Source organism: Sphingomonas faeni, assembly GCF_040407495.1.
GTDB classification, from domain to species: domain Bacteria; phylum Pseudomonadota; class Alphaproteobacteria; order Sphingomonadales; family Sphingomonadaceae; genus Sphingomonas; species Sphingomonas faeni_D.
The window spans coordinates 335,777-392,663 of sequence record NZ_JAPZPP010000003.1 but is presented as its reverse complement, the minus strand read 5'-3'; the positions used below and the strand labels follow the sequence as shown (position 1 = coordinate 392,663).

At 66.2% G+C, this 56,887-nt stretch carries 55 protein-coding genes (2 of these 55 cut by a window edge); 36 read left to right on the top strand and 19 right to left on the bottom strand.

Going from position 1 to position 56,887, the window contains the following annotated elements; all coding sequences use genetic code 11:
• From ctaD to O6W96_RS11830, 10 genes are all read left to right on the top strand, one after another.
• On the top strand, positions 1 to 560 hold the 3' end of the coding sequence (gene ctaD, locus O6W96_RS11875) for a cytochrome c oxidase subunit I (RefSeq protein ID WP_353469736.1). It extends 1,105 nt beyond the left edge of the window; 560 of the gene's 1,665 nt are visible here — the last part of the coding sequence; the start codon falls outside the window, past its left edge; the stop codon is at positions 558 to 560.
• Positions 561 to 1,095: 535 nt separating this feature from the next.
• Complete coding sequence (locus tag O6W96_RS11870) at positions 1,096 to 2,559, top strand: hypothetical protein (protein ID WP_353469735.1); 1,464 nt, start codon at positions 1,096 to 1,098, stop codon at positions 2,557 to 2,559.
• Positions 2,560 to 2,618: 59 nt separating this feature from the next.
• Entirely contained in the window at positions 2,619 to 3,518 is a 900-nt protein-coding gene (locus O6W96_RS11865; RefSeq protein ID WP_353469734.1) for a heme o synthase, read from the top strand.
• Positions 3,515 to 3,652 (top strand): hypothetical protein, encoded by a 138-nt coding sequence (locus tag O6W96_RS11860; RefSeq protein ID WP_165886435.1) that lies wholly within the window; start codon positions 3,515 to 3,517, stop codon positions 3,650 to 3,652. Before O6W96_RS11865 ends, O6W96_RS11860 begins: the two co-directional genes overlap by 4 nt.
• Positions 3,652 to 4,203, top strand: coding sequence for a cytochrome c oxidase assembly protein (locus O6W96_RS11855; RefSeq protein ID WP_353469733.1), 552 nt, complete (start codon positions 3,652 to 3,654; stop codon positions 4,201 to 4,203). Before O6W96_RS11860 ends, O6W96_RS11855 begins: the two co-directional genes overlap by 1 nt.
• A gap of 31 nt (positions 4,204 to 4,234) precedes the next feature.
• Positions 4,235 to 5,161 (top strand): cytochrome c oxidase subunit 3, encoded by a 927-nt coding sequence (locus tag O6W96_RS11850; protein WP_353469732.1) that lies wholly within the window; start codon positions 4,235 to 4,237, stop codon positions 5,159 to 5,161.
• 270 nt (positions 5,162 to 5,431) lie between these two features.
• Positions 5,432 to 5,815, top strand: coding sequence for a DUF983 domain-containing protein (locus O6W96_RS11845; RefSeq protein ID WP_353469731.1), 384 nt, complete (start codon positions 5,432 to 5,434; stop codon positions 5,813 to 5,815).
• Complete coding sequence (locus O6W96_RS11840; protein ID WP_353469730.1) at positions 5,812 to 6,423, top strand: SURF1 family cytochrome oxidase biogenesis protein; 612 nt, start codon at positions 5,812 to 5,814, stop codon at positions 6,421 to 6,423. Before O6W96_RS11845 ends, O6W96_RS11840 begins: the two co-directional genes overlap by 4 nt.
• A gap of 132 nt (positions 6,424 to 6,555) precedes the next feature.
• Positions 6,556 to 7,956 carry a threonine synthase gene (gene thrC / locus O6W96_RS11835; protein WP_353469729.1) on the top strand — a complete coding sequence of 467 codons (1,401 nt, stop codon included), beginning with the start codon at positions 6,556 to 6,558 and terminating at the stop codon, positions 7,954 to 7,956.
• The gene (locus O6W96_RS11830; RefSeq protein ID WP_353469728.1) at positions 7,953 to 8,822 is read left to right on the top strand and encodes a class I SAM-dependent methyltransferase; all 870 of its coding nucleotides are present in this window, start codon (positions 7,953 to 7,955) and stop codon (positions 8,820 to 8,822) included. Before thrC ends, O6W96_RS11830 begins: the two co-directional genes overlap by 4 nt.
• Before the next feature lie 317 nt (positions 8,823 to 9,139).
• Here O6W96_RS11830 and O6W96_RS11825 read toward each other — a convergent pair whose 3' ends face one another.
• Together O6W96_RS11825 and O6W96_RS11820 are read right to left on the bottom strand one after the other, a co-directional pair.
• On the bottom strand, positions 9,140 to 10,111 hold the full coding sequence (locus tag O6W96_RS11825; protein ID WP_353469727.1) for an agmatine deiminase family protein: 972 nt from the start codon (positions 10,109 to 10,111) through the stop codon (positions 9,140 to 9,142).
• Positions 10,112 to 11,740 carry a M28 family peptidase gene (locus tag O6W96_RS11820; RefSeq protein WP_353469726.1) on the bottom strand — a complete coding sequence of 543 codons (1,629 nt, stop codon included), beginning with the start codon at positions 11,738 to 11,740 and terminating at the stop codon, positions 10,112 to 10,114.
• Between the two features lie 123 nt (positions 11,741 to 11,863).
• Here O6W96_RS11820 and O6W96_RS11815 point away from each other — a divergent pair, with 123 nt between their 5' ends.
• A complete protein-coding gene (locus O6W96_RS11815) occupies positions 11,864 to 13,876 on the top strand; it encodes an alpha/beta hydrolase family protein (protein WP_353469725.1) in 2,013 nt (670 codons plus the stop codon).
• Positions 13,877 to 13,990: 114 nt separating this feature from the next.
• On the opposite strand, the gene rpsD is transcribed toward O6W96_RS11815, so the two are convergent.
• Positions 13,991 to 14,605, bottom strand: a complete 615-nt coding sequence (gene rpsD, locus O6W96_RS11810) for a 30S ribosomal protein S4 (RefSeq protein ID WP_056053294.1) — start codon at positions 14,603 to 14,605, stop codon at positions 13,991 to 13,993.
• 181 nt (positions 14,606 to 14,786) lie between these two features.
• Between rpsD and O6W96_RS11805 the strand changes: the two genes are divergently transcribed.
• Positions 14,787 to 15,086: a chorismate mutase gene (locus O6W96_RS11805; RefSeq protein WP_353469724.1), complete on the top strand. Its 300-nt coding sequence runs from the start codon at positions 14,787 to 14,789 to the stop codon at positions 15,084 to 15,086.
• On the opposite strand, the gene O6W96_RS11800 is transcribed toward O6W96_RS11805, so the two are convergent.
• The 5 genes from O6W96_RS11800 to rpiB form a co-directional block, all read right to left on the bottom strand.
• Positions 15,083 to 16,327, bottom strand: a complete 1,245-nt coding sequence (locus O6W96_RS11800; RefSeq protein ID WP_353469723.1) for a TrmH family RNA methyltransferase — start codon at positions 16,325 to 16,327, stop codon at positions 15,083 to 15,085. The genes O6W96_RS11805 and O6W96_RS11800 overlap by 4 nt on opposite strands.
• A 173-nt stretch (positions 16,328 to 16,500) precedes the next feature.
• Positions 16,501 to 16,965: a transcriptional regulator NrdR gene (gene nrdR / locus O6W96_RS11795; RefSeq protein WP_353469722.1), complete on the bottom strand. Its 465-nt coding sequence runs from the start codon at positions 16,963 to 16,965 to the stop codon at positions 16,501 to 16,503.
• Positions 16,966 to 17,145 carry a hypothetical protein gene (locus tag O6W96_RS11790; RefSeq protein ID WP_056053298.1) on the bottom strand — a complete coding sequence of 60 codons (180 nt, stop codon included), beginning with the start codon at positions 17,143 to 17,145 and terminating at the stop codon, positions 16,966 to 16,968.
• 5 nt (positions 17,146 to 17,150) lie between these two features.
• On the bottom strand, positions 17,151 to 18,461 hold the full coding sequence (locus tag O6W96_RS11785; protein ID WP_353469721.1) for a serine hydroxymethyltransferase: 1,311 nt from the start codon (positions 18,459 to 18,461) through the stop codon (positions 17,151 to 17,153).
• Positions 18,458 to 18,898, bottom strand: coding sequence for a ribose 5-phosphate isomerase B (gene rpiB, locus O6W96_RS11780; protein ID WP_353469720.1), 441 nt, complete (start codon positions 18,896 to 18,898; stop codon positions 18,458 to 18,460). Before rpiB ends, O6W96_RS11785 begins: the two co-directional genes overlap by 4 nt.
• Positions 18,899 to 19,136: 238 nt before the next feature.
• On the opposite strand from rpiB, the gene O6W96_RS11775 reads away from it, so the two are divergent.
• Genes O6W96_RS11775 through O6W96_RS11755 form a run of 5 tightly spaced genes read left to right on the top strand, consistent with a single transcriptional unit; the run spans position 19,137 to position 21,917 of the window.
• Positions 19,137 to 19,562, top strand: a complete 426-nt coding sequence (locus O6W96_RS11775; protein WP_353469719.1) for a hypothetical protein — start codon at positions 19,137 to 19,139, stop codon at positions 19,560 to 19,562.
• Between the two features lie 9 nt (positions 19,563 to 19,571).
• Positions 19,572 to 20,141, top strand: a complete 570-nt coding sequence (locus O6W96_RS11770; protein WP_353469718.1) for a sigma-70 family RNA polymerase sigma factor — start codon at positions 19,572 to 19,574, stop codon at positions 20,139 to 20,141.
• Positions 20,134 to 20,844 carry an anti-sigma factor gene (locus O6W96_RS11765; RefSeq protein WP_353469717.1) on the top strand — a complete coding sequence of 237 codons (711 nt, stop codon included), beginning with the start codon at positions 20,134 to 20,136 and terminating at the stop codon, positions 20,842 to 20,844. Before O6W96_RS11770 ends, O6W96_RS11765 begins: the two co-directional genes overlap by 8 nt.
• Positions 20,844 to 21,308: a DUF3429 domain-containing protein gene (locus O6W96_RS11760; protein WP_353469716.1), complete on the top strand. Its 465-nt coding sequence runs from the start codon at positions 20,844 to 20,846 to the stop codon at positions 21,306 to 21,308. The genes O6W96_RS11765 and O6W96_RS11760 overlap by 1 nt, the downstream gene beginning before the upstream one ends.
• A 51-nt stretch (positions 21,309 to 21,359) precedes the next feature.
• Positions 21,360 to 21,917: a Uma2 family endonuclease gene (locus O6W96_RS11755; protein WP_353469715.1), complete on the top strand. Its 558-nt coding sequence runs from the start codon at positions 21,360 to 21,362 to the stop codon at positions 21,915 to 21,917.
• A 32-nt stretch (positions 21,918 to 21,949) separates the two neighbouring features.
• Here O6W96_RS11755 and hemA read toward each other — a convergent pair whose 3' ends face one another.
• Positions 21,950 to 23,212: a 5-aminolevulinate synthase gene (gene hemA, locus O6W96_RS11750; RefSeq protein ID WP_107954293.1), complete on the bottom strand. Its 1,263-nt coding sequence runs from the start codon at positions 23,210 to 23,212 to the stop codon at positions 21,950 to 21,952.
• A 135-nt stretch (positions 23,213 to 23,347) separates the two neighbouring features.
• Complete coding sequence (gene murI, locus O6W96_RS11745; protein ID WP_353469714.1) at positions 23,348 to 24,136, bottom strand: glutamate racemase; 789 nt, start codon at positions 24,134 to 24,136, stop codon at positions 23,348 to 23,350.
• Positions 24,137 to 24,344: 208 nt separating this feature from the next.
• Between murI and plsY the strand changes: the two genes are divergently transcribed.
• From plsY to topA, 3 genes are all read left to right on the top strand, one after another.
• Complete coding sequence (plsY, locus tag O6W96_RS11740) at positions 24,345 to 24,959, top strand: glycerol-3-phosphate 1-O-acyltransferase PlsY (RefSeq protein ID WP_353469713.1); 615 nt, start codon at positions 24,345 to 24,347, stop codon at positions 24,957 to 24,959.
• Positions 24,952 to 26,043, top strand: a complete 1,092-nt coding sequence (gene dprA / locus O6W96_RS11735) for a DNA-processing protein DprA (protein ID WP_353469712.1) — start codon at positions 24,952 to 24,954, stop codon at positions 26,041 to 26,043. The genes plsY and dprA overlap by 8 nt, the downstream gene beginning before the upstream one ends.
• Positions 26,044 to 26,316: 273 nt before the next feature.
• Positions 26,317 to 28,920, top strand: coding sequence for a type I DNA topoisomerase (topA, locus tag O6W96_RS11730; RefSeq protein WP_353469711.1), 2,604 nt, complete (start codon positions 26,317 to 26,319; stop codon positions 28,918 to 28,920).
• Between the two features lie 162 nt (positions 28,921 to 29,082).
• Here the strand turns inward: topA and O6W96_RS11725 are convergent, their stop codons facing one another.
• Entirely contained in the window at positions 29,083 to 29,379 is a 297-nt protein-coding gene (locus tag O6W96_RS11725; protein ID WP_056053341.1) for a sel1 repeat family protein, read from the bottom strand.
• A 78-nt stretch (positions 29,380 to 29,457) separates the two neighbouring features.
• Entirely contained in the window at positions 29,458 to 30,297 is an 840-nt protein-coding gene (panC, locus tag O6W96_RS11720) for a pantoate--beta-alanine ligase (protein ID WP_353469710.1), read from the bottom strand.
• A gap of 75 nt (positions 30,298 to 30,372) precedes the next feature.
• Here panC and O6W96_RS11715 point away from each other — a divergent pair, with 75 nt between their 5' ends.
• The 8 genes from O6W96_RS11715 (at position 30,373) to O6W96_RS11680 (ending at position 37,394) form a co-directional block, all read left to right on the top strand.
• The gene (locus O6W96_RS11715; protein ID WP_353469709.1) at positions 30,373 to 31,188 is read left to right on the top strand and encodes a division plane positioning ATPase MipZ; all 816 of its coding nucleotides are present in this window, start codon (positions 30,373 to 30,375) and stop codon (positions 31,186 to 31,188) included.
• Positions 31,185 to 31,439, top strand: a complete 255-nt coding sequence (locus O6W96_RS11710) for a DnaJ domain-containing protein (protein ID WP_121904786.1) — start codon at positions 31,185 to 31,187, stop codon at positions 31,437 to 31,439. Before O6W96_RS11715 ends, O6W96_RS11710 begins: the two co-directional genes overlap by 4 nt.
• A gap of 67 nt (positions 31,440 to 31,506) precedes the next feature.
• A complete protein-coding gene (pgmG, locus tag O6W96_RS11705) occupies positions 31,507 to 32,874 on the top strand; it encodes a phosphoglucomutase/phosphomannomutase PgmG (protein WP_353469708.1) in 1,368 nt (455 codons plus the stop codon).
• Positions 32,875 to 33,085: 211 nt separating this feature from the next.
• The gene (locus O6W96_RS11700) at positions 33,086 to 33,541 is read left to right on the top strand and encodes a PH domain-containing protein (RefSeq protein ID WP_353469707.1); all 456 of its coding nucleotides are present in this window, start codon (positions 33,086 to 33,088) and stop codon (positions 33,539 to 33,541) included.
• A 27-nt stretch (positions 33,542 to 33,568) separates the two neighbouring features.
• A complete protein-coding gene (locus O6W96_RS11695) occupies positions 33,569 to 34,348 on the top strand; it encodes an exonuclease domain-containing protein (protein WP_353469706.1) in 780 nt (259 codons plus the stop codon).
• 75 nt (positions 34,349 to 34,423) lie between these two features.
• Complete coding sequence (locus tag O6W96_RS11690) at positions 34,424 to 35,929, top strand: sensor histidine kinase (protein WP_353469705.1); 1,506 nt, start codon at positions 34,424 to 34,426, stop codon at positions 35,927 to 35,929.
• Positions 35,926 to 36,366 carry a response regulator gene (locus O6W96_RS11685; RefSeq protein ID WP_056053360.1) on the top strand — a complete coding sequence of 147 codons (441 nt, stop codon included), beginning with the start codon at positions 35,926 to 35,928 and terminating at the stop codon, positions 36,364 to 36,366. The genes O6W96_RS11690 and O6W96_RS11685 overlap by 4 nt, the downstream gene beginning before the upstream one ends.
• Positions 36,363 to 37,394, top strand: a complete 1,032-nt coding sequence (locus O6W96_RS11680; RefSeq protein WP_353469704.1) for a sensor histidine kinase — start codon at positions 36,363 to 36,365, stop codon at positions 37,392 to 37,394. The genes O6W96_RS11685 and O6W96_RS11680 overlap by 4 nt, the downstream gene beginning before the upstream one ends.
• Positions 37,395 to 37,596: 202 nt before the next feature.
• On the opposite strand, the gene O6W96_RS11675 is transcribed toward O6W96_RS11680, so the two are convergent.
• Positions 37,597 to 38,160 carry a TetR/AcrR family transcriptional regulator gene (locus tag O6W96_RS11675; RefSeq protein ID WP_353469974.1) on the bottom strand — a complete coding sequence of 188 codons (564 nt, stop codon included), beginning with the start codon at positions 38,158 to 38,160 and terminating at the stop codon, positions 37,597 to 37,599.
• Between the two features lie 141 nt (positions 38,161 to 38,301).
• Here O6W96_RS11675 and O6W96_RS11670 point away from each other — a divergent pair, with 141 nt between their 5' ends.
• From O6W96_RS11670 to O6W96_RS11660, 3 genes are read left to right on the top strand one after another with little or no spacing between them, the layout of a single operon-like run.
• Entirely contained in the window at positions 38,302 to 39,510 is a 1,209-nt protein-coding gene (locus O6W96_RS11670) for an efflux RND transporter periplasmic adaptor subunit (protein ID WP_353469703.1), read from the top strand.
• Positions 39,511 to 39,516: 6 nt separating this feature from the next.
• Positions 39,517 to 42,726 (top strand): efflux RND transporter permease subunit, encoded by a 3,210-nt coding sequence (locus O6W96_RS11665; RefSeq protein ID WP_353469702.1) that lies wholly within the window; start codon positions 39,517 to 39,519, stop codon positions 42,724 to 42,726.
• Positions 42,727 to 42,731: 5 nt separating this feature from the next.
• Positions 42,732 to 44,216 carry an efflux transporter outer membrane subunit gene (locus O6W96_RS11660; protein WP_353469701.1) on the top strand — a complete coding sequence of 495 codons (1,485 nt, stop codon included), beginning with the start codon at positions 42,732 to 42,734 and terminating at the stop codon, positions 44,214 to 44,216.
• A gap of 101 nt (positions 44,217 to 44,317) precedes the next feature.
• Here O6W96_RS11660 and O6W96_RS11655 read toward each other — a convergent pair whose 3' ends face one another.
• On the bottom strand, positions 44,318 to 44,941 hold the full coding sequence (locus O6W96_RS11655; RefSeq protein ID WP_056487369.1) for an NADPH-dependent FMN reductase: 624 nt from the start codon (positions 44,939 to 44,941) through the stop codon (positions 44,318 to 44,320).
• A 202-nt stretch (positions 44,942 to 45,143) separates the two neighbouring features.
• On the opposite strand from O6W96_RS11655, the gene O6W96_RS11650 reads away from it, so the two are divergent.
• The 3 genes from O6W96_RS11650 (at position 45,144) to O6W96_RS11640 (ending at position 49,338) form a co-directional block, all read left to right on the top strand.
• Positions 45,144 to 47,297, top strand: a complete 2,154-nt coding sequence (locus O6W96_RS11650) for a transglycosylase domain-containing protein (protein WP_353469700.1) — start codon at positions 45,144 to 45,146, stop codon at positions 47,295 to 47,297.
• 119 nt (positions 47,298 to 47,416) lie between these two features.
• A complete protein-coding gene (locus O6W96_RS11645) occupies positions 47,417 to 48,418 on the top strand; it encodes a threonine aldolase family protein (RefSeq protein WP_353469699.1) in 1,002 nt (333 codons plus the stop codon).
• Positions 48,415 to 49,338, top strand: coding sequence for a DMT family transporter (locus O6W96_RS11640; RefSeq protein ID WP_353469698.1), 924 nt, complete (start codon positions 48,415 to 48,417; stop codon positions 49,336 to 49,338). The genes O6W96_RS11645 and O6W96_RS11640 overlap by 4 nt, the downstream gene beginning before the upstream one ends.
• On the opposite strand, the gene O6W96_RS11635 is transcribed toward O6W96_RS11640, so the two are convergent.
• Positions 49,251 to 50,087: an NAD(P)-dependent oxidoreductase gene (locus tag O6W96_RS11635; RefSeq protein WP_353469697.1), complete on the bottom strand. Its 837-nt coding sequence runs from the start codon at positions 50,085 to 50,087 to the stop codon at positions 49,251 to 49,253. The genes O6W96_RS11640 and O6W96_RS11635 overlap by 88 nt on opposite strands.
• Positions 50,084 to 51,790 (bottom strand): M28 family metallopeptidase, encoded by a 1,707-nt coding sequence (locus O6W96_RS11630; protein WP_353469696.1) that lies wholly within the window; start codon positions 51,788 to 51,790, stop codon positions 50,084 to 50,086. The genes O6W96_RS11635 and O6W96_RS11630 overlap by 4 nt, the downstream gene beginning before the upstream one ends.
• Before the next feature lie 106 nt (positions 51,791 to 51,896).
• On the opposite strand from O6W96_RS11630, the gene pepN reads away from it, so the two are divergent.
• Positions 51,897 to 54,485 (top strand): aminopeptidase N, encoded by a 2,589-nt coding sequence (pepN, locus tag O6W96_RS11625; protein ID WP_353469695.1) that lies wholly within the window; start codon positions 51,897 to 51,899, stop codon positions 54,483 to 54,485.
• Between the two features lie 256 nt (positions 54,486 to 54,741).
• Here pepN and O6W96_RS11620 read toward each other — a convergent pair whose 3' ends face one another.
• Together O6W96_RS11620 and O6W96_RS11615 are read right to left on the bottom strand one after the other, a co-directional pair.
• Positions 54,742 to 55,170, bottom strand: a complete 429-nt coding sequence (locus tag O6W96_RS11620) for a nucleoside deaminase (protein ID WP_435372219.1) — start codon at positions 55,168 to 55,170, stop codon at positions 54,742 to 54,744.
• A gap of 72 nt (positions 55,171 to 55,242) precedes the next feature.
• Entirely contained in the window at positions 55,243 to 55,461 is a 219-nt protein-coding gene (locus tag O6W96_RS11615; RefSeq protein ID WP_353469693.1) for a hypothetical protein, read from the bottom strand.
• A 183-nt stretch (positions 55,462 to 55,644) separates the two neighbouring features.
• Between O6W96_RS11615 and rpmB the strand changes: the two genes are divergently transcribed.
• Positions 55,645 to 55,944, top strand: coding sequence for a 50S ribosomal protein L28 (gene rpmB, locus O6W96_RS11610; protein WP_056053386.1), 300 nt, complete (start codon positions 55,645 to 55,647; stop codon positions 55,942 to 55,944).
• Positions 55,945 to 56,015: 71 nt separating this feature from the next.
• Here the strand turns inward: rpmB and O6W96_RS11605 are convergent, their stop codons facing one another.
• Positions 56,016 to 56,887 carry the 3' portion of an esterase-like activity of phytase family protein gene (locus O6W96_RS11605; RefSeq protein WP_353469692.1) on the bottom strand. Its footprint extends 154 nt past the window's final position, so only the last 872 of its 1,026 coding nucleotides appear in the window; its start codon lies off the right edge, out of view; it ends in the stop codon at positions 56,016 to 56,018.

Below are 56,887 nucleotides of genomic sequence, written 5' to 3'. Positions count from 1 at the left end.
GCGGCTCGCTCACCTTCAAGACGCCGATGGTATGGTCGATCGGCTTCATCTTCATGTTCACCGTCGGCGGTGTCACCGGCGTCGTGCTCGCCAACGGCGGCATCGACGACTACATGCAGGACACCTACTACGTGGTGGCGCATTTCCATTACGTGCTGTCGCTGGGTGCCGTGTTCTCGCTGTTCGCCGGGTTCTATTACTGGTTCCCGAAGATGACGGGGAAAATGTACAACGAGTTCCTCGGCCAACTGCACTTCTGGGTGTTCTTCGTCGGCGTGAACGTGATGTTCTTCCCGATGCACTTCCTGGGCCTCCAGGGCATGCCGCGCCGCATCCCGGACTACACGCCGCAGTACGAGCATTGGAACACGGTCGCGTCGGTCGGCTACATGATCATGGCCGCGGGCATGGTGGTGTTCTTCGTCAACCTGATCTGGTCGCTGGCGGCCGGCAAGGAGGCGGGCGACAACCCCTGGGGCGACGGCGCGACGACGCTCGAATGGACGATCTCCTCGCCACCGCCGTACCACCAGTTCGAGACGCTGCCGAAGATCGACTGAGGCGGACAAGGGCCATCGGGCCCCCGCGCGGCCGGCGCGGCACCGCCGCGTCCGACGCCACGGGATTTACTCCCGTGGCGAGGCCAGCCAAGAGAGAAGACGCCTCGGGGAAACCCGGGGCGTTTTTCGTTGAACAGCCGTCCCGGCCCCACGATGTTTCCCCGCGAAGGCGGGGACCCAGACTGGGCTCCTGCCTTCGCGGGAGAACAAGGAGGCAGGAGCTACCTACATTATCCCTTACCCACGCCATCCCACGTACGCGATCCCCACGCTCGCCACCTTCCACGCCCACTCCGCCTACCCCTGTCACCCCAGCGAAAGCTGGGATCTCACCCTCTGACTCCACGCGCTGACCAAACGGAAGACCCCAGCTTTCGCTGGGGTGACGGGAGGAGGACGGGCGACGGGAATGAACAAGGTCGCGGAAGAGGGCTGATGCAACAAGAAGCGTCTGGGACGATGCGAAGGCATTAGCCCAACGCAACCTCACGTCCCCATTCACCATTCTAAAGGACAATTGCGCTAATCCCGCCCCATGCCGCGCGCGCCAACCCCAGTCCGTCCCGACGCATGCACCGACATGCCGCGCGCGACCTTCGCCCTTCTAGCCGCGCTCGCTGCATTCGCGTTCACGATCATCGTCCCCACCGCGCTACGCGACGGCGACACCGGTTGGCACCTCGCGACCGGCGCCTGGATCGTCGCTCACGCCCGCGCCCCGACCACCGACCCCTTCTCGTTCACCGCCACCGGCCGACCCTGGGTCGCGCACGAATGGCTATCCGAACTGGCGATGTACGCGTCCTACCGCGCCGCCGGCTGGAGCGGCCTGATCGTCCTGATCGGTACGGCGATGGCAGCATTGTTCGCGCTCGTCGCCTGCGAGGTCCGCCGCTGGCTGAGCCCGCGCGCCAGCGGCGTCGCGCTGCTGATGCTCGTCGCTGGGGTGCTCCCGTCGTTGCTGGCACGCCCGCACGTCCTCGCGCTGCCTTTGCTCGCCGGATGGACGATCGTCCTGCTGCACGCCCGCGAGCGCGATAGGCCACCACCGTTCGGCTTCGCGCTGCCCATGCTGGTCTGGGCAAACGCGCATGGCAGCTTCGTCTTCGGCCTCGCGCTCGTCGGCGTGTTCGCGTTGGAAGCGCTGATCACCGCCGCCCCGTCCGACCGCCGCCGTGTCGTGCTGGGCTGGGGAGCATTCGGCGCAGCGTGCGCCATCGCCGCCACCGCGACCCCCGCCGGTTTCGACGGCCTGATCTTCCCCTTCTACGTCGACCGGCTGAAACTGCTCGCGCATCTCAACGAATGGCGCCCCGCCGATTTCGCGACCTTCTCCGGGTTCGAGGCGATCCTGCTGGCCACGCTCGCCATCCTGCTCCTGCGCCCCGCGCGCATTCCTCCGGTCCGCTTGATGCTCTTGCTTGGCGTCCTGCACCTCGCCCTGCAACACACCCGCCAGGAAATAGTCCTGGTCGTCGTCGGCATACTGATCCTGGCCAAACCGCTCGGTAAAGCCTGGACCACGAAAACCCCATTCGCGACAATGCCCCTCCGCGAGAGCCGATCGATCGGCATCGTCGCTCTGCTGCTTGCGATCGGCCTCGCAAGCTACCGGATCGCCGTTCCCGTGATACGCGCCGACAGCGCCGGTATCCCCGCCACCGCACTCCGCGATCTGCCGCCGCCTCTCCGCCATCAGCGCGTCTTCAACGAATACAGCTTTGGCGGGTCGCTGATCCTCGCGGGCATCCGGCCGTATATCGACGGCCGCTCCGACATGTACGGCGATCCGTTCACGCTCGACTATTTCCGGATCGCTGCGGGCGACGCTGCCCGCTGGCACGCAGCGAACGCACGATGGCATTTCGGCTGGACGATCCTCCCGCCCCGCTCGCCGCTGGTCGCGGTGCTGGATCGCGATCCCGCATGGCGCCGGGTGTATGTCGACGCCACCGCCGTCGTCCATCAGGCCGTACCCGCGCATCGGTCCCGCCGATGAGCCGCCACGACGCGAAGGCTTTCCGACGCGCACCGCAACGCGTATAGCGTACCCGAACCATGACTCCCGCCACTCCCCTCCTGCCACCGGCGCATTGGCGCGACTTCCTAGCGCTCACCAAGCCGCGCGTGATGACTCTCGTCGTCTTCACCGGGCTTTGCGGCATGCTCGCCGCCCCCGTGGGCGTGCACCCGGTGATCGGCTTCACCGCGATCCTCTGCATCGCGCTCGGCGCGGGCGCGGCGGGGGCGCTCAACCAATGGTATGAGTCGGACATCGACGCGGTCATGCGCCGTACGCAGAAGCGCCCGCTGCCCGATGGCCGCATGGACCGTCAGGCAGCACTCCATTTTGGCGTCGGGCTCGGCGCGTTCTCGGTGCTGTTCATGGGCGTTGCGGTGAACATCGTTGCAGCGGCGATCCTGACCGTATCGATCCTGTTCTACGTCCTCGTCTACACCGTCTGGCTCAAGCGCCGCACGCCGCAGAACATCGTCATTGGTGGTGCCGCCGGCGCGTTCCCGCCGTTGATCGGCTGGGCCGCGGCGACCGGTGACATCGCGCTGTTGCCCGTCCTGCTGTTCCTATTCGTGTTCCTGTGGACGCCGCCGCATTTCTGGGCGCTCGCGCTGTTCATGAAGAGCGATTACGCCGCGGCGGGCGTGCCGATGCTCCCGGTCGTGTCGGGCGAGCGCACCACGCGGACGCAGATCGGGCTCTACACGATCCCGATGGCGGCGGTCGCTATCCTACCCTGGCCGCTCGGGCTGACGGGTGGGATCTACGGCATCGCGGCCGTCCTGCTGACCGGTTTGTTCGCATTGCTTGCCGTTCGCGTCGCGAAGCGCACCACGCATGCCGACGATGCGATGAAACCGGAGAAGGCCTTGTTCAAATACTCGATCGTGTATCTGTTCGTGATGTTCGGCGCGCTGGTCGTCGACCGGTGGTTCGCATGAGCCTGCCCGATCCAGACCTGATCCGCAGCCGCCAACGCGGTCGCGCCCGCGTCATGGCGTTGCTCCTCGGTGCGTTCGTCATCCTCGTCTTCGCCATCTCGATCGCCAAGATCCGCGCAGGCATGCCGCACTGATGGCTGGCTGGAAGGCGATGTCTCGCACCAACCATACCGCGGCGCTCGCGGTGCTTTTCATCTGTTTCATGACCGGGCTCGCCTGGGCCAGCGTGCCGCTCTACCGGCTGTTCTGCGCGGCGACCGGGCTCAACGGCACTACCAACCGCGGGCTCGCAGCACCCGGCGCGGTCGATCACAAGATCACCGTGGACTTCGACACCAACGTCAGTCCCAAGCTGCCGTGGAAGTTCGTGCCAGAGAATCGCTCCGACACGATCGACGTTGGCGCGCGCGACATGGCGTTCTTCACCGCCACCAACACCTCGAACAAGCCGCTCACCGGCACCGCGACGTTCAACGTCCAGCCAGCACAGGCCGGCAAGTATTTCACCAAGATCCAGTGCTTCTGCTTCACGCAGCAGACGCTCAAGCCCGGCGAGACAGCGCGGATGCCGGTGATCTTCTTTGTCGATCCGAAAATCCTCACGGATCCGGATGCCGCCGATATCCAGACGATCACGCTCAGCTATACGTTTTACCCGGTGGATTCTGCGAAGACGGCAAGCTAGAACCCACGCCAAAGAAAATAGGGGAGTACCGATGGCCGGCGCCAAGAACCATGATTACCATATCCTGCCGCCGAGCATCTGGCCGCTGGTCGGATCGTTTTCGGCGCTGATCATGGCGGTCGGCGGCATCATGTGGATGCACGGCGGCCATATCGACAAGCCCAACGGCGGTGGCTGGATCTTCTTCATTGGCCTGACCGGGCTGCTCTTCACCTTCTACAGCTGGTGGGCGCAGGTCATCAAGGAAGCGCATGCGGGCGATCACACCCCCGTCGTGCAGCTCCATTTCCGCTACGGCATGATCCTGTTCATCGCTTCCGAAGTGATGTTCTTCGTCGGCTGGTTCTGGGCGTTCTTCGACTTCTCGCTGTTCCCGACCGCGATGACCTATGCCGACGGCACCGTCACGCGCGCCGTCGAAGGCGGCGCGGCGATCGTCGCGCAGTGGCCTCCCAAGGGCCTGACGGTCATCAACCCGTTCGAACTGCCGCTACTCAACACGCTGATCCTGCTGACGTCGGGCACCACGGTGACGTGGGCGCATCACGCGCTGATCCACAACCAGCGTGGCGGCGAGAAGACCGGGCTCTGGGGCATGATTGGCGTGGGCAACCGCGACGGCGTGCTCAAGGGCCTGTGGCTTACCGTGATTCTCGGCGCACTGTTCAGCTCGATCCAGGCGTATGAATACGTCCATGCGCCGTTCCCGTTCAAGGGCATCAACTACGGCGCGTCGTTCTTCATGGCGACCGGCTTCCACGGTTTCCACGTGCTGATCGGCACGATCTTCCTGATCGTCTGCCTGGTCCGCGCCTATCGCGGCGACTTCACCCCCCGCCAGCATTTCGGCTTCGAAGCGGCGGCGTGGTACTGGCATTTCGTCGACGTCGTATGGCTGTTCCTGTTCGTCACCGTCTACGTCTGGGGCGGCTGGGGCGCCCCCGTCCACGGCGGTTGAGCGACTACCAGCTCATCTTTGGCCGCCACTCCGGCGGCTATCACCCCGGCGAAGGCCGGGGCCCAATTGGCAGAGCTGCAGTAACGAAGCGCTGTCCGCAGTTAGCGGCGTCCCCCGATTGGGCCCCGGCCTTCGCCGGGGTGGTGGCGGTTTTGGATGCGGAACGGACGCGAACCAACCGTCGCTCCCTTACCGTGCCATCCCGCGAAAGTGGGAGCCCAGTCTGGGTCCCCCCTTTGCGGGGAGACAAGGATGGGGAGCGCTGACCGCATGACCGAAGATCCATACCCGCTCGCCAACGCCCCCACGATCGCCCAAGTAGCACTGCAAGGCCTGTGCCCCCGCTGCGGCAAGCCCACCCTCTTCGCGAAATGGTCCAACTTCGCCGATCGCTGCCCGAACTGCGGGCTCGACTTCAGCAAGTTCAACGTCGGCGATGGCCCTGCCGCCTTCCTGACGCTGATCCTTGGCGCGCTCGTCGTGGCCCTCGCGATCACGTTGGAACTCAAGGCCCACCCGCCACTCTGGCTGCACATGCTGATCTGGATTCCCTTTACCGCTGGCGGAGTCGTCCTCTCGCTCCGAGCAGCCAAGGGCGCGCTCATGTCCGCCGAATACCGCAACGCAGCCCGCGAAGGCCGAATCGACCCGTGACCCGCACCGCACGACGCATACCCGTCATCCCGACCATCCTCGTAACGCTCGCGATAGCGGCGATGATCGGCCTGGGACTATGGCAACTCCTCGACCGCCTCCCGAAAAAGGAGGCGTTCCTCGCCCAGCTCGCCGCCAACCCCGCCAAGCCAACGATGGCCTTCCCGCGCATCCCCAATGAAACGCTGCTCTTCCGCCGCGCCTCGGGCCTCTGCCTCCAGCCGACCGAGATCAAGCTCGCCGGCGCCGGCAAGTCCGGCTTCCGCGCGATCGCCCAGTGCCGCACCGGCGCGGAAGGCCCCGGCATGATCGTCCAGCTCGGCACGACGCGCGATCCGATGGCCAAGATCGCCTGGGCCGGCGGCGAAGTATCCGGCTACATCAGCCACGCGCCCGACGGCCGTTCGCTGATCGGATCGCTGTTCGATCATACCCCGCAACGCCTGATGCTTGTCGCGGACACTCCGCAGGCCGGCCTCAACCCCAACGGCAAGCCCGACATCGCGTCGGTCCCGAACAACCACCTTGCCTATGCCGGCCAATGGTTCTTCTTCGCCGCCATCGCCGCGATCATTTACACGCTCGCGCTCCGCCGCCGCCCTCGCTAGCCGTTCTCCTGCAAACGCAGGAGCCCAGGGTCCCGCGCGCATCTCTACGTAACCCTGGATTCCTGCGTTCGCAGGAAAACGGACAACGCCCGCAGCTTGTCGCCTCCCCGCCCATTCGCTAACCGCTTGGCCATGCGTTACATCAGCACCCGCGGCTCGGCGCCGATCCTCGATTTCGAAGCGGCGACGCTCGCCGGTCTCGCCTCCGATGGCGGGCTGTACCTCCCCGAGGCATGGCCGACGATGACCCGCGACGAGATCGCCGCACTCGCGGGCCTGTCGTACGTCGACACCGCGGTCGCCGTAATGGCCCCGTTCGTCGGCGACGCGATGACGCGCGACGAACTGAAGGCGCTCTGCGAACAGGCGTACGGCCGCTTCTCGCACGCAGCAGTCGTCCCACTCGTGCAGCTCGACCACGACCAGTGGCTGCTCGAGCTCTTCCACGGCCCGACGCTCGCGTTCAAGGACGTCGCGCTCCAGCTGCTGGGGCTGTTCTTTGAACGCTTCCTCGCCGGCACCGACAAGCGCCTGACGATCGTCGGCGCGACCAGCGGCGACACCGGTTCGGCCGCGATCGACGCGGTCGCGGGGCGCGAGGGGATCGACATCTTCATGCTCCACCCGGTCGGCCGCATCTCCGACGTGCAGCGCCGCCAGATGACCACGGTGCTCAGCCCCAACGTCTATAACATCGCGATCGAGGGCAGCTTCGACGACGCCCAGGCATTGGTGAAGGTGATGTTCAACGATCGCGCCTTCTCGACCAAGTTCGCGCTGTCGGCGGTCAACTCGATCAACTGGGCCCGACTGATGGCGCAGGTGGTGTACTTCTTCTACGCCGCGGTCCGCCTCGGCGCGCCCGATCGCGAAGTCGCGTTCGCGGTCCCGACCGGCAATTTCGGCGACGTGTTCGCGGGCTATGTCGCGGCGAAGATGGGGCTGCCGGTCGCCAAGCTGGTGGTCGCGACCAACGTCAACGACATCCTCCACCGCGCGCTCAGCACCGGCGATTATTCGAAGGGCGGCGTCCAGCAGACCCCGACCCCGTCGATGGACATCCAGGTGAGCTCGAACTTCGAACGCCTGTTGTTCGACCTCGGCGACCGCGACGGCGCAGCGCTGGCCGCACAAATGGCCGGCTTCGAATCATCGGGTGCGATGCGTCTCACCAATGCCCAATCGCAAGGTGCCTCCGCGCTGTTCCAGAGCGAGCGGATCGACCTCGACGACATGACGCTGGCGATGCGCTGGGCGCACGAGCATGCGGGGCAAGTGATCGACCCGCACACCGCGATCGGCCTCGCCGCTGCGCTCCGCACCGAAGTCCCGGCGGGCGTTCCCATCGTGACGCTCGCCACCGCGCACCCCGCCAAGTTCGGCGACGCGGTCGAGCGCGCCACCGGCGTCCGCCCCTCACTGCCCACCCGCGTCGGCGACCTGTTCGACCGCGAGGAGCGCTACGCTACCCTCCCAGCAACGTTCGAGGCGATCACCGCCTACATCACCGAGCGCGCGAAGCCGTCGGCATGAAGCTGCACACCCTCATCGGCGAACCCTGGGCGGATTACGGCCTGATCGACTCCGGCCACGGCAAGAAGCTCGAACGCTATGGCCGCTTCCGCTTCATCCGCCCCGAGCCGCAGGCGATGTGGGCGCCCGCCTCGACCGACTGGCAAGCGCAGGGCGAATTCGTCCCCGGCTCGGACGAAGACGGCGGCGGTCGCTGGGAATTTTCGGAGCCCGTGCCGCGCGAAGGCTGGACGCTCAAGTGGAACGAGGTGTCATACACCGCGCAGACGACCCCGTTCCGCCACCTCGGCTTCTTTCCCGACATGGCGCCGGTGTGGAGCTGGATGCGCGAGCGCGTCGCCGGAGTCGACTCGCCCGAATGCATGAACCTGTTCGGCTACACCGGCGTCGGCACGCTGGCGATGGCCACCAAGGGCGTCCGCATGGTGCACGTCGACGCGTCGAAGAAGTCGGTCGAGGCGGCCAAGGCCAACGCGAAACTGTCGGGGATGGCCGACGCGCCGATCCGCTGGATGACCGACGACGCGGCGAAGTTCGTCGCGCGCGAGGTTCGGCGCGGGCGGCGGTATGATGGAATCCTCCTCGATCCGCCGAAATATGGGCGTGGGCCGGAAGGCGAGGTCTGGCGGCTTGAGGACGATCTCCCCAAGCTGATCGCCGACTGCCGGAAGCTGCTCGACGAGAACTCGCGGTTCCTGTTCCTGACGGTCTACGCGGTCCGCATGTCCGCGATGGCGATCGGGGAGTTGCTGAACCAGGTGTTCGCGGACTTGCCCGGCAAGGTCGAAGTCGGCGAACTCGGCGTCCGCGAAGAAGCGCGCGGGGTAACGCTCCCCACCGCAATTTGGGCCCGCTGGAGCCGCTGAACTCGGCCAGCTAGCACCACCCCGGCGAAGGCCGGGCCCAATTGGAAAGGTTGGAGTAACGAAGGCCAGCCCTCCGTTGGCTACGTCCCCTAATTGGGCCCGGGCCTTCGCCAGGGCGGTGGTTAATTCAAGGGACGGGACAAACACGGCAACTCCCCTACCGTTCGTGCCGAGAGACCGAGTAGCCCGCTTGGGCGTATCGAAGGCTCGTATCGAGGTACAGGTTCGACGCGCCGACCTGTCCTTCGATACGCCGTCTCGATACGCTCCTTGCGGAGCTACTCGACAGCTACTCAGGACGAACGGCAGTTACCGGGCTACCCTGGAATCTGCTGCGAGATGCAGTGGAAGCTCCCGCCCCCCGTCAGGATATGATCCGCGCGTTGCCCGACAACCTCGCGATCCGGGAACAAGGCCTGGATCGCGACGACCGCCGCCGCATCATTCTCCGCCCCATACAACGGCACCACCACCGCGGCATTGCCGATGTAGAAGTTCATATAGCTCGCCGGCACGACCTCCTCGTCGCGCAGCACGCGGCCCGGCGACGGGATCGTCACGATCTCAAGCCCGGCCGCCTCGGCGTCGCGCGCCGCGTTCTGATACACCTGCCAGTTCGGATCATTGTCGGTCGCCTTCGGGATCGCCACGCGCCCCTCGCCGACGAACCGCGCGAGATTGTCGACATGGCCGTCGGTGTGATCGTTGACCAAGCCGTCGCCCAGCCACACCACGCGGGTATAGCCGAGGTCCGACGCCAGCCGCGCCTCGATCTCCGCCTTGGTCAGCGACGGATTGCGGTTGCGGTTGAGCAGGCACTGCTGCGTCGTCACCACCGTCCCGGTACCATCGCCATCGATCGCGCCACCTTCGAGCACCCAATCGCAAGTCTCCACGCGCTTGTTCCGGCTCTCCGCCAGCCGCTGACCGATCGTGTCGTCGCCGGGCAGGTCGTACTTCCCGCCCCAGCCATTGAACCGGAAGTCCCGCGCGCTGCCATCGCCGACGATGATCGGGGCGGTATCACGCAGCCAGATATCGCCGAACGGCTCGACCACCACCTGCGCGAATGGCGCGAGCCGCTTTGCGGTGGTTGCCGAGCCGACGTCCGCCGCGACCAAGATCACCGTCTCGCCCCTGCCTCCGGCGTGGACCGCCTTGGCAAACGCAACGACCTCATCCCGCGCAGGCTCCAGATCCTCCAGCCACAGGTCCGCATGGCTCGGAAAGCCGATCCAGACGGCCTTGTGGTGCGCCCATTCGGCGGGTGTCGAGACAGTCGTGGTCACTTACTTGGCTCCTGCGCGATCGCGGTCACGGATGCCGCGGAATTCGGCGGTCTTATACCAGTTCGGCCACAGACTGGTATCGTCCGCGAGCTTGCGCCCGAGCCCGTAATAGATCGTCAGGTCCTCGACCGCGCCCGACCAGTCCCACTTGGCGTCATATTCGTCCGCCGGCTTGTGATACCGGTGCGCGACATAATCCTCGCGCGCCGCATGCCCCGCTGCGGTGCCGCCAACGACAAGGTCCTCGCCGCTGCCGCCATCGAGCATCGGCACGCCCAGCTTCGCAAAACTGAAGTGATCCGACCGGTAATAGCCGCCGCGCTCAGGATTCGCCTCGACGCCGATCACACGGCCCTCGGCGGCGACGAACGGCTTCACCAGATCCTCGATCTCGGACTTCCCCGCGCCGGTCAGCACGAAGTCCTTCGCCCGCCCATCGACGTTCAGCACGTCCATGTTCACCCCGCCGACGGTCCGAGCGAGCGGATAGATCGGATGCTCGGCATAATAGCGCGAGCCGAGCAGCCCGGACTCTTCCGCCGTCACCGCTAGGAACGCGATCGAGCGCTTGGCAGGCCCGGCCTTCACCTGAGCCTCGGCCAACGTCACCAGCCCGGCGACCCCGCTCGCATTGTCCGCAGCGCCGTTACAGATGTCGTCGCCATCGACCGCATCGCAACGCCCGAGATGATCCCAATGCGCCGAATACATCACGTAATCATTCGGGGCGGCAGTACCGGGCAGCACGCCGATCACGTTCTTCGACGCCTGCCGCTTGATCGTGTTATCGAACCCACCCGCGAACTTCAGCCCGAGCGGCACCGCCTTGAACCCCTTCACCTTCGCCGCCGCCGCCAGCGTGGCGTAATCCTTGCCCGCGCTCGCGAACACGCGCTCGGCGGCCGGCTTCTGCATCCAGCCGACGATCTGCGACTGATCGAGATGATCGCCCTTCTCGTCCAACTCGAGCTGCGGCCCGGTCCAGGACGACTGCACCACCGCCCACGGATATGCCGCCGGCTCGGTATCGTGGACGATGATCGCCGCCGCCGCGCCGTGCTTGGCCGCGTTCTCGAACTTGTATGGCCAGCGCCCGTACCACGTCATCGCACGGCCCTCGAACGGCCCCTCGCGCGACATCGTCTGCCAGTCGGCGTCGTTGATGAGGATGACCACGGTCTTCCCCTTCACGTCGGTGCCGGCATAATCGTCCCAGCCCTTTTCAGGCGCGGTGATGCCGTAGCCGACGAACACAACGTCGCTGTTCGCCACCGATACCTTCGGCACGACGCGGTAGGTGCCCGCGACCATGTCGGTGCGGAAGTTCAGGCTGACGGGGGTCTTGCCACCAGAGAACACATACGGTTGCACGTTGCCCGCGGTGATCTGGACCATCGGCACGTCCTGCGTCCACGATCCCTTGTTGCCGGGCTTCAGTCCCGCCGCCTTCATCCGCTCGACGATATACGCGACCGTCTTCGTCTCCGCAGGCGTAGTCGGCGCACGGCCTTCGTACGCGTCCGACGACAACACCTGCGTCACGGTCTTCAACGTCTCGACCGAGATGGCGGGAGTCTGCGCCGACGCGGCGGTTCCCAACAGCAACAGTGGCAGGATTACAGCGCGCATGGTCGTCTCCCGAACAGTGGCGCGTGTTCTGGCAGCGCACCCGGGGGCACGCAAGCATCGCCGAGCTTGTCGCTTCGCCGGATATTGATAGGTTGCTGCCCAGGGATTTCAGGGGAGACAACGATGCGGTTGAAATGGGGACTGCGCGCGAGCGCGGCGGTATGGGCAATTATGGTGGTCCTACCGGTGCAGGCAGCGACGGAACCTGTCGGCCCGGTCGCGGCAATGTTCGGCGCACGCGAAATTCAGCAACTGAGCCTATCGCCCGACGGCACCCACATCGCGGTCATCTCTCCGACCACTGGACGCGGCGCCGTCCTGCGGATCGTCGACATGGCCGATGGCGAGGTCGGCAAGGCTATCCTGTGGTCGTCCGGCGATCCCGAAAACCTCCGGGATTGCCGCTGGTCGAGTAACACCCGGCTGGTCTGCCGTATCGCCACCACGTCGCAAACCGGGGTCGGGCTGCTTGCCTTCAGCCGCGTGCTCGCGATCGACAGTAGCGGCGGCAACATGAAGATACTGAGCGCGCGCACCAACGACCGCTCGCTCGGCATCATGCAGGATGGCGGCACCATCATAGACTGGACGGCCGATGGCGGGACAGGTGCGGTATTGATGACGCGCACGTTCGTCCCCGAGAACACACTGGGGACGCGGCTTGCAAGCAGCGCGGATGGCCTCGGCGTCGAGCGGATCGATACCGTCACGCTCGCGCGCCGCACGATCGAGCCAGCGCGGGCCGGCGGCGCTGAATATATTAGCGATGGCCACGGTACCGTCCGGATCGTCGGTACACGCGACAGATCCGGCTCCGGGTACGACCGCGGCAAGATCACCTATTCATACCGCAAGCCGGGTGAACGCAACTGGCTGCCGCTCAGCCAGGTCGTCGACCAGGCGAGCGGCAGCGATGCCGGCTTCGATCCCTATGCGGTCGACCCCGCCTTGAACGTCGCGTACGGCTTCGACGACAAGGATGGCCGCCAAGCGCTGTACAGTATCGCGCTCGATGGCAGCCTCAAGCGCAATCTCGTACTTGCGCGGCCCGATGTCGATGTCGACCAGCTGATCCGGATCGGCCGACAGAGGCGTGTCGTCGGCGCGTCCTATGCCACCGATCGCCGCGAGGCGGAGTTCTTCGACCCTGCGCTGAACAAGCTTGCCGCCTCGATCCGCAAGGCGCTGCCTGGCCATCCGCTGATCACCTTCGTCGATGCGAGCGCGGACGAAACCAAGCTGTTGCTGTTCGCCGGCAGCGACGTCGATCCCGGCCGCTATTATCTGCTCGACCGGACCACAAAGGCGATGAGCGAGGTCGCCCCCGCACGGCAGGCGATCGAGAACACCAAACTCGCCAGCGTGAAGTCGATCAGCTTCCGCGCTGCCGATGGAACGATGATACCCGGCTATCTCACCTTGCCCGCCGGGAGCGACGGCCCAGGCGGCACGGCCAAAGGCCTTCCCGCGATCGTGATACCGCATGGCGGCCCGGGTGCCCGCGACGAATGGGGCTTTGACTGGCTTTCACAGTTCTTCGCCGCACGGGGATTTGCAGTGCTGCAGCCCAATTTTCGCGGCTCGACCGGCTATGGTTCGGCGTGGTTCCAGAAAAACGGTTTCCAGTCGTGGCGGACGGCAGTCGGCGACGTCGACGACGCCGGCCGCTGGCTGGTATCGCAGGGAATCGCCGCCCCCGAGAAGCTCGCGATCGTCGGCTGGTCCTATGGGGGCTATGCCGCGTTGCAATCGTCGGTACTCGATCCCGGCCTGTTCAGGGCAATCGTCGGCATCGCGCCCGTCACCGATCTCGACGCGTTGCGTGAGGAATCACGTGGCTTCACCAATTTCATACAGGTCGATGCGTTCATCGGCCACGGCCCGCATATCCAGGCCGGATCCCCGGCGCGCAATGCAGTCAAGATCAAGGTCCCGGTACTGCTGTTCCACGGCGATCAGGACCGCAATGTCGGGATCGGCGAATCGCGGCTGATGACGTCCAAGCTGAAAGGCGCGGGTGGCAGGGTCGAACTTGTCGAGTTCAAAGGGCTGGATCACCAGCTCGACGACGACGTCGCGCGCACCGCGATGCTGTCCAAGACGGATGCGTTCCTCAGGGCGTCGCTGGGGATGTAGGGCAACGAAAAAGGGCGGCCCCAGCGGGACCGCCCTTGTTCCAAACCGCGCCGTGGCAAAGCCACGTGGCCGGACGGTGCCTGAGCACCACCGGCCGGTCTCGCTATACTCGACTTAACGCGAGTAGAACTCGACGACGAGGTTCGGTTCCATCTTCACCGGGTAAGGCACTTCGTCGAGCGTCGGGACGCGCGTGAAGGTGACCTTGGCCGCACCGTCGGTGGCGACGTAGTCGGGGATCTCACGCTCGGCGAGGCTCTGTGCTTCCATGACCAGCGCCATTTCCTGCGCCTTCGAACCCAGCGTGATCTCGTCGCCGACGAAGCAGCGACGCGAAGCGATGTTGCACTTCACGCCGTTGACGCGGATGTGGCCGTGCGAGACGATCTGGCGAGCCGCGAAGATCGTCGGCGCGAACTTGGCGCGGTAGACGATCATGTCGAGGCGCTGCTCGAGCAGGCCGATCAGGTTCTGCGAAGTATCGCCCTTCAGACGTGCAGCCTCGTGGTAGCATGCGCGGAACTGCTTCTCGGTCACGTCGCCGTAATAGCCCTTGAGCTTTTGCTTGGCGCGCAGCTGGATGCCGAAATCGCTGACCTTGCCCTTGCGGCGCTGGCCATGCTGGCCCGGGCCGTATTCGCGCTTGTTGACCGGCGACTTGGGACGACCCCAGATGTTCTCGCCCATACGGCGATCGAGTTTGTACTTCGCGCTTTGACGCTTCGACATAGTATAACCTTTGCAAATGCAAACAACGTTGGTCCCGGTATCGCTCTGCTGGTCGTCGTTAAGACAAGGCAGGGCCACCGCTTCACCGGGGTGCAGGGCCATTGCGAAGGCGGGCGCCTAGACGGGGGGCGGGCCAGAGTCAAGCTGGACAGGCCGGATGGGGCTCGGCAAGAGACGGCGCATGACCATTCTCCCCGGCCCAGATTGCACCACCATGACCGACGTCCGCGCAGGCGTCGACGCGCTCGACCGCGACTTGGTCGCGCTGCTCGCCAAGCGGTTCGCGTACATGGACGCCGCCGCGCGGATCAAGCCCGAGCGCGGGCACGTGCGGGACGAGGCGCGGAAGACACAGGTGATCGACAATGCGCGGGCCGAGGCGGTGAGACTGGGCGTTCCGGAGGCCGTGGTCGCGGATTTGTGGGAACGCCTGGTCGAAGCCTCGATCGCCTACGAACTCGCCGCCTTCGACCGGCGCTAGGCTCGCGGTCGCTTCCCCGCCAGCGACGACAGCACCCCGCGGAGGGTCCGGATCTCCTGGCTCGACCAGCCCGGCTTGGTCAGCAACGTCCTGAGCGTCCGCCGCGTCGACTGCATCTTGTCGGGCAGATGGAAGAACCCCGCTCCCATCAGCATCGCATCGAGTTGCCCGATCATCCCGTCGAGCTCCTCCTGCGGTGCGGGCGGCATGATCGGATTGATCGACGGCTGCGACAGCTCACGTTCGGCGGTCAGGCCCTTCGACCATTCATAGGCGACCAGGATCACCGCCTGGGCGAGATTGAGCGACCCGAACTCCGGGTTGATCGGCACCGTGATGATCGTCCTCGCAACTGCGACGTCGTCGGTTTCGAGACCGGACCGCTCGGGACCGAACAGGATCGCGGAGCGGCCGAGGGCGGCGTGGATCTCGGTTGCGGCCTGTTCGGGGGTGGCGACCGGCTTGGTCACGCCGCGTTTCCGCACCGTGGTGGCGAACACCTGCGCGCAGTCGGCGGTGGCGGCGGCGACGCTGTCGTAGACCTTGGCGTTCTGGAGTACGATGTCGGCACCGCTGGCGGCGGGGCCGGCGGAGGGGTTGGGCCAGCCATCCCGCGGGGAGACGAGGCGCATTTCGGTGAGCCCGAAGTTGAGCATCGCGCGCGCGGCCTTGCCGATGTTTTCACCGAGTTGGGGGCGGACGAGGACGATGACGGGGGGTGGAGCTCCAACCGCCCCATCTCCATCCGCGAGTACATCGCTGTCCCCAGCCGCGTCCGTAACAATCATGTTTTCGTCAATCACGTCGCCAAATCCACCACTCTCGCCAAGCTCACCAAAGTCGTCAGGCTCAGCCAATTCATCGCGCTCGGCCAATCCATCGTGGGCAGCCAAACCATCCCGCTCATCCACCCCACCCCATTCGTCCTGAGTAGGGGCTGAGCGAAGCCGAAGACCCGTATCGAAGGATTTGCGTGCGAGAAAGCGCACCGCGTCCCAATCGCCTACCGCCAAAGCTTCCTTCTTCGCCCGCGTCCAGCCTTTCAACTGACGCTCGGCCGCCAGCGCCTCGATCCTGCTCGGGAAGTCCTGCGACCACATCAGCGTAACCGGGCGCCGGTTGTGTGTGTATCCGGGGAGCTCACCGTGCTGGTGCTGGGCAATACGGCGTTCCAACGAGTCGGTGTGGCCAATATAGTAGCTGCCGTCGGAACAGCGGAGCATGTAGGCGTAAAAGCTCATGCAACCTGTCCTTCGATACGGGCCTTCGCCGCGCTCAGTCCCTACTCAGGACGAACGGAAGAGGGGTCAGGAACCGTCGATAAGGCAAAGTTTGTGATGCTGCCAGTTGCGCGGACACAAACCCGGACAAGGACGAGGCTGAACGAGAGCAGGCCGGGAGAGGGAAGGACGAATCACCCCTCGCGCCCAACCTCCTCAACACTCCCAGCAAAAGCCTCGAAATCCTTAGCCTCGCTGAAATCCCGATACACACTCGCAAACCGGATATACGCCACGGAATCGAGCCCCTTGAGCCCGTCCATCACCATCTCGCCGATCCGCTTCGACGTGACGTCGTTCTCGCCCAGCGTCTCCAGCCGGCGCTGGATCCCGCTCACCAGCTTCTCGATCCGCCCCGCCTCGATCGCCCGCTTCCGCGTCGCGATCGATAGCGATCGCAACAGCTTCTCCCGATCGAACGGCTCTCTCCGCCCCTCACTCTTCAACACGAACAGCTCGCGCAACTGGATCCGCTCGAACGTGGTGAAACGCGCGGCGCATCCCTCGCATTGGCGCCGGCGTCGGATCGCCGCCCCGTCTTCGGTGGGGCGGCTGTCCTTTACCTGGCTGTCTTCATGTCCGCAGAAGGGGCAGCGCATTCAGACCTTCTTCTTGCCCTTGTAGTACGCGTAGCCCGCGCCCGCGAGTGCGCCGAAGATCGGGCCGATCACCGGCACCGGGATCGCCACGACCGCGCCGAGTGCGCTCCACTTGGCCATGCTCTTGCCGAGGCCGGGGGTCGCCTTGATGTCGTTCTGGACGTCGTCGAACTTCGACATGCTACTTATCCTTGATAGATCGGGAAGCGCGCGCAGAGTGCACGAACTCGCGTCCGAACGTCCGCCTCGACTTCCGGGTCCCCATGCTCGCCCTTTTTCGCGAGGCCGTCCAGCACGTCGGCGACCATGTTGCCGATCTCGCGGAACTCCGCCGGGCCGAACCCGCGCGTCGTGCCGGCTGGCGAGCCGACCCGGATGCCGCTGGTCTTCACCGGCGGCAGCGGATCGTTGGGGATGCCGTTCTTGTTGCAGGTGATCCCCGCGCGTTCGAGCGCCTCGTCCGCATCGCGCCCGGTGATGCCCAGCGGGGTGAGGTCGATCAGCGCCAGATGCGTGTCCGTACCGCCCGAGACGACGTCCGAGCCGTGCTCCTTGAGCGTCGCCGCCAGCACCTTCGCGTTCTCGACGACCGCGGCGATGTAGCTCTTGAAGTCGGGCTGCAGCGCCTCGCCGAACGCGACCGCCTTCGCTGCGATCACGTGCATCAGTGGCCCACCCTGGAGCCCCGGGAACACCGCCGAGTTGATCTTCTTCGCGATCACCTCGTCGTTGGTCATGATCATGCCACCGCGCGGGCCCCGCAGAGTCTTGTGCGTGGTGGTCGTCACGACATGCGCGTGGCCGAACGGCGTCGGGTGCAGGCCGGCTGCGACGATCCCGGCGAAATGCGCCATGTCGACCATGAAATACGCGCCGACCTTGTCCGCGATTGCGCGGAACTTCGCGAAGTCGATGACGCGCGGATACGCCGAACCACCCGCGATGATCAATTTTGGCTGGTGCTCGACCGCCAGCGCCTCGACCTGGTCGTAGTCGATCAGGTGCGTGGTCGCATCGACGCCGTACTGGACCGCGTTGAACCACTTGCCCGACATCGCCGGCTTCGCGCCATGCGTCAGGTGCCCGCCCGCATCCAGGCTCATGCCGAGGATCGTGTCGCCGGGCTTCACCAGCGCCAGCATCACCGCGCCGTTCGCCTGCGCGCCCGAATGCGGCTGCACGTTGACGAACCCGCAGCCGAAGATCTGCTTGGCGCGCTCGATCGCGAGCGTCTCGACCGTGTCCGAAGGCGCGCAGCCCTGGTAATACCGCTTGCCCGGATAGCCCTCGGCGTACTTGTTCGTGAACACCGAGCCCTGCGCCTCGAGCACCGCCTTCGAGACGATGTTCTCCGACGCGATCAGTTCGATCTGCGTCTGCTCGCGTTCCAGCTCGGCGGCGACGCCAGCGAATACGGCAGCATCGGCATCGGCCAGGCCGCGCGTGAAAAAGCCGTCGGGCTGGACGTCGTGGAGTTCGCGGGGCTGAGTGCTCATGCGGGGACCTTTGTGGAAAGTTTGTCGACACGGAATTGATGACGGCCGCCGGCGAAATCGGCGGACAGGAACGCTTCGACGCACGCCTTGGCCATTTCCTCGCCGATCAGGCGGGCGCCCATCGCGATGGTGTTGGCGTCGTTGTGGATGCGCGCAAGGCTCGCCGACAGCGGTTCGCACACGAGCGCGCAGCGGCAGGCGGGATTGCGATTGGCGGCGATCGAGATGCCGATCCCGGAGCCGCACAGCGCGATGCCGCGGTCCGCGCTACCATTGGCGATCGCTGCAGCAAGCTTGAACCCGTAGTCCGGATAGTCGACGCTGGCGGTGCCTTCGGGCCCGAGGTCTAGCACATCGTGCCCCGCCTCGCGCAGCCAGGCGGCGAGCGCCGCTTTCAACGAAACGGCGGCGTGATCGGACGCGATGGCGATGCGCACCTGGCGTATTCCTGTGACGGGGGATCGGGTGCTCAGCCCCATACCGACCCGAGCGCGGATTTGCCACACCTGTTCGCGGGTCGTGAGGCGCGACGGCATCCCATTTCACTCCGTCATCCTGACGAAAGTCAGGACCCAGGGTTACAAAGCGGAGTTCTGCGTTACTCTGGGTCCTGACTTTCGTCAGGATGACGGAGCACAAGGCGCGCTCGTTCGACCGCGCAAAAGGAGAAGCGCCATGAAAGCCCTCACCCTGCTTGCCGCCGCCGCGCTGACCGCCTGCTCCGGCCATGCCCCCGATACGAGCAGCGACGGCAACATGACGTCTGCCGGATCGGTCGAACGCAAGGTCGCCGCTCCCAAGCCTAAACCGGCGCCCGACTACACCGGCCGCTGGATCGGCGTCGAAGGCATGGTCCTCGACGTCGCCCCGACCGACACCCCGGGCCACTACGCGCTGACGATGCAATGGGACCTCGACAACAAGGGCAAGTTCGACGGCATCGCGACCGGCGACACGATAGCGTTCGATCGCAAAGGCATCCGCGAAACGCTGCGCCCGACCAACGGCGACGCGACCGGGCTCAAATATCTGGTCGGCAAAACCGACTGCCTCACCGTGAAGCCCGGCGAAGGCTATTGCCGCGACGGACTTAGCCGCTAGGTTCTCGCCGTGACTATCGCACATGCCAACGCCGACGCCGCCCGCGCGCACCTCTCCCAGGTACTGCTGCGCACGGGCCAAGAGGACCGCGACGCGTTTCGCGAACTCTATTCGCTGACCAGCGCGAAGCTTTTCGGCATCACCCATCGTATCTGCGGCAACGCCCAAGCCGCGGAGGATGTGCTGCACGAGGTCTATCTCACGATCTGGAAACGCGCCGGTGCCTGGGAACCCGGCCGCGCGAGCCCGATAACTTGGTTGGCGACGATCGCGCGCAACCGCGCCATCGACTGGCAGCGCGCGCAGGGCGTTCGCCGCACGAGCCCGCTCGACGACGCGCCCGACATCGCCGATCCCGGCGAAGGCGCCGAGGCAGGGATGCTGGCGAGCGAATCGTCGCGCGAACTGATCGAATGTCTCGAAGGTCTCGAACCGCAGCAGCGCGACGCGATCCGCACTGCGTTCTTCGAGGGCATCACCTATGCCGAACTCGCGATTAAACGCGACGTGCCGCTGGGGACGATGAAGAGCTGGGTCCGCCGCGGCCTCGCGCGCCTGAAGGATTGCCTCGATGGTTGATCCGACCACCGATACCGGCGTGCCTGAGGACGTTGCCGCCGCCGAACTCGCACTCGGCCTGCTCGAGGGCGAAGAACGCGGGGCAGCGCTGCGCCGCGTGCTCGCCGAGCCTGGTTTCGCCGCGCAGGTGGAATGGTGGCGGTCGCGCCTCGCTGTCTTGTTCGACCTCTGGCCCGAACGCGCTGCGCCGCCGCATCTCGCTGCCCGGATCGAAGCCAGTCTCGACGGAACCCCGGCCCCCGAGCAAACGAGCCGCTTCGCTTGGCCGGCGCTCGCCGCCGTCACCAGCGCGATCGCCGCATCGCTGTTGCTGTTCGTCATGGTCCGCCCAGAGCCGACCGTGCCCGTCTCGCAACCGATCCCCGTCGCGCGCCCGACCAGCGTGCTTGTGGCGATGCTCGGCGATGCGAAATCGCCTGTTGCGGCGGTCTACGATCCCGCAAACGGAGCGCTCCGCGTCGCGGCCGGCCCCGGCGTTCCAGACGCGCGCGTCGCGCAGCTCTGGGTGATCGGCGGCGACGGCGTGCCGCATTCGCTCGGCCTGCTCTCGGGCCGTCCGACCTCTCTGGTACCCAAGGGCGTCGACCGCGGTCGCATAACCCCCGGCGCGACGCTCGCGATCTCGGTCGAGCCGCTCGGCGGCTCGCCGACCGGCCTGCCGACAGGACCGGTCGTCGCCACCGGCGTGGTCGCGCGCGTCTGATGCCCGAGCAACCCGCCGCGACCGGCGGCATCCCGCCGATCGCGCGCCTGCTCGGATTGAGCGGACTCCTACCGCAACTCGCGGCCGTCGCGTTGCTGCTGAGCGGCGATCCGCAAAGCCGGTTCTCCGCGCTGGCGATCGCCTACGCCTATGCCGCGATCATCCTGAGCTTCCTCGGCGGTCTCTGGTGGGGCCTCGCCGCACGCACCGACTCGCCGCCGCGCTGGCTCTGGTTCGCCAGCGTCGCGCCATCGCTGGTCGCGCTGGCCACCGCCTGGCCCTGGATGGTCGGCCTGCGCTGGCCCGGTCCGTCGCTGGTCGTGCTCGGCATCAGCCTTATCGCCGCACTGCTCGTCGACCGCGCGCTGGTCCGTGCCGGCATCGCCCCGCCCGGCTGGATGGCATTACGCGTGCCTCTGTCGCTCGGCCTGGGCGTCCTGACGATGCTCGCCGCCGCACTTTAAGGCCACACCGCACGACTCGCGGGCTAGCTCGATTCATGGTACGAATCGGTCATGAATACATCCGCCGCGAGTCTCCGCACCGATCGGCAGGAAAAGGCGCGTTTTACCACCGCCGAGTTCCTGCGCATGGGTGAGTCCGGCGCGTTCGACGACATGAAAGTCGAACTGGTCGAAGGGGAACTCGTCCGGATGAACCCGCCCCAGTTTGCGCACGCCTCGCGCCAGGCCAAGATCGCCATTCGCCTGTCGCGTCTATTTGCTGAGTCGAGAATCGTTGGCGAGGCTGGCGTCGATCTGGGTAACGATACGGTGCTTGGCTGCGACGTCGCAGTTCTACGCACATCGGTGGAAGAAAACCGCCTATTGCTCGCCGCCGACTTCCTGCTCGTCGTCGAAGTCGCGGAAACGTCGGTCGCGCGCGATACCACGATGAAGCGCTTCGCCTATGCGCGCGGCGGCATTCCGCACTACTGGGTGGTCGATGGCATTCGGCGCGTCGTCCATGTCTACGCCAACCCTTTGGAAGGCGATTACACGCGATTCCATTCGGTAGGTTTTGGCGAAGTCCTAGACGTGCCCGGTACTGATGGCGCGATCACGATCGACTAACCAGTGCTGCCCCGCAGTAAGCGGGGCCAGCCTCAAGCCGCCTTACGCAAGTCCAGCCGGCTCCAGATTTCCACCAGCGCATCGGTCAGCTCGCGCATCATCGCCTCGGTATGCGCAGGCCCCGGCGTAAACCGGAGCCGCTCGGTACCGCGCGGCACGGTCGGATAGTTGATCGGCTGCACGTACACGCCGTATTCGGCAAGCAGCACGTCGCTGATCTTCTTCGCCTTCACCGGGTCGCCGACCATCAGCGGCACGATATGCGTATCGCCGATCATCACCGGCAGCCCCGCGTCCTTGAGCATCGCCTTCAGCATTGCCGCAGAAGCCTGCTGCCCCTCGCGCTCGACGCTCGAGCTTTTCAGATGCCGCACGCTCGCAAGCACGCCAGCGACCAGTACCGGCGACAGCGACGTCGTGAAGATGAACCCCGGTGCGTACGAGCGGATCACGTCGACGATCGTGCGATCGGCGGCGATATAGCCCCCCATCACGCCGAACGCCTTGCCCAGCGTGCCCTCGAGGATCGTGATCCGGTGCGCGACCTCGTCCCGCTCCGAGATACCGCCGCCGCGTGCGCCGTACATGCCCACCGCGTGGACTTCGTCGCAATAGGTCAGCGCGTTGTACCGGTCGGCGAGGTCGCACACCGCGGAGATCGGCGCGATGTCGCCCTCCATCGAATACACGCTCTCGAACGCGATCAGCTTCGGTGCTGCCGGATCTTCGGCCGCGAGAAGCTCTTCGAGATGCGCAAGGTCGTTATGCCGGAATACGCGCTTCTCGCAGCCCGAGTTGCGGATGCCCGCGATCATCGACGCGTGGTTCAGTTCGTCCGAAAAGATGATGCAGCCCGGCAAGACCTTCGCCAATGTCGCCAGCGTAGCCTCGTTCGAGACGTACCCGCTCGTAAACAGCAGCGCCGCTTCCTTGCCGTGCAGGTCGGCGAGTTCGCCCTCCAGATCGACATGGTAATGCGTGTTGCCACCGATGTTGCGCGTGCCGCCCGAGCCCGCGCCGACGTCGTGCAGCGCCTCTTCCATCGCCGCGATTACCTTCGGGTGCTGACCCATCGCGAGGTAATCGTTCGAGCACCACACCGTGATCGGTTTCGGCCCGTTATGCCCGGCAAAGCAGCGCGCGTTCGGAAACGCGCCCTTGTTGCGGAGAATGTCGATGAACACGCGGTAGCGCCCTTCGGCATGCAACCGGTCGATCGCCTGCGTGAAAACGCGCGAATAATCGACTCGCGGACCCAAGGTAGAATCCGTTGCCGAGATGCCGTTGGTAATCATAGGCTTGGGCACTACGCCTCGCTTTCACTCGTTTCCAGCGCAATACCGCTCTTACGGTGATCGCTTTCCTCATCCTGAGCGTACATTGCCATGATGGCCTGACGACGCAAGCGGGCATATTGTCCCACCAGACAGTCAGAGTTGCTCGATTTTCCCAAATCCCCGCACAGCCAACGCGGGCGCAAGCGCGCGCTCGTCATCGCCCAGCCGCGTGAACACCGCGGTACCTTCACCGGCTCCGGCCCACGACTCGTCTGTCATTAGATGCACGATCCGCCGTGCGATCCCCGGCCCGCCATCGACGAATCGGACTGCGGGAGCTGCGGCCGCGAGTTCCGCCTCGACCAGCGGAAAATGCGTGCACGCGTTGACGATCACGTCGATCGCGTCGCCACCGGGTTGCGAGAACAACCCGTCCAGTACCGCGGCATAGCGCTCCGCCGCCACGGTTCGCCCGTGCAATTTCGCCTCCGCGATCTCGACCAACGCCGCCGAGCCGTAGCGCAGCACCGTGCAATCGCCCGCGAACCTCGCCGCCAGATCATCGACATACGCCTGCCGCACGGTCGCCTCGGTCCCCAGCACGCCGATCGTCCGCGTCTTCGACAGCAGCGCGGCGGGCTTGATCGCCGGCACCGTCCCCACCACCGGCAGATCGAGCGCCACGCGCACCACCGGCAGCGCGATCGTCGAGGCCGTATTGCACGCGATCACGATCAACCGCGGCCGATACCGCTCCGCCAACCGCCCCAGCAACACCGGCACCCGCGCCGCAATCTCCGCCTCGCTCTTGGTCCCGTAGGGGAAGCCCGCCGAGTCGGCGGCATAGACGAACGGTGCATCGGGCAGCGCCGCGCGCGCCGGACCGACGATCGACAACCCGCCGACACCGGAATCGAAGAACAGGATGGGGCGCATGTCCATGCGCGGTCCTTAGGACGGATGGCCCGGTCAGAACCAGACCTCCCGTCATCCTGACGAAAGTCAGGACCCAGAGCCACGAAAGTCACCGCCCGCAATCTTGGCTCCTGACTTTCGTCAGCATGACGGATGGTGATTGATCGATGCCCAGCGACGCCATTTGCCGTCAGCCCCGCGTCGTTTATAAGCCCCTCCAGAACGGGGGACATAGTTGCAGACGGAAATTCTCTGGGTCGCGCCCACGCTATCGCTCGTGCTGAGCTATCTGCTCGGCTCGATCCCGTTCGGCGTCATCCTGACGCGGCTCGGCGGCGCAGGCGATCTGCGGACGATCGGCTCGGGCAACATCGGCGCGACCAACGTCCTGCGCACCGGCCGGAAAGGCCTCGCCGCCGCCACGCTGCTGCTCGACATGGCCAAGGGCGCGGTCGCGGTGCTGCTGGTCGCACACCTGTTCCCCGGCAATGCATTGCTCGCGGCCGCCGGTGCGTTCATCGGCCATTGCTACCCGGTCTGGCTGAAGTTCAAGGGCGGCAAAGGCGTCGCGACGCTCATGGGCATCGTCGTCGCGCTCCATTGGCCGCTCGGACTAGTCTACGCGGTCGTCTGGCTTGGCCTCCTCGCGGGCCTGCGCATCTCCTCGGTCGCTGGCATGGCCGCAGCCCTCAGCGCACCGTTTGCCGCCGCGCTGTTCGGTCGCTTCGACCTCGTCCTGCTGCTCCTAGCGCTCGCATTGATCGTCCTGTGGAAGCACCGCGAGAACGTCGAACGGCTGTTCTCGGGTACCGAGCCGCGCATCGGGTCCAACCGGCAAAAGAGTGGCTGACCCTACGGTCTCAAGACTTCGGCTCATCCGCACGACCGGGATCGGACCGGTTACCTATCGCCAGCTCATCGCCCGCTTCGGGAGCGCCGACGCCGCGATCGAAGCGCTGCCCATGCTCGCCCAACGCGGCGGCGGACGCGCGCCAAAAATCGCCGACGCAGCGCTAGTCGAACGCGAAATGACCGCGACCGCCAAACTCGGCGCCCGCTATCTCTTCCTCGACGACCCGGACTATCCCCGCCTGCTCGCCGAGATCGAGACCGCACCCCCAGCCCTTATCCTGCGCGGCGATATCGCCCATGCCAGCCGCCCCTGCATCGCCATGGTCGGCGCGCGCAACGCGTCCGCCGCCGCCTGCCGCTTCGCCCGCCAGCTCGCGCTGCAACTCGCAGAAGAAGGCACGACAATCGTCTCCGGCCTCGCCCGCGGCATCGACACCGCCGCGCACATCGGCGCGCTCGGCGGCGGTTCCAGCGGCGCCACGATCGGCGTCATCGCAAGCGGCATCGACATCGCCTACCCGCCCGACAACACCGCGCTACAGGAGCGCATCGCCACCGAAGGCCTCCTGCTCGCCGAACAGCCCCCCGGCACAGAGCCCAAGGCACGCAACTTCCCCTCGCGAAACCGCATCATCGCCGGCCTCGCGATCGGCACGGTGGTGGTCGAGGCCGTCCCCAAATCCGGCTCGCTCATCACCGCGCGCCTTGCCAACGAGTCCGGCCGCGAAGTCATGGCCGTCCCCGGCAGCCCGCTCGATCCCCGCGCGCAAGGCTGCAACCTGCTGATCCGCGAAGGCGCCACGCTGGTGCAGTCCGCCGCCGACATCCTCGAACAGATCCGCCCGTTCGACCCGCGCTCGGTCCGCTCCCCGATCGACGCCTACGCCGCCTCGCCCCCCGAAGATGCAAGCGACGCCGACCGCCGCAGGATCACCGACCTGCTCGGCCCGGTCGCGGTCGCAATCGACGAACTCATCCGCCAGTCGCACCTGAGCCCGGCGGTCGTCCAGACCGTGCTGCTCGAACTCGAACTCGGTGGCCGCCTGGAACGTCATGCCGGCGGCCGCGCCAGCCTGCGCTGATCGTCCTGGTCTCAGGACGCCGCAAGGCTCGGCCGTCATACGCCTGCGATTTCATGCCAACAGGATACGCGTCACTGTCATCATACCGACATGGATATTGTGCCAGCAACGCCAGCATAATCCGGGAATTAGCCCGCCCCTTCGAGAACTCCTCTCGAAAAGCGGTATCCGAGACCTCATTTGCGCACGTCGCGCATTACCCTATCCGGGTTGACGGCACCGCCCCTTCGTCCCCACCCTCGTACGCGTACACGTAAGGACCCCGGTTTCCCCATGCAGCTTGTCATCGTCGAATCGCCTGCCAAGGCCAAAACCATCGAGAAGTATCTGGGCAGCGATTACCGCGTCCTGGCCAGCTACGGCCATGTCCGCGACCTGCCGCCCAAGGACGGCTCGGTCGATCCCGACGATGCGTTCGCGATGACGTGGGAGAATTACGCGGACAAGTCGAAGCAGCTGAAGGCGATCACCGATCTCGCCAAGGTCGCCGACCGCCTGATCCTCGCGACCGATCCGGATCGCGAGGGCGAGGCGATCAGCTGGCACGTTCGTGAAGTGCTGCGGGCGCGGAAAGCGCTGCCCAAGGAGGTCGAGCGCGTCACCTTCAACGCGATCACCAAGGCCACCGTCACCGAGGCGATGAAGAACCCGCGCGAGTTGGACGACGACCTGATCGACGCCTACCGCGCTCGCCGTGCGCTCGATTACCTCGTCGGCTTCACGCTCTCGCCAGTGCTGTGGCGCAAGCTGCCCGGCGCCAAGTCCGCCGGTCGCGTCCAGTCGGTGTCGCTCCGCCTGATCGTCCAGCGCGAACGCGAGATCGACGTCTTCAAGCCGCAGGAATACTGGTCGGTGACGGCCGAGATGGAGCATGACGGCACCGCGTTCACCTCGCGCCTGACGCAGTTCGAGGGCACCAAGCTCGACCGCCTCTCGATCGGCAACGAGGGTGACGCCCTGCGCGCCAAGCAGGCGGTGCTAGACGGCAATTTCTCGGTCCAGTCGGTCGAGACCAAGCCCGCCGGTCGCAACCCGCCGCCGCCGTTCACCACCTCGACCTTGCAGCAGGAAGCCTCGCGCAAACTCGGTTTCTCCGCCGATCACACGATGCGGATCGCGCAGGGCCTCTACGAGGACGGCACGATCACCTACATGCGTACCGACGGCGTGCAGATGGATTCGAGCGCGATCAGCGCCGCACGGCTGGCCGTCGCGAACCGCTTCGACGCGAGCTATGTCCCCGACAAGCCGCGGCAATATCAGTCGAAGGCAAAGAACGCGCAGGAAGCGCATGAGGCGATCCGCCCCACCGATTTCGGCAAGGACAAGGCCGGCGGCGGCGATCACGCACGCCTGTACGACCTGATCTTCAAGCGCGCGCTGGCCAGCCAGATGGCGTCGGCGCGGATGGAGCGCACCACGGTCGAGATGGCCGACGGCACCGGCCGCAATATCCTGCGCGCCACCGGCCAGGTCGTGCTCTTCCCCGGCTATCTCGCGCTGTACGAGGAAGGGTCGGATGACTCGGCCGACGAGGACGCCCGCCGTCTCCCGCGGATGCGTGAAGGCGATGCGCCTGCGAAGAAGAAGGTCGACGCGGAGCAGCACTTCACCCAGCCGCCGCCGCGGTTCTCCGAAGCCTCGCTGGTCAAGCGGATGGAGGAACTCGGCATCGGCCGCCCGTCCACCTACGCCTCGATCATCAAGACGCTGAAGGACCGCGCCTACGTCCGGATCGAGAAGAACCGCTTCTTCGCCGAAGAGTCCGGCCGGCTGGTGACGGCGTTCCTAGAGCGCTTCTTCGAGAAATACGTCGGCTACGACTACACCGCCGAGCTGGAGGAAGAGCTCGACGACGTCTCCGGCGGCCGCGCGCAGTGGCAGTCGGTGCTCGACGCGTTCTGGCGCGATTTCAAGCCGCGCACCAACGAGGTGATGGAGCAGCAGCCCTCCGCAATCACCGCCGAGCTCGACACCTTCCTCGCGCCGTATTTGTTCCCGGCCAAGGCCGACGGCGGCGATCCGCGTCTCTGTCCGAACTGCGGAGAGGGCCAGCTCGCGCTTCGCGGCGGCAAGTTCGGCGCGTTCATCGCGTGCTCGAACTATCCCGAGTGCAAATACACGCGTCGCTTCGCGCAGCCCGGCGGCGACGCCGAAGCGGATGCCGGTCCGTCGACGCTCGGTACGCACCCCGACACGGGCCAGCCGATCGAGCGCAAATCGGGACGCTTCGGCCCGTATCTGCAGATCGGCGAAGGCGAAGATCGCAAGATGGCGTCGATCCCGAAGGATATCGGCGAGCTCAATCTGGAATGGGCGGTCAAGCTGTTGTCGCTCCCGCGGACGGTCGGCAACCACCCCGAGACCGGCGAACCGATCATCTCGACGATCGGTAAGTTCGGTCCGTATCTGAAGCATGCGGGCAAATACGCGCGACTCCAGACGACTGCGGACGTGTTCGAGACGGGCATGAATGCGGCAGTCGTGAAGCTTGCCGAAGCCGCGGCCGGCGGCGGACGCACCGCGCGCGGGGCTCAGGCACCGCTCAAGACCCTCGGCAACCATCCGCGTACCGAGGCCGAGATCAAGCTGATGGAAGGGCGTTACGGCGCCTACGTCACCGACGGCACGACCAACGCGACGCTGCCCAAGTCGATCGAGAAGGACCAGCTGACGCTCGAGGAAGCGGCGTCGCTGATCGACGCACGCGCCGCCGCGGCGCCGGCAACGAAGAAGAAGAAAGCGCCCGCCAAGAAGCCGGCGGCAAAGAAGGCACCTGCGAAGGATGCGGCTGAGGCAAAAGCTCCAGCCAAGAAGGCTCCGGCCAAAAAGGCCCCCGCCAAGAAAGCCGCCCCAAAGAAAAAAGCGGAAGCCTAATCCTCCCCTGCAAGGGGAGGGGGACCATCCAAAGGATGGTGGAGGGGGGCTTCCCCAAACGTACCGCTGCGTAAGGTAAGCCCCACGAACGCTACGCCCGCGGCACCCCCCCTCCACCCTTCGCCAAGCGGCGAACGGTCCCCCTCCCCGTTCCGGGGAGGATTAAGCAGCCCGGCGCTGCGTCAACTGCATCCAATCCCGCGCAGCGCGCTGCGCCACCGAAATCTCCCGCGCAGTCATGTCCTCGGCGATCTCAGCCCGGCATTCCTGCGCGGCGATGTTCCCCGACACCGCCGCCAGGTTGAACCACTTGTGCGCCTCGATCAGGTCGAGGACGACACCCGAAGTCCCCGTCGAATACACCATCCCCAGTTCATAGCATGCCCGGTCGTCGCCGCGCGCGGCATCCGCCAGACGGCGTTCGATTCCGATATTCGCGTTCTTGAAACTGCTGCCCATGGTCTTGCCCCCAATGTTCGTGAGGACAGAGTGCCGTGATTCGGGCTACGAAATGGTTAATGGGTTAACACGCGTTCTTTACAAATCTATCGCGATGTTATCGATCAGCCGCGTCGCGCCCATCCGCGCCGCCGCCAGCAACCGCCGCGGACGCTCCGCCGCGGGGTTCTCCGCCAGCGTCTCGGCATCCGCCAGCGCGACGTAATCGATCGTGAACCCCGCCCCCACCAACGTCGCCCGCGCATCGTCGAGCACGGACTCGACGTCTTCCCCCTTCGCGATCGCCCGCGCCGCGACGCCCAAGGCTCGCGGCAGGGCGACCGCCTGCTTGCGCTGTTCGTCGTCGAGATAGATGTTGCGCGACGACATCGCCAACCCGTCGTCGTCGCGCTGCGTCGGCACCCCGACGATATCGATCGCGAAATCGAGATCGGCGACGAACCGCCGGACGACGGCAAGCTGCTGGTAATCCTTCTCGCCGAAATACGCGGCATCGGGCCCGACCTGGTTGAACAGCTTCGACACGACCGTCGCGACGCCGTCGAAATGGCCTGGACGCGAGGCGCCGTCGAACCCATCGCTGACACCCGAGACGCGCACCGACGTCGCGAAACCATCGGGATACATCGTCTCGACCGACGGCAGCCAGAGCAGGTCGCACCCGGCCTCGTTGAGCATCCGGATATCCGCCATCTCGCGCCGCGGATAGCGGGACAGATCCTCGTTTGGCCCGAACTGCGTCGGGTTGACGAAGATCGACGCCACAACCTTGGTCCCCGGCCGCTTCGCCGCCTCGATCAGCGCGACATGGCCAGCGTGGAGCGCGCCCATCGTCGGAACGAGCGCGACGCGCTGCCCCGCCGCACGGAAGGCGGCGACGCTTTCGCGCAACGCATTAAGGTCCCGGACGGTGTCCACGTGAAACTCCTACTCGATAAGTGCGGTCGCGGCTTCTATGAAGGGTGACTGTTACGATCAATAAGGAAACGCGCGTTGGCCACGGGCCCCGACTCACCCCAAGCTTCGACGCATGTCATCGTGTTCGCCAACGAGAAGGGCGGCACCGGCAAGTCGACGACCGCGGTGCACGTCGCGATCGCGCTCGCCGCCAAGGGTGCGCGTGTCGCGTGTCTCGATCTGGACCACCGTCAGCGCACCGTCGGCCGCTATCTCGACAACCGCGCCGAGACGGTAAAGCGCACCGGCTCTCCCCTGCCGATGCCGCGCCACGCGACGCTGTCGGAGCAGAGCGAGGACCAGTTCGAGGATCTGTGGCATTCGCTCAGCGAAGGGTCCGACTTCCTGGTCGTCGATACGCCGGGCCGCGACGATCCGTTCGCGCGCACCGCGGCGGCCCTGTCGAACACGCTGGTCACGCCGATGAACGACAGTTTCGTCGACTTCGACCTGATCGGCCAGGTCGACCCCGAGACGTATCAGGTGACGCGCCCGAGCTTCTATTCCGAACTGATCTGGGACGCGCGGAAACAGCGTGCCCGCGCCGACGGCACGACGATCGACTGGGTCGTGCTGCGCAATCGCCTCCAGCATATCGAGGCGCGCAACATGCGCCGCGTGTCGGACGCGCTCGCGCAACTGGCCAAACGCGTCGGCTTCCGGATCATCCCGGGCCTCGGCGAGCGCGTGATCTACCGCGAGATGTTCCCCGCCGGCCTGACCATGATCGACGCCAAGGAATTCGGCAGCATGGGCCTCGGCCACGTCGCTGCGCGCCAAGAACTGCGCGAGATGATGGCGGCGTTGCAGCTGCCCGAAGTTGTCGAGCAAGCGCCGGACGTTGCTGCGTGAAGTGGATCGTCGCCGCGGTCTTCATCTGGCTGGCATGGCATTACCTCCGCCCGAAGCCAAAACAGCGTGTGGTGACGGATGAAGCCGAAGCGCGCTCGATCCTCGGCATCGACAGCAGCGCAAATGCCGACGCGATCCGCAGCGCCCACCGCCGCCTGATCGCCTCGGTTCACCCCGACCGCGGCGGCTCGACCGACCTGACCCGGCGAGTGAATGCAGCCCGCGACCTGCTGTTGAAGCGCGCGCGCTAACCTCAAACCACCGTTCGTCCTGAGCGAAGTCGAAGGACAAGCTCAGCACGAACGGAAAGACAGGCCCATGACCCACCAGTTCGACCCGACCTCGCTCCGCGAATACGACATCCGTGGGATCGTCGGCAAAGCGCTCGGCCCCGCCGATGCCGTCGCGATCGGCCGAGGCTTCGCCACCCGCATCCGCGCCGCTGGCGGAACGCGCGTCGCGGTCGGCTATGACGGCCGCACCTCCTCGCCCGAGCTCGAAGCCGCGCTCGTCGCCGGCCTCATCGCCGGCGGCGTCGACGTCGTCCGCATCGGCCTCAGCACCTCGCCGATGCTGTATTACGCGGAAGCGACGCTAGAGGTGGATGGCGGCATCCAGGTAACCGGCAGCCACAATCCCCCCGAGTATAACGGCTTCAAGATGGTGCACGCGCACGCACCATTTTTCGGCGACGACATCCAGGACCTGGCCGCGCTCGCCGCATCGGGCACCTGGAGCGAAGGCGCGGGCGAAGTCACGACTGCGGACGTGCTCGACGCCTATGTCGGGCGGCTGATGGCTGGCTATGCGGGCGGCGCGTACCGGATCGGCTGGGACACGGGCAACGGCGCCGCCGGCCCGGTGATCGAGAAGCTCGTCCAGCTCCTGCCGGGTGAGCATCATGTGATCTTCGCCGAAGTCGACGGCAATTTTCCCAACCATCATCCCGATCCTACCGAAGAGGCGAACCTCGCCGATCTCAAACGCCTGGTCACGGAGAAGAGCCTCGATTTCGGACTGGCCTTCGACGGGGATGGCGACCGGATCGGTGCGGTCGACGGCTCGGGACGGGTGATCTGGGGCGACCAGATTCTCTCCATATTGGTCGAACCTGCGCTGCGCGAGCACCACGGCGCGCCGATCGTCGCCGACGTGAAGTCAAGCCAAGCCCTGTTCGACCGAATCGCGGCGCTGGGCGGCGAACCGGTGATGGCCGCCACCGGCCACAGCCTGATGAAGACCGCGATGACCCGCACCGGCGCGCCATTGGGTGGCGAACTCAGCGGCCACCTGTTTTTCGCCGGTGAATATTATGGCTTCGACGACGCGCACTATGCGGCGGTGCGGCTGATCCGAGCGGTACATCTGTCGGGGCGCTCACTGACGGAGCTGCGCGACGCGATGCCGACGCTGGTGGCGACACCGGACCTGCGCTTTCCGGTCGAGGACACGCGGAAGTTCGCGGTGGTGGACGACGTGATCGCACGGCTGAAATCGGATGGCGTGGCGATGGACCTCACCGATGGCGCGCGGGTCACGACTGCGGCAGGCTGGTGGCTCCTCCGCGCCTCGAACACGCAGGCGATGCTGACGGTACGCGCGGAGGCGAAGGACCAAGCGGCGCTCGATACGTTACTCGCGGAGGTCGACACGCAACTGGCCGCGAGTGGTGTAACGCGGAACTAACCGCGAGAACTACACCACCCCGGCGAAGGCCGGGGCCCAATTGGAAAGGTGGATATAACGGAGCGCCACACCTCGTTAGCAACGTCCCCCAATTGGCCCCCGGCCTCCGCCGGGGTGGGGCAAGCGGTCGCTATACCAGCACAAGCCACCCAACCGATTGACTCACGACCGCCCTCGCCTACTTTCCCCCATCACCCCAAGGAGTCCTCACGTGGAGCGCCCAGTCGACGAATTCCGCTCCAGCACGCGCCGCTGGCTGCTCGGCAGCTTTGCCGGCTGGGGCACCCTTCTCACCTGTTTCGCCGGCGTAGGCTTCATCCTGATCGGCGTCCGCTGGCTCAAGAACCGCAGCGCCTCCTACGAGATCACCGACCAGCGTCTGATCATCAAGCGCGGTATCCTGTTCAAGACGATCGACGAGATCGAGCTCTACCGGATCAAGGATGTCCGTCTCGGCTATTCGCTGCTCAACCAGATGACCGACATCGGCACGATCACGCTCACCTCCAGCGACCGCACGACGAGCGGCGGCGAGTTCGCCCTGCGCGACATCCCGATGGCACGCGACCGCCGCGAGGGTCTGCGCAAGCTCGTCGACCGCGCGCGCCAGCGCCGTGGCGTCCGCGAACTCGATATCGACCATGAGGATGCATACGCGCTGGATTAAGCGCGCTTTTGTCCCCACATGGCGGGCATGGCGCCCCCCTACCCCAAGCCCAAACAGCAACCGCAGATGATCCGGGTCGTCGACCTCGAGACGACCGGTTCGGCCCCGCCCGCGCACGGCGTCTGCGAGATCGGCTGGCAGGACGTCGCGCTCGGCGAGGACGGCCGCTGGGAGATTTACGGCGAAGGCGGCAGCCTGCTCGTCAATCCAGGCCGACTGATCCCGCCCGTGACCCAGGCGATCCACCACATCCTCGACGAGCATGTCGCCGACGCGCCCTATTGGCATGATTGCGCACGGCAAGTGCTCGATCCGTGGCCGCGCCGGCTCGCACTCGCCGCGCACCGCGCCGATTTCGAGCAGAAATTCTGCACTCCCGCGCTCACCCGCGACGCGGAGTGGATCTGCACCTGGAAATGCGCGCTGCGGCTTTGGCCCGACTCACCGAGCTTCTCCAACCAGGTGCTGCGCTACTGGCGTAAACCCCACGGCATGGAGCACGAGCGCGGCCTCCCCGCGCACCGCGCATTCCCCGACGCCTACGTCACCGCGTTCCACCTGCGTGACATGCTCAACGAGGCGAGCCTTGCGCAATTGCTCGAATGGTCGCGCGATCCCGGCCTCATTCCGCGTGTCCGCTACGGCCCGGACCGCGGCAAGGAATGGTCCGAGCTCGATCACGAGACGCTGATGGCGTTCATGACCGACCGCGATCCCGATATCCGCTTCACCGCCAACCACGAGATGGACCGGCGCAGCGGCGGCGGTCGCGTCGGCAAGGCGAGCGCGCATGACCTGCTGCTCTAGATCAATATGCTTAGGTCCGCGGACGCGTCAGTATCGCTGGCGTAACGACTTCCGCCCGCCTACACCGCAAGCCCTATGGTGGGCATAAGTCTGAAACTGCCCTCGTCTGAGGGGCGAGTCGCACGGTGGCTGGTCGCGTTCATGACGCTCGGCTTCATCGCGCTGGCCGCCGCGGCGATCGCGATCGGCTGGATCACCGTCCGCAACCGCACCTATACCGCCGAGATCCTCCACACGCAGGACGTCCGCCAGGCCGTCGCCACGCTCCAGATTCAGATGGAGCAATCCGAGACCGCGCGGCGCGGCTATATCCTCGCCGGCAAGCCGCTGTTCGCGACCGCCTATGCGCGGACCGCGGGCAATCTCGTCCCGTCGATCCGCAAGCTGCGCCACCTGACGCGCGACAACCCCAACCAGGTCGCGCGCCTCGCGCTGATCGAGCCGCGCTTCGTCCAGTTGCGCGCGCTTCGGACGCAGTCGATGACGTTGGTCGCCTCGGGTCGGATCGCTGAGGCGCAGCGCCAGTTCGCGGTCGATGCCAGCGTGCCTTTGATGCGCGGAATCCGCTACCGCCTCCAGGCGATGGCCGCCGACGAAGTCCGCCTGCTCGCAATCCGCACAGAACGCCAGCAACGCACCAGCGCATTGTTCCTCTCGGTCGCGGGGTTGGCCGCAGCGCTGCTGCTGATCGTCGCAATCCTCGCGGTCCTGCTGATCCGCCGCTACACCGCCGACCTCGCCGCCTCGCGCGACAGCCTGCGCACCCTCAACGAGACGCTCGAGGAGCAGGTCGTGGAACGCACCGCCGATCTCAGCCGTGCGAACGAGGAGATCCAACGGTTCGCCTATATCGTCAGCCACGATCTGCGCTCGCCGCTCGTCAACGTGATGGGCTTCACCGCCGAACTCGCGACCGCCGCCGGGCCGCTCGCCGAACTCGTCGACCGTGCCGAAGCCGAAGCGCCGCACATTTTGACGGAAGACGCACGGCTGGCGGCGCGCGAGGACCTGCCCGAGGCGATCGGCTTCATCCGCACCTCGACGCAGAAGATGGACCGGCTGATCAACGCCATCCTCAAGCTCGCGCGCGAAGGTCGCCGGACGATCGCCCCCGAGCATATCGACCCGGCGCAACTGGTCGACACGATCGTCGGTGCGATGCAGCACATCGTCGACGATCGCGGTGCGGTGGTGCGCGTCGAGCGACCGATGCCGGGAATCGTCACCGATCGCCTCGCGCTCGAACAGATTCTGTCGAACCTGATCGAGAACGCGACCAAGTATCTGAAGCCCGGCCGCCCGGGTGAGATCGTCGTGACAGGCCATACCGAACGCGGACGCGTGATCCTGTCGGTGGTCGACAATGGCCGCGGCATCGATCCGCGTGATCACCAGCGCGTGTTCGACCTGTTCCGGCGCTCGGGCACGCAGGACCAGCCGGGCGAAGGCATCGGACTCGCGCATGTCCGCGCACTCGCCTATCGTCTGGGCGGGACGATCGACGTGCAGTCGACGCTCGGCGACGGCGCGACCTTCCGGCTCAACCTGCCGACCCACATGACCATCCAGGACGCAGCATGAACGATCACAAGACCGTCGGTATCGTGATGATCGAGGATGACGAGGGTCATGCCCGCCTCATCGAGAAGAACATCCGCCGCGCCGGAATCCTGAACGATATCCGTCACTTCACCGACGGCACCACCGCGCTCGACTTCCTGTTCAACGCCGCCGATGGCCCCGCGAAGAGCGGCCCGGCGATGATCCTGCTCGACTTGAACCTGCCCGACATGAGCGGCACCGACATCCTCGCACGGATCAAGGCGGAGGGCAGCCCGCTCAAGCGCACGCCGGTCGTCGTGCTCACCACCACCGACGACAAGGTCGAGATCGAGCGCTGCTACGATCTCGGCTGCAACGTCTACATCACCAAGCCGGTGAACTATGAGAGTTTCGCGCAGGCGATCCGCCAGCTCGGGCTGTTCCTGTCGGTGATCCAGGTTCCCGAAGCCGAGTGAGCGAAACGCGCGTCCTCTACATCGACGACGACGCCGGCATCCGGCGGCTGGCAGCGCGTGCGCTCGAACGCCGCGGCTACCGGATGACTGTTGCCGAAACGGGGGCCGAGGGCGTCGTGAAGGCCGCGGCCGAGCGCTTCGACCTGATCGCGGTCGATCACTACATGCCCGGCATGGACGGCCTCGAAACCCTCGACGCACTCCGCAGCCTGCCCGATCCGCCCCCCGTCGTGTACGTCACCGGCTCCGAGGAAGGCCGCATCGCGGTCGCCGCGCTGAAGGCGGGTGCCGCCGATTACGTCGTGAAGACGGTCGGCGACGATTTCTTCGACCTGCTCGCCGCCTCGTTCGAACAGGTGCGCGCACGGGCGCTACTGAAGCACGAAAAGGCCGCCGCCGAAGCCGATCTTCGCGCCAGCAACGCGCGGCTCGAGGCGCTGCTCGGCGAGGTCAACCACCGCGTCGCCAACTCGTTGCAACTCGTCTCGGCGATGGTCCGCCTCCAGGCGACCGCGCTGACAGATCCGTCCGCACGAGAAGCGCTCGAAGACACGCAGCGCAGGATCCAGGCGATCGCGCAGGTCCATCGCCGGCTCTACACCAGCAACGACGTCGAGAGCGTCGACATGCAGGAGTATCTCGGCGCGCTGGTCGATGAACTCGCCGAGACCTGGTCGACCGAGGCGCTCCCCCGCGCCTTGAGCCTCGCCGCCGAACCGATCCGCCTGCCCACCGACCGCGCGGTGTCGCTCGGCGTGATCGTCACCGAACTCGTCACCAACGCGTGCAAATACGCCTACCCGACCGGCGGCGGCGAAGTCCGCGTGGCGCTGCGCCGGATCGACGACGATGTGTTCCTGCTCGCGGTCGAAGACGATGGCTGCGGCATCCCGGAAGACGCGGTTCCGCGCGGTACCGGTCTCGGCACGAAGCTGATCCGCGCGATGGCGCAGAGCCTGCAAACGATCGTGGAATACGACCCCTCGCATACCGGCGTCCGCGCCACCCTGCGCGCGGCGGTACGGTAGGGCGCGCAAGTTGCAACGACGGAATCATTCGCCTGTCGTGCTCTCTACCGTTCGTCCTGAGTAGCCATCGAGTAGCGGCATAGCCGCGTATCGAGAGGGCGTATCGAAGGACAGGTTGGCGTGCGGAACCGATGCTTCGATACACGCCCTCGATTCGCTTCTGCGAAGCTACTCGGTCGCTACTCAGCACGAACGGCGTTATTTAGAGCGCGCGCACGGCCGCCAGGATCATCCGCCCCGTCAACCGCGCGGTCTCGTCCTCCGACAGACGCGGCCGCGACAAGGTGCGGTGGCCCAGCCCGAACATGAAGGCGAGGATCAGCTCCTCGGCGCCTTCCAGTTCCTTTTCCTGCAAGTCCGGATTGGCGACGCACGCGAGTTCGCGGATCATCTGACGGAACCCGCGGCACAGGTCGGCGATCGTGTCGGCGACATCGGTATTGCGGTGCGCCTCGGCCATGATCTCGAACGACAGCGCCTCATCGCCCTTCGACAAAGCACGCCGCGCCAGTTCGACGAACCCCTCCTCGATCGACAATCCCTCGGACTTGACGGAGTCGTTCATCGTCTGCAGTTCGGCCATCTTCGCCGCGGCATCTTCCATCACAATCGCCTGGATTACCGCGTTCTTGCCGGTGAACAGGCGATAGATCTGGCCGACGGAAACCCCCGCCGCGGTAGCAAGTTCGGACATCGGGGTCTTATGAAACCCTTGTGTCGCAAACAGATGACGGGCCGACGAGACGATACGCTCCCGACTTCCCATTTCATGCTGCACTGCACTCAAAATCATATTCCCGACGCGTTTTTAGGTTGACCGGCCGCTCGCACAATCCTAGCGGGCAAGCAAGCGGAATGAACGTTCATTCCGGTGAACCTAATCTGCACGGACGTCGGGATGCTTAACATGCAGCAATTGAACCTCAAGGGATCGGTGGCGCTCTTCGCGCTCGCCCTGCTGTCGGCTTGCGGCAAGGAGCAGGCTCCGCCGCCTCCGCCGACACCGACCGTCGGCGTCGTCACCGTTGGTGAGGAAGCGGTCGTGCTCACCTCCGAGCTTCCTGGTCGTATCGCCGCGGTAGAGACCTCAGAGGTCCGTCCGCAGGTCAGCGGCGTGGTCCGCGATCGTCTGTTCACCGAGGGTGCGATGGTCAGCAAGGGCCAGGTCCTCTACGCGATCGAGGACGCTCCCTATCGCGCGGCACTCGCCAGCGCGCAGGGCCAGCTTGGCGCGGCCCAGTCGCAGATCAACGCGACCCGCCTCCAGGCGCAGCGCTACGGCCAGCTCGTCCAGCTGAACGCGGTCAGCAAGCAGGAGGCGGACAACGCCACCGCTTCCGCGCAACAGGCTCGCGCGAATGTTGCAGCGCAGCAGGCAGCGGTCCAGTCGGCGCGGGTCAATCTGGGCTTCACGCGCATCAAGGCACCGATCTCAGGCCGTATCGGCCGGTCGCTCGTGACCGTCGGCGCGCTGGTCCAGATGGGCCAGACCGATCCGCTCGCGACGATCCAGCGCACCAACACGGTGTATGTCGACGTCGTCCAGTCGGCGGCGCAGCTGCTCGATCTCAAGCAGGCGATGGCGACCGGCGGCGTGACCCGCGGCGACGGCAGCGCGCGCGTCCAACTGATCCTTCCGAACGGCAGCACCTATCCGATCGAGGGTCGCCTGCAATTCTCCGAAGTCACGGTCGACCAGACCACCGGCGCGGTGACGCTGCGCGCGAGCTTCCCGAACCCCAACGGCCTGTTGCTGCCGGGCATGTACGTCCGCGCCAAGCTGGTCGAAGGCACGCGCGCCCAAGCGATCATGGCGCCGACCGCCGGCATCACGCGCGATCCGCGCGGCGGTGCGACCGCTCTGGTCGTCAACGCGCAGAACAAGGTCGAGCAGCGCACCGTCACCACCGATCGCGTGATCGGCGACAAGTGGATCGTCACCAGCGGCCTGAAGCCCGGCGACAAGCTGATCGTCGAGGGGCTGCTCAACCTGCGCCCAGGTTCGACCGTCAAGCCAGCCGCCCCGCAGCAGGTCGCCAAGCCCGCCGGCGCGGCACCCGGAGGCGGCGACGCGTCCGGTGCAACCAGCAACAGTTCCGCGCAGGCCGGGAAGTAACCGCCCATGTCACGCTATTTCATCGATCGACCCATCTTCGCGTGGGTCATCGCTATCATCCTGATGCTGGCCGGCATCCTCGCGATCCGGTCACTGCCGATCGCGCAGTTCCCTGAGATCGCCGCCCCCAAGGTGACGGTCGCGACGTCCTATCCGGGTGCCGACGCGCAGACGCTCGAGAACACGACGACGCAGATCATCGAGCAGCAGATGAAGGGCATCGACAACCTTCGCTACTTCGCCTCGACCTCGGACGGCTCGGGCAACCTCGCGATCACGCTCACCTTCGAGCAGGGGACCGATCCCGACATCGCGCAGGTCCAGGTGCAGAACAAGCTGCAACAGGCGACTCCGCTCCTGCCGCAGGAAGTGCAGCAGGCCGGTCTTCGCGTGACCAAGGCGACCGCCAACTTCCTGCTCATCATCGCCGCCTATTCGGAAAACGGCGACCACGACCAGGTCGATCTCGGCGACATGATCGCCTCGAAGCTCCAGGATCCGCTCAGCCGTATCAAGGGCGTCGGCGACACGCAGGTGTTCGGCGCGCAGTACTCGATGCGAATCTGGGTCGACCCCTTCAAGATGTCGAACCTCGGCGTCACCGTCACCGACATCACGTCGGCGCTGACCGCGCAGAACGCACAGGTCTCGGCCGGTCAGGTCGGCAGTCTGCCCGCGGTGAAGGGCCAGTCGCTCAACGCCACCGTGACCGCCCAGTCGCGTCTCCAGACGCCGGAACAGTTCCGCGCGATCATCGTCCGCTCGGCGACCAGCGGCGCGACCGTACGCCTGTCCGACGTCGCCCGCGTCGAGATGGGCTCGGAGAACTACAGCTTCCAGGCACGCTATAACGGCAAGCAGGCGGCAGGCTTCGGCGTGAAGCTGGCACCGGGTGCGAACGCGCTCGATACCGTCAAGCTGGTGAAGGCCGAGGTCAACCGGATCGCCAAGCAGTTCCCGCCCGACGTCAAGGTCGCGTTCCCGATCGACAACTCGACGTTCGTGCGGCTGTCGGTCGAGCAGGTCATCCACACGCTGATCGAGGCGATCGTCCTCGTCTTCCTCGTGATGTTCCTGTTCCTCCAGAATTTCCGCGCCACGCTGATCCCGACGATCGCGGTCCCGGTCGTGTTGCTCGGCTCGCTCGCCGTGCTCCAGGTCGCGGGGTTCACGATCAACACGCTGACGTTGTTCGGCATGGTGCTGGCGATCGGCCTGCTCGTCGATGACGCGATCGTCGTCGTCGAGAACGTCGAGCGCCTGATCCAGGAGGAAGGGCTTTCCCCGAAGGAGGCCGCCAAGAAGTCGATGGACGAGATCAGCGGCGCGCTGGTCGGCATCGGCCTCGTGCTGTCGGCGGTGTTCCTGCCGATGGCGTTCTTCAGCGGCTCGACCGGCGTGATCTTCCGCCAGTTCTCGATCACGATCGTGTCATCGATGGCGCTTTCGGTGCTGGTCGCGTTGATCCTGACGCCCGCGCTCTGCGCGACGATCCTGAAACCCGCCAAGGAAGGTCACGGCGAGAAGAAGGGCTTCTTCGGCTGGTTCAACCGCACTTTCGACAAGGGCGTCGGCAAGTACGGCAACGGCCTGCGCCGCGTCGAGAAGGGCTGGGTCCGCACGATGCTGGTCTATGCCGTGATCGTCGTCGCGATGGCCTTTATCTTCGTGCGCCTGCCGTCGGGCTTCCTCCCCGAGGAAGATCAGGGCGTGATGTTCGCACAGGTTTCGATGCCGTCGGGTACGCCGATGGAAGAGACCGCACGGACGATGGACAAGGTTCGCGATCACTTCATGATCGACGAGAAGGCCAACACCGCAGGCATCTTCACGATCAGCGGCTTCGGCTTCGTCGGCCAGGGCCAGAATGTCGGCATCGCCTTCATCCAGCTGAAGCCATGGGAAGATCGCAGCGGTGCGGAGAACGGCGTCGCCGCGGTCGCGGCCCGTGCCAACCAGGCGCTCGCCGGGATCCGCGCCGGTATGGTGATCGGCTTCGTGCCGCCCGCCGTGCAGGAACTCGGCAATGCCAACGGCTTCGACTTCATGCTGAAGGACAATGCCGGCGTCGGGCACGAGAAACTGCTCGAAGCGCGCAACATGCTGCTCGGCATGGCCAGCCAGGACAAGCGCCTGATGCAGGTCCGTCCGAACGGTCTTGAGGATGCGCCACAGCTGAAACTGAACGTCGACCAGGCGCAGGCAGGGGCACTCGGCCTTAGCCAGCAAGACATCAACACCACGGTCAGCACCGCATTCGGTGGCGCCTACATCAACGACTTCATCGACCGCGGTCGCGTGAAGAAGGTGTTCGTGCAGGCCGACGCACCGTTCCGGACGACGCCGGCCGATCTCGGCAACTTCTATGTCCGCGGCACGACCAGCAACGCGATGGCACCGTTCTCGTCCTTCTCGACGACGAGCTGGAACTACGGTCCGTCACGCCTCGAACGCTATAACGGCGTGGCGTCGTTCGAGATCATGGGCTCGCCGGCGCCTGGCGTCAGCAGCGGTGCGGCGATCGCGGCGATGGAAGAGATGGCGGCCAAGCTACCGCCCGGCATCGGCTATGAATGGACCGGCCTCAGCTATGAGGAAAACCTGTCCTCGGGTCAGTCGACCACGGTCTATGCGCTGTCGCTGCTGATCGTGTTCCTCTGCCTCGCGGCTCTGTACGAGAGCTGGTCGATCCCGATCGCCGTCCTGCTGGTGGTGCCGCTCGGCGTCCTCGGCGCGGTCGGCGCGGCGATGATCTTCGGGCTGAACAACGACATCTATCTCCAGGTCGGGCTGATCACGACGATCGGCGTGGCGGCGAAGAACGCGATCCTGATCGTGGAGTTCGCCGAGGAGAAGATGGGCGACGGGATGAACGCGGCCGATGCCGCGGTCGAGGCGGCCAAGCTTCGCCTGCGCCCGATCCTGATGACGTCGTTCGCGTTCATCTTCGGCGTGTTGCCGCTCGCACTGTCGAGCGGTGCCGGCGCCGGTGGCCAGAACGCGATCGGCTGGGCGGTGGTCGGCGGCATGCTGTCCGCGACCGTCCTCGCGATCTTCTTCGTGCCGCTGTTCTTCCTGCTCGTGAAGCGCGTCTTCAAGCAGGACAAGGCCGGCTCGGGGCAGGACCGCGATCAGGTCCGCACCGACGACGACACCCGTGACGACAACCGTGACGGCGGCCATCCGCCCCACGACCAGCGGCCGCAGGAGGCCTGATCCAGATGTTCTCGACCAAGATCTCCAGCCGCACGGCGCTCACGTTCGCCGCCGGGCTCACGCTCGCCGGGTGCAACCTCGCCCCTAAATACGTCCGCCCGGAGCTTCCCGTGGCGCCGAGCGGACCAATCGGGCCAGCCTATTCGGCCGGCAACGCCGCGAACGCGATCGTGCCCGCGGACACCGCGTGGGAGGCGTTCTTCACGGACGACCGTCTGCGCGGCGTTATCCGCCTCGCGCTCGACAATAACCGCGACGTCCGCATCGCGGTCGCCAACGTCGCCCAGGCGCGCGCGCAATACCGCGTGCAGCGCGCGGACCTGTTCCCGACGATCGGCGCGACCGGCAGCGCGACCTATCAGAAGTCGCCGTTCAACGCGGTCGGCGGCGGTGGCGTCGGCGGCGGCACGGGCGGCGGTGTTGGTGGCGGAACCGGTGCTGGTGCTGTGGCCGGCAGCGGCCGGGTCGACATCTATTCGGCCAATGTCGGCGTCTCGGCTTGGGAGATCGATCTCTTCGGCCGCATCCGCAACCTTACCCAGGCGCAGCAGGAAGCGTATTTCGCAGCGGAGGAAAACCGCAACGCAGCCCAGGTGTCGCTGATCTCGGAAACCGCAACCGCGTGGCTGACGATGGCCGCGGACCAGGATCGCCTGAAGATCGCGCAGGATACCGAGCGCGCGTTCGGCCAGACGCTGAAGCTCACGCAGGACCGTTTCCGCATCGGCATCGCCTCCGAACTCGAAGTGCGTCAGGCGCGCACCACATACGACCAGGCGCGCTCGGACATTGCCGACGCCACCACGCTGATCGCGCAGGACCAGAACGCGCTCAACCTGCTTGCCGGGACGACCGTGACGCAGGACCTGCTCCCCGCGCGGATGCCTGACAAGACGCCGACGCTAGAGAATCTGCCCGCCAACCTGTCGTCGGAGGTGCTGTTGCGCCGTCCGGACGTCGCCGCCGCCGAGCACAACCTGATCGCCGCCAACGCGAACATCGGCGCGGCGCGCGCGGCGTTCTTCCCGAACATCTCGCTCACCGCGGCGTTCGGCACGCTCAGCCTCGGCCTATCGAACCTGTTCGGCAGCGGCAGCCAGCAATGGTCGGTCGCGCCGTCGATCACGCAGCCGATCTTCGATTTCGGTCGCAACAAGGGCAACCTGCAATACGCCAAGGCAACGCGCGACGCGATGCTGGCCACGTACGAACGGAGCATCCAGACCGGCTTCCGCGAGGTCGCCGATGCGCTGGCACGTCGCGGCACGATCAACAGCCAGCTCGAGGCGCAGACGTCGCTGCGTGACAACGCGGCCGGCGCGTACAACCTTTCGCAGCTCCGCTTCCGCGCCGGGATCGACCCGTTCCTCAACACGCTCGATTCGCAGCGCGCGCTCTACACCGCACAGCAAAGCCTGCTCGCGACGCGGCTAGTGCGCGACAGCAACGCGGTCGAACTCTACCGCTCGCTCGGTGGCGGCCTGAAGTAAGGCTCGCCCCTTCGTCATCCTGACGAAAGTCAGGATCCAGAGCCGCTGACGACGCCGTTCGTGGCTCTGGATCCTGGGTCGAGCCCAGGATGACGGACTGGCTAGTTCGCCGGCTCCGACAACGGCGCGAACCGCGCAACCTGCCGCCCGACCAGACGCAACTGCTCGAGCACAGCAGGATCGCTCGCCCCGCCCTCGTCGTCGAACTTCGTCACCTGCGTATTGATCGCGGCGGCAAACGGCGTCGGCCACCCACGCAACGCATGGACGATCGAGCGCAACGCCGCGATCGTGCTCCCGGTCGCCTGCCAACCATACGCCGTCGCGATCAGCCCAACCGGCATGTCCGCCAGATACGGCCGCTCGGGATCGCGCGCCGTTTCCTCCAGCAGGTCGAGCGCGTTCTTAACGACACCGGAAATGCTCCCGTGATAGCCGGGGCTTGCGATGATCACCGCCGACGCCTCGCGCACCGCCGCCACGAACGCCTGTTCGTCGGGCGTCCGCGTCGTCGCCTTCGGATCGTAGAGCGGCAGCCGCGCCATGTCGGCCCCGCCGAACATCTGCGTGCGATAGCCCTGCTTCTCGACCGCATCGAGCGCGATCCGCAGTGCACGCTCGGTCGACGAGACGCCGCCGATCGTGCCGCCTATGCCGACGACCAGCGGCAGAACGGCGGGAGGAGTGTCGGAAGCGGCCACGGTTTTATCCTGTTCGAACGTCATGCGATCCTCTTTCCCGTTTCGTCGCGCGATGACAACAGCTTCGGTCGGTTCTCGTTCGGCGAACGTCGTGCCGCTGTCGCTAAGCCCCTGTACACGTTAAGCATGCGCAGGAACGGACGGCGTAAGCACAGACTTGCCCGAGCTGTCATAGAACGATAATACACCTGACGTCCGCCGCTTGGCCGACCCGCTGGAACGACCGATGCGCCCCGATCCCTTCGACACCAACCGTTCCAGCCCAAGCGGCGATCGCGAGCCCTACGCCTATGAGCGCGAGCGGCTGATCACCGAGCGCGAGCGCCTGCGCCAGAAATACGAAGCGGAGCGGGACGGCGAAGATTCGGCCCCGTATGATCGCGACTTCGGCGCGGCCTACGCCACCCCCAGCACGCCACGACGCAAGCGTCCGATCGGTCGCTGGATCCTGCGCGGAGCGGGGATCGGCATCGTCCTGCTGGTGATCGCGATCATCTGGCTGGCGATCACCGCACCGCTGTCGAAGTCGCTCCAGCCGCCGACCCCGCCCTCGATCACGCTTACCGCGGACGACGGCACGCCGATCGCGCGGCGCGGCGCGATCATCGGCAAGTCGGTCGATGCGGCCAAGCTTCCGCCGCATGTCACGCAGGCGTTCCTCGCGATCGAGGACCGACGCTTCTATTCGCACTGGGGCGTCGATCCGCGCGGGATCGCGCGTGCGGCATGGGCGAACATGGGCTCGGGTGGCGTCCGCCAGGGCGGCTCGACGATCACGCAACAGCTCGCGAAGAACGCCTTCCTCGATTCGGACCGCACCGCGACGCGGAAAATCCGCGAGGCGATGATCGCGTTCTGGCTCGAAGCATGGCTGTCGAAGAACGAGATCCTCTCGCGCTATCTCTCGAACGTCTATTTCGGCGACAACACCTACGGGATCAGCGCGGCGGCGAAGCATTATTTCGGCCGCACGCCGGACAAGCTCAACGTCGGCCAGGCGGCGATGCTCGCCGGCCTGGTCAAGGCACCGTCGCGTCTCGCTCCCACGTCAAACCTCGAAGGCGCGCGCAAGCGGGAGGCCGTCGTGGTGGGCGCGATGGTCGACGCGGGCTTCCTCACCAAGGCGGAGGGCGATGCGGTCCAGCCGCAGCGCGTGCTCGGCAGCCGCCCGTCGCAGCTCCCCAACGGCACCTATTTCGCCGACTGGATCCTCCCCGAAGCGCGCGACCAAGCCGGCGAGATCAAGACCGAGGCGACCGTCCAGACGACGCTCGACCCGCGGTTACAGCGTGCAGCAGAACGCACCGTCGCGCGCGCGGGATTGCGTCAGGCGCAGGTTGCGCTGGTGGCGATGCGTCCCGATGGCCGCGTCGTCGCGATGATCGGCGGCAAGAACTACGCGAAAAGCCCGTTCAACCGCGCGACGCAGGCCCGTCGCCAGCCCGGCTCGACCTTCAAGCTGTTCGTCTACCTCGCCGCGATGCGCCAAGGGCTAACCCCCGATTCGACGATCGAGGACCGCCCGGTGACGATCGGCGACTGGACGCCGAAGAACAGCGACGGCCGCTATCAGGGCACGATCACGCTGCGCCAGGCGTTCGCGCGCTCGTCCAACGTCGCCGCCGCACGGCTGACGCAACAGGTCGGCGTCAAGGCGGTGATCAAGGCGGCGCGCGACCTCGGCATCTCGACGCCGATCCCGAGCGAGGCAACGATCGGCCTCGGCACCTCGACCGTGTCGCTGCTCGAACTGACCGCCGCCTATGCCGCGATCGCGCGTGAGCAATATCCGGTCCAGCCGCGCGGCCTCGCCGACGTCCGCGAGAAGGGCTGGTATCAGTCGCTGACTGGCGGCGCGACGGAGATGCCGAGCAAGATCCACGACGAAATGCTCGACCTGCTGGCGGCCTCGATCCGCACCGGCACCGGCCGCGGCGCGAACCTGACGGTCGACGCGTTCGGCAAGACCGGCACGACGTCGGACAACAAGGACGCGCTGTTCGTCGGCTTCGCGCGCGATCTGGTGGTCGGCGTGTGGGTCGGCAACGACGACAATTCGTCGAACCCCGGCCTGTCAGGCGGCGGCATCCCCGCACGGATCTGGCGCGACTTCATGCAGAGCGCGCTGGGGATCGCCGCGATCGCCGCGCCTCCTCCCGCGGTCGAGGAAGTCGATCCTGACGCGTTGCCGGCAGACGAGCAGGACAATTCGATCCTGCCGCTAGGCGGGGAGATCGAGGGAATGGGCTTCAACCTGAAGATGGGCGAGGACGGCACCATCTCCGTCGGCCCCTCCCGCCGCGACCGCCAGGAAGGCCCGCCGCCTCGCGACGATCGTCGACCGCCGGAGGAAGAACCGGGGTTCGACGAGGGGCAGTAGGACTCCGCCCGCAAGACAGCTTGTTTCCCCGCGAAGGCGGGGACCCAGAAAGCGGTCGCCAACGTCCGAGCGGCGACACCCCCGTTGACCTCGCCACCGCATCGCAGCATGTCTCCCCCATGCGCTTCTTCTCCGACAACGCCGCCAGGATCCACCCGCAGGTCATGGCCGCGATCGCCGCCGCCGACACGCTCGACACCGCCTATGCCGGCGACGCGTGGAGCCAGCAGCTCGACGGCCGCCTGTCCGCGCTGTTCGAGACCGACGTCGCAGTCCTCTGGGTCCCAACCGGCACCGCCGCCAACTGCCTAGCGCTCGCAGCACTCTGCCCGCCGCACGGCGGCATCGTCTGCCACCGCGACGCGCACATCCAAAACGACGAGGGCGGCGCGCCCGAATTCTACACGCACGGCGCCAAGCTGTTCCTCGCCGACGGCGACGGCGCAAAGCTCACCCCCGACACCATCCGCACCGTCCTCGACGCGATCCCAGACGACGTCCACCGCGTCCAGCCGCACGCGATCTCGATCACCAACGCCACCGAATATGGCCGCGTGTACCAGCCGCACGAGGTCGCGGAGATCGGCGCGCTGGCAAAGGAGCGCGGGCTCGGCTTCCACATGGACGGCGCGCGCTTCGCCAACGCCATGGCGCGGGTCGGCTGCTCGCCTGCCGACATGACGTGGCGCGCCGGCGTCGACGCGCTGAGCTTCGGCTTCGTCAAGAACGGCGCGATGAGCGCGGAGGCGCTGGTCTTCTTCAAGCCCGACCTCGCCGCCGTCACGCAATACCGCCGCAAGCGCGCCGGGCTGCTGCTGTCGAAGGGGCGCTACCTCGCCGCACAGATCCTCGCCATGCTCGACGAAGACCTCTGGCTCGCCAACGCCAAGGCCGCAAACGACGCCGCCGCCAAGCTCGCCGCCGCGGCCGGCAACCGCCTCGTCCACCCGGTCGAGGCGAACGAAGTCTTCCTCCGCGCCACCCCCGAAGAAGCCGCAGCCCTCCGCGCGAAGGGCTTCGACTTCTACGACTGGGCCGCCGGCGAAATCCGCCTCGTCACCGCCTGGGACAGCCCGGCGGACGCGGTCGCCCTGCTCGCCGACGCGATCCGGGAACTATGACCCCCGGCCCGACCGACCCACCGCAATCGACCCGCGCGGCAGTGCTGATCCCGTTCGGCATCGTCACGTTGATCTGGGGCTCGACGTGGCTCGTCATCCGCGACCAGATCGCGGTCGTGCCGCCGAGCTGGTCGATCAGCTACCGCTTCCTTGTCGCCGGCATCGCGATGGCGATCTACGCAGGCATCAAGCGCGAGAGCTTCAAATTCGACGCGCGCGGCTACGCGTTCGCGGCCGTGATCGGCATCGCGCTGTTCACGTTCAACTTCAACTTCGTCTACCGCGCCGAGCATTACGTCACCTCGGGGCTCGTCGCGGTGGTGTTCGCGCTGCTGCTCGTCCCCAACGCGATCTTCGGCCGCATTTTCCTCAAGCAACGCCTCGGGCGACAGCTCATGGTCGGGTGCGCGGTCGCGATGGCGGGGGTCGCGTTGCTGTTCGTCAACGAGGCGCGAGTCGATCCGCACGGGCCGCGCTCGGCGACGATCGGCATCGTCCTGACGCTGTGCGGCGTGATGGCCGCGTCGGTCGCCAACGTCATCCAGGGCAGCGCGTTCGCCAAACGCTATCCGATGGCGCCGACGCTCGCGATGGCGATGCTGATCGGCGCGAGCCTCGACGCGGCGTTCGCCTGGATCACCACCGGGCCGCCGGTGTTCGAGCCGCGCTTCGGCTATGTCGCGGGCATCCTCTATCTCGGCGTGTTCGCGTCGGCGCTCGCCTTCCCGCTCTATTTCAACGTCATCCGCGCGATCGGTCCGGCCAAGGCGGCCTATTCGGGCGTGATCGTGCCGGTGATCGCGATGCTGCTATCGACGATCTTCGAGCGCTATCACTGGTCGACGCTGGCCGTCGCCGGCGCGATCCTGTCGGGCATTGGACTCGTCATCGCACTCAGCGCACGCAGACCGGCGCGGTAGTCGGGCCAGGCGGGCGTCCAGCCGAGCACGCGCTTGGCCTTCCCGTTCGCCACCCGCCGGTTCTCGTTATAAAATCCGCGCCCCATCGCGGACAGCTCCTCGAGCGTCACGAACGGCGGCGCGGGCATCCCGAGCAGCATCGCCGCGAACGCCACCACGTCGTTCTGCGACGCGGGCACGTCGTCCGCGAGATTATACGCCCCCGCTGGCGCAACGAACCCGGCAATGACGCCCGACACGATATCGTCGACATGCGCGCGGCTGAACACCTGCCCGGGTTGCTCGATCCTGTGCGCCTTGCCCTGCCGCACCCGGTCGAGCGGCGAGCGGCCAGGACCGTAGATCCCCGGCAACCGAAACGTCCGCGCGCCAATGGCCAGCCAGTCCGCATCCGCCGCCGCCCGCGCGCTCCGGCGACCACCACCGATCGGTGCCGTCTCGTCCACCCACGCACCTTGCGCATCGCCGTACACCCCGGTCGACGACAGATACCCGATCCAAGCGCGCGTCCGCAGCAACAGCGAACCGTAGCGCCCAAGGACGGGGTCCGCCTCATGCTCGGGCGGCACCGACGACAGGATGTGCGTCGCCGCCGCGATCTCCGCCGTCACCGCGTCCACATCGTCGAACCGGAGCGTACCATCACGCCCGTCCCGCGTCGTGCCGACGACATGCCAGCCATCCGCCGCGAGCCGCTCGGCAAGCCGCGACGCGGTGTAGCCGAGACCGAAGACCAGCAGCCGGCTCATTTGCCCACCGCCGCGCCAGCCATCGGCCCCTTGTACAGCGTCCCGAAATAATCGCCGGCATTCCACACCGGCCGCTGCGCGCCATCGGCGATCTCGCGCGCGATCCGGTAGTTCGCATCGACGAACCGCACGCCCTGATCCCACAGGATCGGCTGCGTCAGATCGTCCGAGGGCTTGTGGTAATTGTTCGCCATGAAATACGCGACCGCCGCCTTGCCCGGCCCCTTCTGGCCCGGCCACAGGAACACCGACGGAATCCCCTTCTGGACGAAGCGGAAGTGATCCGAGCGAACGAAGATTCCCTCCTCCGGCATCGGATCGGGCGACAGGCCGACGCCGATCGCCGCCACCGCCTTCTGCACGATCGGGCCGATCGTCGAGCGCTCCGCACCGAACACCACCATGTCCTCGAACTTGTAGGTCAGGATCGGCATGTCGAGGTTCACGTCGGCGACGATCGAGGTCAGCGGCACGGTCGGGTGGTTGGTGAAGTAATCGCTGCCGACCAGCCCCTTCTCCTCGCCGGTCACCGCCAGGAACATGATGGTCCGCTTGGGCGCCTGCCCACTGGCGGTGAAGCGCTTGGCCTCCTCGATCAGGCTGGCGATGCCGATCGCGTTGTCGAGCGCGCCGTTGTTGAGCGCGTCGCCCTTCACGGGCTTCGTGATGCCGATGTGATCGAGATGCGCGGAGAGCACGACGACCTCCTTGCCGACCACCGGATCGCTGCCGGGGATCACGCCGACGACGTTGCTGCTAGCGGCAGGCACGAAGCTCGTCTTGGTCGCGATGGTCAGCGTACCTACCAGTGGCACGGCCTTGAACTTGGCGTTGTCGCGGTCCGCCTGCTTCACGATCCGGCTCCACGGCGTCTTCGCACCCGCGAACAGCTTGGTCGCACCGGCCATGCTGACCGTCCCGAGCGACGGTGCGCCAGGCGCTTCGACCTTGCCGGTGCCGTCGGGGTTCGCCCACGTCATCCGCGGTGTCGCGTAGGAGTCGGCCAGCTTGGCGAAGGTCCGTACCTTCGCCAAGCGAGGGCTCTCCAGCGTGATCACGCCGACCGCGCCCTTGGCCTGCGCGATCGCAGCCTTGGTGCCGCCCGACCCGAAGAACGCGCGTTCCTCGCCGCCGAACCGCGCGGGCGAGCCGCCGAAATACGCGACGATCTTGCCGCGCACGTCGACGCCCTTGTAGTCGTCATGGCCATATTGCGGCGCGTCGATGCCGTAGCCGACGAACACGACGGGCGCCGAAACGCTCGTCTCCGCCTTCGCGCCGTTCGCGGCGGGCACATAGTCCTCACTGAACACGAGCGGCTGCGCAGGCCCGCGACCCGTCCACACGAAATCGCCCTTGCTCGCCGCCTTGTACGACACGAGCGGCACGGTCTGGAGATACCCGCCCTGGTCGCCACCGGGACGAAGCCCCGCGGCGTAGAATTGCGCGGCGACATATTGCGCGGCGATGTCGAACTCGGGGCTGCCGGCCTCGCGACCCTTCATCGCATCCGACGCGAGAAACAGCACGTGCGCCTTCATCGCCGCCTGATCCGCCGGCAGCGGCGCGGCAAGTTTCGCGTTCAACTCGGCCGTATTCGGCGCGGTCACCGGAGCCGGCGCGGGGGCAGCTTGGGGCGCAGTCTGAGCAAGGGCAGAGGTAGAGAGCGCGAGCACCGCGAGCGCGCCGATAGGACGATACATCCGGAAATCCTTGCAAAGGGAACGTGTTGCAGCGGCGTAGCATCCACCGTCACCCGCGCAAGCTTTGGCTGGCGATAGGCGGCCACGGCCCTATATTCGCAAACATATGCTCGATATCCAGAACAGTCTCGCCCACCCGCTCGTCATTCGCCGCGAGGACTATACCCCGCCCGAGTGGCTGGTCCCCGAGACGAAACTGGATTTCGACCTCGATCCCTCCACCACCCGCGTAACGGCAACACTGTCGGTAACGCGCAACGGCGATCACGCCGCACCGTTCCGGCTCGACGGCGCGGGCCAGAAGCCGCTGTCGGTCACGGTCGACGGCGTCGCGATCAACGACTGGCGGATCGACGGCGAACAGCTCGTCATCCCGCTCGCCGGCGCCGCGCATGTCGTCGAGACGCAGGTCGAGATCGCCCCCGATCGCAACACGCAGTTGATGGGGCTCTACGCTTCGGGCGGCAATCTCTGCACCCAGTGCGAGGCGGAGGGCTTCCGCCGCATCACCTATTTTCCCGACCGCCCCGACGTGCTCAGCGTTTATTCGGTCAAGATGACCGCCGACAAGAAGCACTTCCCCGTGCTGCTCGCGAACGGCGACCCGGTTGAACAGGGCGACTCGGACGACGGCCGCCACTGGGCGACCTGGCACGACCCGTTCCCGAAGCCCTCCTACCTGTTCGCGCTGGTCGCCGGCGACCTCGCGGTAAACCGCAGCAGTTTCACGACGATGTCGGGTCGCGAGGTGTCGCTCGGCATCTGGGTACGCGAGGCAGACCTCCCAAAGACCCACCACGCGTTGAAGGCGCTCGAACTCGCGATGGCGTGGGACGAGACGACCTATGGCCGCGAGTATGATCTGGACGTGTTCAACATCGTTGCGGTCGACGATTTCAACTTCGGCGCGATGGAGAACAAGGGCCTCAACATCTTCAACTCGCGTTACATCCTGGCCGACCCGGATACCGCGACCGATTACGACTATGACGCGATCGCCGCGGTCGTCGCGCACGAATATTTCCACAACTGGTCGGGCAACCGAATCACCTGCCGCGACTGGTTCCAGCTGTCGCTGAAGGAAGGCTTCACGGTCTATCGCGACCAGGGCTTCTCCGCCGACCAGGGCTCGCGCGCGGTCAAGCGGATCGAGGACGTCCGCGGCCTGCGTGCATCGCAATTCCCCGAGGATTCCGGCCCGCTCGCGCATCCGGTACGCCCGGAATCCTACCAGGAGATCTCGAACTTCTACACCGCGACGATCTACAACAAGGGCGCCGAGCTGATCCGGATGATGGCCGCGATCCTCGGACCGAAAGGCTTCCGCGCCGGCACCGACTTGTATTTCGACCGGTACGACGGCACGGCCGCGACCTGCGAGGATTTCGTCACCTCGATGGAGGAAGGCGGCAAGGTCGACCTCACCCAGTTCCGCCTCTGGTATTCGCAGGCGGGCACGCCGCGCGTTTCGGCGAGCCTCTCGCACAACGGCGACCGCGCGACCTTGCACCTCGCACAGCAGGTACCCGCGACGCCCGGCCAGCCGGTGAAGTCGCCGATGGTACTGCCGTTGCGGGTGAAGCTGTTCGGTGCCGAATCGGGTGCGGCGTTGACAGACGAACGCCTCGTCCTGTTCGACGACACGCTCGACACGATCGAATTCGAAGGCCTGGCGGAGCGCCCGGTGCTGTCGATCAACCGCGGCTTCTCCGCCCCGGTGGTGGTCGAGAGCGACCGCACCGCCGCCGATCTCGCCTTCCTCAGCGCGCACGACGACGATCCGTTCGCGCGCTACGAGGCGATGCAGCAACTGATGCTCGATACGCTGGTCGCCTCCGCCGACGGGCATGCGAATCACGAGGCCGTGATCGCCGCGGTCGCGAACACGCTCGCCGACACAGATCTCGATCTCGCCTTCGGCGCGGAGGCGGTGTTGCTGCCTTCGGAGAGCTTCATCGGCGACCAGATGGCCGTCGTCGATCCCGACGCGATCTTCCGCGCGCGCGAGGCGCTGCGTCGCGATCTCGGCGCGCGGCTGGATGCGCAATGGCGGCAGGCGTATGCGCGGGGTGAAGGCCAGTCCTACGCCTATACGCCGGAGGGCAAGGGCCTGCGTCGCCTGCGAATCGTCGCACTCGGCTATATAGCGGCGAGCGGCGCGGCGGATGCGGCGGACCTCGCGTTCGCGCAGTTCGATGCGGCGGACAACATGACCGACCGGATGGGCGCGCTGACGACGCTGGTCAGCAGCGAGTCCGAGATCCGCACCACCGCGCTCGACATCTTCTACAGCCAATATTGCGACAATCCGCTGGTGCTCGACAAGTGGTTCCAGGCGCAAGCACAGTCGTCGCGCGACGGTACCGGCGCGATCGTCGCGGGGCTCGCCGAGCATGCCGACTTCACGCTGACCAACCCCAACCGCGCGCGATCGCTGATCGGCGCGTTCGGCGCGAACCAGCGGGCGTTCAATAATGCCGACGGGAGTGGCTATCGATTCCTCGCGGACCAACTGATCGCGCTCGACCGGTTGAACCCACAGACCGCGGCAAAGCTTCTCCCGCCGCTGGGTCGGTGGCGCCGGTTCGATGCGGTGCGGGCGGAGCTGATGCGCGGGGAGCTGGAGCGGATCGTGCGGACGCCGGGGCTATCGAAGGACCTGTTCGAACAGGCGTCCAAGAGCTTGGAGGGCTGAGCAGAACTTGATCCTCCCCCGCAAGGGGGAGGTGTCTGGCCCTTGCCAGACGGAGGGGAAGGAAAGCGATTACGGCTGTTGCGATACCCTCCCCCTCCATCACCTTCGGTGCCACCTCCCCCTGGCGGGGAAGGATCACGCGATCACCCCTCCCCCGTTCGTGCTGAGCGAAGTCGAAGCACCCTCTCTTGCGCCATGCCCTTCGACTGCGCTCAGGGCGAACGGAAGTAGGTAGGCGCGCGCCGAATCCGGAATCTTACCTCCGACTAGCAAAGAACTCGCGCAGGATGCCCGCAGCCTCGGTCTCCGCAATCCCCGCATAAATCTCAGGCCGATGATGACACGTCGGCTGCCCAAAGAACCGCGGTCCGTGCTCGACCGCCCCGCCCTTGGCATCCGCCGCGCCATAATAGAGCCGCGCGATCCGGGCATGCGCGATCGCCCCGGCACACATCGCACACGGCTCCAGGGTCACCCAGAGATCGCATCCCTCGAGCCGGTCACTCCCCAACGCCAGAGCAGCAGCGCGAATCGCCCGAATCTCCGCATGCGCAGTCGGATCGCACAACGCGCGCGGCGCATTCGCCGCCGTCGCGATAATAACGCCGTCCTTAACGACCACGGCGCCGACCGGGACTTCCCCAGCCAGCGCCGCATCGCGTGCCGCGTCGAGCGCGCGGCGCATCGGGTCGGGAACGGGGAACATGGCCTCAGGCCCTGCCCCGCCGCCCGGCCCACGTAAACACCCGCGTAAAGCTCAGTTCGGTGCCTGGCTGTTGCCCGGCCTCTCGACGTTGATCGTCGGCACCGCCACGGTCTTGTTCTCGGTGCCGAGCGTGACCTTGGCGACATCCGCCTGGAACTTCGGGGCCTGAACGACGCCCTGGCGGGTCTGGTCGATATTGATGATCCCGAAATACATCAGGCCGACCACGACCAGCACGACGATCGCTACGAGAGACAAGAGCGTACGCATGAGACATCCCCTTTTATTGAACAGTTCGATAGCGTAACAACGTCGCCGAACGCAGCCGGTTGCACAACACGTTTTGCAGGGATCGCAAGACACGCTGTGCGCACAATCGGTTGACGAAAGCCGGCGTGCCAGCTATCCGCGCGCCTTTCCGGGGTTCCTCCCGACACTTGAATAGGTAATCACATGTCGCGCATCTGCGAACTGACCGGCAAGGGCCGGATGGTCGGGAACAACGTCTCCCACGCCAACAACAAGACCAAGCGCACGTTCCTGCCGAACCTGCAGAACGTCACGCTTCTCTCCGATTCGCTTGAGAAGGGCGTCAAGCTGCGCGTTTCGACGCACGGCCTTCGTACCGTCGAGCATAACGGTGGCCTCGACAACTGGCTGGTGAAGGTCTCGGACGACAAGCTGTCGCTTCGCGTTCGTCGCCTGAAGCGCGAAGTCGTCAAGAAGATCGCAGCATCGGCCGTCGCCGCCTAACAGCGACGTCGTAACGCGATCACCGCGGCCCGCCCTGCACCTCGCAGGGCGGGCCGTCGGCGTTTGTAGGGCTAGCAATCCAGCCGGAACTTCAGCAGCAGCGTGCGTTGGAGAAACATCTGGTTGTCGTCCGACACGATCCACACGATCGTCTTGCCGTTCTCGACCGTCGTGTCGATACCCTCGAAATTATCGTGGATCAGCGGCGCGTCGATCGTCGTTATCAAGCGGCCACGTGCGATTCGCCCTGCCGCCATGTCACGCGCGGCAACCAGCGATATCCGATTGGACCATCGGAACGGCAGGCTGAACCCACGATCGAGCACCAGCAGGTCGCCATTCGGCAGCGCCGTGACGTCAGACGGGTCGTATCGCCCGAACGGCTCATACGCGAATCGCTCAGGCTCCCCCGCCCCGGTCGGATCGCCCGCAAAGACTAGCGCCTGCCGCGTGTGCAGGCGTTCCGTCTCCGAACCGGTCCAGTCCGGACGACGGATATGCGCTTCCTCGCTGATGACGACGAATCGGCCGTCGGCGAGCCGCGCCATCGATTCGGGACCGCCATTGGCAGGCCATTTGCGCATCGCTTGGGGACGTACGCGCGCTTCATATCCTGCGAGCCCAGGGGCATAGCGCCAGATCGCATTGCTGTTCTCGAAGCCTATCCAGATCTGACCGGTCTGCGAATCGATCGCCATCGATTCGCTATCCCGGTCCCGCTTTTCCCAGCCGATGCCGGGGCCCGCGGGCAGGTTCCTGAAGGCGATGCGGTGCGGGCGCCAGTCCGAGCCCATGTCGAACTGAACGACATTGCCGCCGTCGCTCAGCAGCGTGAAGCGGTCGCCCGTGACGACATGGGTCACGGCCAGCGACGAGAAGCCGCCGAACGCCCGGTCGCGGCTGGCGAGTGCGACGCCGCCAAGATAGGTGAGCCCCCCGACGC

Bases quoted from the DNA above. Each gene is read 5' to 3' on its own strand.
- O6W96_RS11870 (WP_353469735.1), top strand. From the start codon at position 1,096: ATGCCGCGCGCGCCAACCCCAGTCCGTCCCGACGCATGCACCGACATG.
- O6W96_RS11865 (WP_353469734.1), top strand. From the start codon at position 2,619: ATGACTCCCGCCACTCCCCTCCTGCCACCGGCGCATTGGCGCGACTTC.
- O6W96_RS11860 (WP_165886435.1), top strand. From the start codon at position 3,515: ATGAGCCTGCCCGATCCAGACCTGATCCGCAGCCGCCAACGCGGTCGC.
- O6W96_RS11855 (WP_353469733.1), top strand. From the start codon at position 3,652: ATGGCTGGCTGGAAGGCGATGTCTCGCACCAACCATACCGCGGCGCTC.
- O6W96_RS11850 (WP_353469732.1), top strand. From the start codon at position 4,235: ATGGCCGGCGCCAAGAACCATGATTACCATATCCTGCCGCCGAGCATC.
- O6W96_RS11845 (WP_353469731.1), top strand. From the start codon at position 5,432: ATGACCGAAGATCCATACCCGCTCGCCAACGCCCCCACGATCGCCCAA.
- thrC (WP_353469729.1), top strand. From the start codon at position 6,556: ATGCGTTACATCAGCACCCGCGGCTCGGCGCCGATCCTCGATTTCGAA.
- O6W96_RS11830 (WP_353469728.1), top strand. From the start codon at position 7,953: ATGAAGCTGCACACCCTCATCGGCGAACCCTGGGCGGATTACGGCCTG.
- O6W96_RS11820 (WP_353469726.1), bottom strand. From the start codon at position 11,740: ATGCGCGCTGTAATCCTGCCACTGTTGCTGTTGGGAACCGCCGCGTCG.
- O6W96_RS11815 (WP_353469725.1), top strand. From the start codon at position 11,864: ATGCGGTTGAAATGGGGACTGCGCGCGAGCGCGGCGGTATGGGCAATT.
- rpsD (WP_056053294.1), bottom strand. From the start codon at position 14,605: ATGTCGAAGCGTCAAAGCGCGAAGTACAAACTCGATCGCCGTATGGGC.
- O6W96_RS11805 (WP_353469724.1), top strand. From the start codon at position 14,787: ATGACCATTCTCCCCGGCCCAGATTGCACCACCATGACCGACGTCCGC.
- O6W96_RS11800 (WP_353469723.1), bottom strand. From the start codon at position 16,327: ATGAGCTTTTACGCCTACATGCTCCGCTGTTCCGACGGCAGCTACTAT.
- nrdR (WP_353469722.1), bottom strand. From the start codon at position 16,965: ATGCGCTGCCCCTTCTGCGGACATGAAGACAGCCAGGTAAAGGACAGC.
- O6W96_RS11790 (WP_056053298.1), bottom strand. From the start codon at position 17,145: ATGTCGAAGTTCGACGACGTCCAGAACGACATCAAGGCGACCCCCGGC.
- O6W96_RS11785 (WP_353469721.1), bottom strand. From the start codon at position 18,461: ATGAGCACTCAGCCCCGCGAACTCCACGACGTCCAGCCCGACGGCTTT.
- O6W96_RS11775 (WP_353469719.1), top strand. From the start codon at position 19,137: ATGAAAGCCCTCACCCTGCTTGCCGCCGCCGCGCTGACCGCCTGCTCC.
- O6W96_RS11765 (WP_353469717.1), top strand. From the start codon at position 20,134: ATGGTTGATCCGACCACCGATACCGGCGTGCCTGAGGACGTTGCCGCC.
- O6W96_RS11760 (WP_353469716.1), top strand. From the start codon at position 20,844: ATGCCCGAGCAACCCGCCGCGACCGGCGGCATCCCGCCGATCGCGCGC.
- O6W96_RS11755 (WP_353469715.1), top strand. From the start codon at position 21,360: ATGAATACATCCGCCGCGAGTCTCCGCACCGATCGGCAGGAAAAGGCG.
- hemA (WP_107954293.1), bottom strand. From the start codon at position 23,212: ATGATTACCAACGGCATCTCGGCAACGGATTCTACCTTGGGTCCGCGA.
- murI (WP_353469714.1), bottom strand. From the start codon at position 24,136: ATGGACATGCGCCCCATCCTGTTCTTCGATTCCGGTGTCGGCGGGTTG.
- topA (WP_353469711.1), top strand. From the start codon at position 26,317: ATGCAGCTTGTCATCGTCGAATCGCCTGCCAAGGCCAAAACCATCGAG.
- O6W96_RS11725 (WP_056053341.1), bottom strand. From the start codon at position 29,379: ATGGGCAGCAGTTTCAAGAACGCGAATATCGGAATCGAACGCCGTCTG.
- pgmG (WP_353469708.1), top strand. From the start codon at position 31,507: ATGACCCACCAGTTCGACCCGACCTCGCTCCGCGAATACGACATCCGT.
- O6W96_RS11695 (WP_353469706.1), top strand. From the start codon at position 33,569: ATGGCGCCCCCCTACCCCAAGCCCAAACAGCAACCGCAGATGATCCGG.
- O6W96_RS11690 (WP_353469705.1), top strand. From the start codon at position 34,424: ATGGTGGGCATAAGTCTGAAACTGCCCTCGTCTGAGGGGCGAGTCGCA.
- O6W96_RS11685 (WP_056053360.1), top strand. From the start codon at position 35,926: ATGAACGATCACAAGACCGTCGGTATCGTGATGATCGAGGATGACGAG.
- O6W96_RS11675 (WP_353469974.1), bottom strand. From the start codon at position 38,160: ATGGGAAGTCGGGAGCGTATCGTCTCGTCGGCCCGTCATCTGTTTGCG.
- O6W96_RS11670 (WP_353469703.1), top strand. From the start codon at position 38,302: ATGCAGCAATTGAACCTCAAGGGATCGGTGGCGCTCTTCGCGCTCGCC.
- O6W96_RS11665 (WP_353469702.1), top strand. From the start codon at position 39,517: ATGTCACGCTATTTCATCGATCGACCCATCTTCGCGTGGGTCATCGCT.
- O6W96_RS11660 (WP_353469701.1), top strand. From the start codon at position 42,732: ATGTTCTCGACCAAGATCTCCAGCCGCACGGCGCTCACGTTCGCCGCC.
- O6W96_RS11655 (WP_056487369.1), bottom strand. From the start codon at position 44,941: ATGACGTTCGAACAGGATAAAACCGTGGCCGCTTCCGACACTCCTCCC.
- O6W96_RS11650 (WP_353469700.1), top strand. From the start codon at position 45,144: ATGCGCCCCGATCCCTTCGACACCAACCGTTCCAGCCCAAGCGGCGAT.
- O6W96_RS11645 (WP_353469699.1), top strand. From the start codon at position 47,417: ATGCGCTTCTTCTCCGACAACGCCGCCAGGATCCACCCGCAGGTCATG.
- O6W96_RS11640 (WP_353469698.1), top strand. From the start codon at position 48,415: ATGACCCCCGGCCCGACCGACCCACCGCAATCGACCCGCGCGGCAGTG.
- O6W96_RS11635 (WP_353469697.1), bottom strand. From the start codon at position 50,087: ATGAGCCGGCTGCTGGTCTTCGGTCTCGGCTACACCGCGTCGCGGCTT.
- O6W96_RS11630 (WP_353469696.1), bottom strand. From the start codon at position 51,790: ATGTATCGTCCTATCGGCGCGCTCGCGGTGCTCGCGCTCTCTACCTCT.
- pepN (WP_353469695.1), top strand. From the start codon at position 51,897: ATGCTCGATATCCAGAACAGTCTCGCCCACCCGCTCGTCATTCGCCGC.
- O6W96_RS11620 (WP_435372219.1), bottom strand. From the start codon at position 55,170: ATGCGCCGCGCGCTCGACGCGGCACGCGATGCGGCGCTGGCTGGGGAA.
- O6W96_RS11615 (WP_353469693.1), bottom strand. From the start codon at position 55,461: ATGCGTACGCTCTTGTCTCTCGTAGCGATCGTCGTGCTGGTCGTGGTC.
- rpmB (WP_056053386.1), top strand. From the start codon at position 55,645: ATGTCGCGCATCTGCGAACTGACCGGCAAGGGCCGGATGGTCGGGAAC.